Here is a 57,671-nt window from a genome sequence, read left to right as displayed (position 1 = left end):
ACAAGTGTGCCGGGCAAAATTTGCCCGTCGTTGAGCATAGCCGCAAACAGAAATGGTTTTAAAATGCTACCTGTACTTCGTGAAGATGTGATAATATCCACATCACTGCCAAAATCAGGATGCCCCGGATTGCTTGTATTGCCCACATAAGCGATTGCATTACCGGTTTCCACATCGAGAACGAGTGCGGCAGCATTGTTTACCTGATTTGCCCGGTATTTCTCATGATATCGTCCAACGATATCCGTAACAATTTCCTGCAGATGCTCATCAACGGTAGTGCGGATACGTTCGCCTTTGTGACCTTCATGAGTGGCACGATCAATGAGGTGAAATGCAAGCTGAGGCAATGGAAAAGGCTTTCCCGGCAATGGTTCTAACTTAGCAAGACGGCATTCTTCATCTGTCATGTATTTACATTTACAGAGCTGATCGAGCAAACGGTTGCGCTTATCGCGAAGTTTATCAAGATTTTTTCCGGGATAAATGAGTGACGGACTATTTGGTAAAACCGCGAGGGTGGCGGCTTCCGACCAGCTCATGCGGTCAGGACTTTTTCCAAAATAACGCCAGGATGCAGCATCGAGACCGACAACATTACTGCCAAACGGTGCGTTGGATGCGTAAAGCGCCAATATTTCCTGTTTACTACTGGTAAGTTCTAGACGCATGGCCTGTTCCGCTTCGATAAACTTCTCAAAAATAGTACGGGCTTTCCCTTTCCGCGACAAGCGAATTACCTGCATGGTAATGGTACTGCCGCCACTTACCACTTTTCCCGCCTTGATATTTTGAATAAGTGCACGGCTGAACGATACCGGATTCACACCATTGTGGTACTCAAACCAGCGGTCTTCGAACATTACAAGGGCCGCTGCAAATTTATAAGGCACATCACTATTGTATGGAAAGCGCCATTGCTGGTCATCTGCAATCCGCGCCCCAAGCAACACACCGCTGCTGTCTTCAACAACTGTAGATGTAGGATCGTGAAAGATTTTGTTGGGAAAGGCGAAGAAAAAAATGCCGCAAAGTGTCAGCACAATGGTCAACCACCATACTTTGCGAGATTGTAAAAACAGCAGGAAGCGGTAACGCGTCGAAACCGGATAATACTCTTTTTTTCTGAACGGCCAGGAAATCATAGGTTGCAAATTTATCTAAAATAGGTTTAATGCGATTTTTTTTGATTCCAACTGACATATTGCAGCATAAATTGATTAGGGTGCCTCAACTTTTTAAATTAATTTTGCAGCGTTTTAAACGCTTCATTACTAACATTTAAATATAAAAAAGCAATATGGTACTTACAGGTAAAAAGGCGCCGTTATTCAAGGCAGATGCCGTTATAAACGGTGGCGATTTTGTTGAGAATTTTTCACTGGAACAATACATTGACAAAAAACATGTGGTATTCTTCTTTTATCCACTTGATTTCACCTTTGTTTGCCCAACAGAGATTATCGCATTTCAGGATAAGCTTGCAGAATTCGAAAGTCGCAATTGTGCCGTTGTAGGCTGTTCGGTTGATTCAAAGTTTTCACATTGGGCATGGCTTCAAACCGAAAAGGCTGCAGGCGGTATTAAAGGCGTGAAGTTTCCGCTGGTAGCCGATATCAGCAAAACCATTGCAGAAAACTACGGTGTTTTGGCAGGAAATTATGATTATAACGAAGACGGCGAAATGATATTTCACGGTGACCCCGTTGCTTATCGCGGACTTTTTCTGATAGATAAAGAAGGGATTGTGAGGCATCAGGTTGTGAATGATCTGCCTTTAGGCCGCAGCGTTGATGAAGCGTTGCGTATGGTAGATGCATTACAGTTCTTTGAAGAGAATGGCGAGGTTTGCCCGGCCAACTGGCATAAAGGCGACGAAGGTATGAAAGCCACCGCTGAAGGTGTTGCCAATTATCTTGGCAAACATTAATAAAAAAGAGGCGCTTTCGGCGCCTCTTTTTTTATTCCATTTTTTTGGCTTCATCCCAAAATACATCCATTTCGGCAAGTGACATCTGATGCAAGGGCTTGCCTGTTTCTTTTGCTCTTTTTTCAAGGTGATTGAATCGGCGAATGAATTTCTTATTGGTTCGTTCAAGTGCATCTTCAGGGTTGACACCAATAAAACGCGAATAGTTAACCAGTGCAAAGAGCAGATCCCCAAATTCGTCTTCACGGCGCGCAACAGGCGCATTATCTTCAACTTCTTTGCGCAGCTCATTCAGCTCTTCTATAACTTTATCCCAAACCTGCTCCGGCTTTTCCCAGTCAAATCCTACCCCACGAACCTTTTCCTGAATGCGGTATGCCTTTACAATTGCAGGAAGCGACAATGGAACACCGCTTAGTACCGTGCGATCTTTATCTTCAAGTTTTATACGCTCCCAGTTATTTTTAACATCCTCTGCTCCGGAAACAACAGTATCGCTGAATATGTGAGGATGCCTTTTAATGAGCTTTTCGCAAATGCCGGTAATAACGTCTGTCATTGTAAAATCTCCCGTTTCGGAACCAATTTTTGCGTAAAAAACAATATGCAACAGCAAATCGCCAAGTTCTTTTGAAATTTCCGGCATATCCTTCTCTAAAATGGCATCGGAGAGTTCGTAGGTTTCTTCAATAGTAAGATAACGTAATGACTCTATTGTCTGTGCACTGTCCCAGGGGCATTTTGCACGGAGCTCGTCCATTATGTCGAGCATGTGTTCAAATGCTTTTAATTCGCTTCGCATGATGAAATATTTTTGCAAACCTACGGCTAATTTCAATAATACCGAAGAATGCCTGTTGTAAATTCCGGGGAATAATCAGGTAATGATTCTTTTTAACCGGTCATTTCCATTAAATTTTCTCTTTCCGGATATTGTCCTGCAGAATGTTTTAAATTTGACAGCACATAAAGCCTTTTTCAAAACGGAAATGCATGGAACAGATAGCTGTAGGTATTGATATTGGAGGAACGACAACCAAATTTGGTTTTGTTGATATTAACGGAAACATCCTTGCCAGAAGTGTAATGCCGACAACCGGTTTTGATGATGCAACGGCATTTGCAGAAGTTCTCGCGTCTGAAGTTACAAAAGTTCTTCAGCAAGCCGGCACTCCTCCGGTGAAAGGGGTCGGCATTGGTGCACCCAATGGAAATTTTTTCAACGGCACCATTGAATATGCGCCCAACCTGAAGTGGGAAGGAATCATTCCGCTCGCCTCCATGATGGCACACCATCTCGGTTTTCCTGTTGTTCTGACTAATGATGCAAATGCCGCAGCCATTGGAGAAATGATTTACGGCGCCGCAAACGGAATGAAGGATTTTATTTTCATCACCCTGGGAACAGGCGTCGGAAGCGGCATTGTGGCCAACGGCAATATGATATACGGACATGACGGCTTTGCAGGAGAAATTGGTCATGTGATTCTACAGCCCGGTGGGCGCCTTTGTGGTTGTGGACGACAGGGCTGCGTTGAAACATATTGCTCGGCAACGGGCATTGCCCGTACATATCTTGAAATACTTTCCAACAAAGGAAAACAGCCTGACATTGACTTTAAAAATGTGGACGCTAAACATGTGTTTACTATGGCCAATAAAGGCGACAATTCAGCAATAGAAAGCTTTGAATACACCGGAAAAATGTTGGGTCTGGCACTCGCCAACAGCGTTGCTTATACCAGTCCCGAAGCTATTTTTCTATTTGGTGGTCTGGCAAATGCCGGTGATTTGCTCTTTCGGCCGACAAAAATTTCTTTTGAAAATAACCTGCTGAAAATTTATAAAAATAAAATAAAGATTCTTCCATCGGGTCTGCCCGAAAATGATGCAGCTATTCTGGGTGCGGCGTCTTTAGCATGGAAAGAGATTGGCTAATCCATTTTTTATGAGAACACCAAACCGCAACATCGCATTATTTTTATTCCTATTTATTATGAACACCAGCCTGAACGGTCAAACCCTTCCTGCACTTATCCCCTGGCCGGCAGATTTCAGAATGCAGCCCGGAGCATTCAACCTGACTGCTCAAACGCGCATTATTGCAGATGGCGAACAAAGCCGGAGCGATGCTGCCTTATTTAATGAATATCTTCAGCAGTTCTATGGAATATCACTTGCGGTTGAAGTTCACAGAGCGTATGTTGGCGAGAATGTTATTTTTCTCGAACAGGCTGACACTACTGAAATGCCCGATGAAAGTTATATGCTGACAGTACGGAATTCCAACATTAAAATCCGTGGTAGCGGCGCCGGAGTTTTTTATGGGCTGCAAACGTTGCGTCAGTTGCTGCCATCGGAAAAGAAATCGATTTATGCGATTCCCTGCGTTGAAATTTCAGATAAACCCCGCTTTAAATGGCGCGGTATGCATCTAGATGTAAGCCGTCATTTCTTCGATGTGGATTTCGTAAAAAAGTACATTGACGAACTCGCATTTTACAAGATGAACACATTTCACTGGCATCTCACCGATGACCAGGGATGGCGTATTGAAATAAAAAAATATCCGAAGCTCACTTCTGTGGGCGCATGGCGCAAAGGCACTCTCCTCGGGCATTCATCTGATTTACCCGAAGTTGTTGATACTGTCCGCTATGGCGGTTTTTACACACAGGACCAAATCAGAGAGGTTGTGGCATATGCTGCAGCTCGGCACGTTACAGTCGTTCCTGAAATAGAAATGCCCGGACACGCATTAGCAGCTCTGGCAGCCTATCCTGAACTTTCATGTTCCGGCGGATCTTTTGAAGTTGAGAAAAAATGGGGTGTATTTGATGATGTCTTTTGCCCGAATGATTCTACCATACGTTTTCTGGAAAATGTTTTGGATGAGGTGATGCCGCTGTTCCCCGGGAAATATATTCACATTGGAGGCGACGAATGCCCGAAAGTAAGATGGAAAAGCTGTCCGAAATGCCAGTCAAGAATTAAGACTGAAAAACTGAAAGATGAAATGGAACTGCAGAGTTACTTCATCAAACGCATTGAACAGCACGTCAACTCGAAAGGCAAACAGATTATCGGCTGGGACGAGATTCTAGAAGGCGGACTCGCAGGAAATGCCGCTGTAATGTCGTGGCGGGGAGCAGAAGGCGGAGTTGCTGCTGCCAAAATGAATCACAATGTGGTAATGACACCCGGCGGATATTGCTATTTCGACTATTATCAGGGCTCACCAAAGTCGGAACCTCTTGCTATAGGGGGCTACACCACGGTAGAAAAAGTGTATTCATTTGAGCCGGTGCCATCGGAACTTTCGTCGTCAGAACAAAAATATATTCTGGGAGCTCAGGCAAACCTCTGGACTGAATATATTGCCACTCCCGAACATGCAGAACATATGGCTTTTCCGAGAATTTGTGCCTTATCGGAAGTATTGTGGTCGCCCGCATTAAACAGGGATTTCAGTCAATTCAGATTAAGGCTCGATGAACATTTTTCATTACTCGACATGATGCACATCAATTATTCCCGGGCACTCTACGAAATCAAGATGAATTATCTCGGAATACCTGACAAACAAGGCATTCTGCTCAGCCTCACACCGCCGCTCAACGGTGGCGAGATACGGTACACCGGCGACGGTTCTCAACCCGGATTGACTTCAGAATTATACACCTTACCAATTACCGTTGACCATTCTAAAGTGATAAATGCCGTATGGGTAAAAGATTCTAAGATAAAGGGACCTGTGATTTCACAAGCATTCACCATTGCAAAATCCACCGGAAAAAATATCAGACTTAAAAACGAGCCCCATAAGAAATACAGCAACGGCGGTGCTTTTGCACTGGTCGACGGAGTGCTTGGAAACATCCCCTGGAACGGGAAAGAATGGCTCGGATTTTTAGGAAAGGATCTGGATGCCACTATTGATCTGGGTAAACCGGAAGTGATAAACTCCGTGAGTATTGATGTATTAAGCGCCGAATCAAGCTGGATATACCTTCCGGTGAAAGCTGAATTGTACATTTCCGATGATGGAAAAGAGTTTAAACTGATCCGCACAGCCTCTGAAAACGAGATTAAAACATCAGGAAGAACAATTGTGCTGGATGGCGGCAAAGTAAAAGCACGTTATATTAAAGTGGTGGCGGTCAATGCAGGAATTATCTCAGCGGGCAAGCCCGGCGAAGGCAATGAGGCATGGCTGTTTACCGATGAGATATGGATAAAGTAACTTCATTCCCATGATAAAAAAAAGTCTTTCAATGCATCGGCGCAATGCAAAATATTTCAGGATGTATTCAAAATCTCTGATAATACTGCTGTTTGCTCTGTGTTATAGCTTTACCGTAAAAGCACAATTAATCCGGGATACCGCACAGTTAGCCCATATCAGCGCATCACTTACAAAACAAAAAACTCTTGCAAAGTACAGATTTGAAGCCTGTTTCAGCGTTTTTAAAACACGCATGACGGCTGATGAAAGACAGGCCATGGAGTTCCTGTATGCCTACATGCCTTTAAGCGACCTTGCCGATTATAATGCACCCTTTTTCCTTAAAAACGTTCGCATTTCATTGCGTGCAAAGTATGAAATGCCTTGGGGAAAAGCCATTCCAGAAGACGTATTCATTCATTTTGTGCTTCCTGTTCGGGTGAATAACGAGAATCTCGACACCGTCAGAATGGTCATATATGAAGAACTTAAAAAACGAGTCGAAGGAATGGAAATGAAGGACGCGGCACTTGAAGTAAATCACTGGTGCCACGAAAAAGTTACCTATAAGGCTTCGGATGAACGCACCAGTTCGCCCCTGCAAAGCATGTGCACTTCATTCGGTCGATGTGGCGAGGAATCAACGTATACAGTTGCGGCCCTTCGAACAATAGGAATTCCAGCAAGACAGGTATATACACCGCGCTGGGCACACTGCGATGATAATCATGCATGGGTGGAAGTGTGGATTGACGGGCAATGGCATTTTCTGGGCGCTTGCGAACCCGATGCACAGCTCGATCGTGGCTGGTTTGCCGGACCTGCCAAACGTGCCATGCTTGTGCACACGCGCGTTTATGGGTGGTACAGCGGTAATGAGCCCGTAATCAGCCGTCACGAGAAATTTACGGAACTGAACCTGATTTCCAATTACGCGCCCGTAAAAACATTTATCGTTAAAGTAACCGACATAAACAAAACGGCTATTGACAGCGCACAGGTTGAATACCAGCTTTACAATTATGCCGAGTTCTATCCTCTTGCAAAAACTTACACAAATGCCGCAGGATATACTTCTATGACAACAGGATTAGGCGATCTGCTGATATGGGCAACTAAGGGCAATGCCTGGGGATATAAAAAAATAACGGTTGAAAGCACGGATACACTAGTGATACAATTAAGTTCCGACAACAGAAGCGGAACTACCGAAGAATTTGATTTGATACCACCGGTTGAACGCGCACTGACCGCACTTTCTGATGATGGTCGAAAAGAAAATGACAAACGATTGCGAACCGAAGATTCGATACGGTCACTTTATATGAAAACATTTATGGATACTGTTACTGCAGCTGTATTTGCCGATAGTGCCGGATTGAACCGCGACAGCACTGTAACGATTCTCATAAAGAGTTATGGAAATTGGAATGCCATCAAAACCTTTCTTGCTAATTGTGAACCGCCATTGCGTGAGCAAGCCCTTCAAATGCTGTATTGCCTTACAGATAAAGACATTCGTGATGTTCCCTATGCGGTCCTCATCGATCATTTTAATTCAGGAATGACGTTTCCTATGATTGAGAAAAATGAAGATCCTGCATTTTTCATGAAATATGTTGTTAGCGGAAGAATTTCAAACGAACAGCTTATCGGATGGAGGCACACAATACAATCCGCGTTTGACGGTGATTTCATTAATAATGCACGACGCAGTGTTACACCAATAATTGAGTTTATTAAAAGTAATATTGTTCTGGATGCCATGGCAAATGCACACTCCAGAGCACCGCTTACGCCCGCGGGCGTTTTGAGCCTGCGCGTTGCCGATGCACATTCGCGCGATATCTTTTTCGTTGCCATGTGCCGCAGCTTCGGGATACCGGCACGACTCAGTCAGGAAACATCCTTACCACAATATTACAAAGCCGGAAAATGGACCACCGTGCTGTTCGAAACACAGGAAAAAGCCACAACCTCAACCGGGTTTATTCATTTTACAAATCCGGAGGCGCATACGGATCCTAAATACTATCAGGACTTCACCATCGCACAATTCAAAGACGGAGTATTCCGTTCGCTCAGTTATGATGAAATGAAGCCCCTTTCAGGATTTCCCGAAAAAAATGCAGTTGATGCAGGACAATATTTGATAGTTACCGGAAACCGACAGTCCGACGGCTCAGTGCTTGGTCGTGTTTCATTCTTTTCTGTCGCAACCGGCGCCGTGACAGATGTTCCGGTAACGGTGAGAAAGAAAAAAACTGAAGAAAAATCACTTGGGAAACTTTCGTTGAAAAAATTATCTGTTCAGAATTATTCTGACAATGAAGTTTGGAAAATGAACAAGCTGGCACAGAACAAAGGTCTTATTGTTGCATTCATTGAACCCGATAAAGAACCTTCCAAACATGTAATTGCCGACATTGCTGCTGTTCGTGATGGTTTTGAAAAATGGGGCGGTTGTATTTTGTTTGCACTTTCGCATGATAAAACAACAGGCTCCTTCTCTCCTACCTTATTCAACAACTTGCCCTCACAATGTAAGTTTGCATGGGATACAGACAAAAATGTTTTTACTGAAGTGGAAAAACTTATGGGACGCAGCGATGCCAACGACCTTCCTGTTGTAATACTGCTTGACAAACAAGGAAACATTTTTTATTATTCGCACGGTTACCGCATTGGCATTGGAGAACAGCTATTGAAAAAGTTGCAAAACAGTAAATAAGTCATACCTAATATTATGAAAAAAATAATTCTTCCGATAATTCTGATGTGCTGCCTTGTACTGAATATTTCTGCACAGCAAAAACAATTTAACCTTACCGATGATGCGTCGCGCACGCGCGTGCAGCATGATGTGTGTCTGCTCGCTTCCGATTCGCTGATGGGTCGCGAAGCCGGAACTGCGGGCGAATATCTGTCGCGGATGTTTATTGCATCGCAATTCAAAGAAGCCGGCTTGCAGCCTTTCTTCGGCGACACTTCATTCTTCCGCAGTTTCACATACCATGATGAGCCGTTTATTGCTAACGGAACAACATTCAGCCTTAACGGAAATGATTTGAAGTTGCTCACCGATTTCTATCCATTAGCCTATTCTATAAATGGCACACTGAGTGGTGAAACATTCAATGCCGGATATGGCATCAGTGCTGCGGCTTCCGGTTACGATGATTACAAAGATACTGCTGCCGGGCGTGGAAAAATATTTGTAATAGAACTCGGCGCACCCGCCGGATTTGTAGAAAATGAAGCCATACAGGAGCGAGTCGGTAAATACAATAAAATACTGCTGGCTCAGGAACGTGGCGCCATTGCAGTAATATTTGTTTGTTCAGATACTGCCTACGGACGCCCTTCGGACAATCCGAATTATTACTGGCAGCGCGCTTCAATACCTGTATTATTCGTAAGCAATATTTCATGGTTTTCTAAAACCGGCCATGATAAAGTGGCGCTTGCTGTGAACATTGACCGCGAAAGTAAGCGCAGCGCCTACAATGTGGCAGGCTGGATAAATAACCATGCAGAATATTCCATCGTTATCGGAGGTCATTACGACCATCTGGGAACAGGTCAATTTGGTGCGCGCAGCGGTGGCGGCGAAGACAATATTTTTTATGGCGCCGACGATAATGCTTCGGGAACGGCAGGTGTGATGGAGCTTGCGCGCCGAATTAAAACAGCAGGACTTACCAAGTACAATTATATTTTTGTTGCCTTCTCGGCAGAAGAAAAAGGATTGATAGGTTCATCACGTTTTCTGAGCGACAGCTCAATCAACGGGGCAAAGGTCGACTGCATGATAGACCTTGATATGATCGGACGGCTTAATGAAAAAAATGAAGTGAAAATATTTGGTGTCGGCACAGCAAAAGAATGGAAAAGCACCATTAAAACTATCCCCGCCGATAAACTGAAATTAGTGAATATAAAATCGGGTGCGGGTGGTTCCGACCATATGCCGTTTTACTACCACAATATTCCTGATATATTCATACATACAGGTTTACATACGGACTATCATACGCCCAAAGATGTTTGTGAAAAAGTGAATTTTGAAGGCATGATTCAGGTAATAAATTTCACCCAAAAGCTTATAGAATCCCTTGACAGCAAACCAAAGCTTACCTTTAAAACAGTATCAGCCGGTCGCATGCTGTTTGATTTGGTGCATTTTTTGTAAGAACTTGATTATTCCAATTTCAGGAAGGTTTTTCAGTATTGAAGAACCTTCTTCTTTTTATTCCGGTGAAACATTTGAATTCCTTATCTGACAAGCGAAATAGAGCAACCGTCCCGCCACTTTTCTTTCAGAAAACATCAATATTTCGTCTGTATTTTCCCAAAATAAAACTATATATTCATTTACATACTTTCATTATAATCCTGATAATTAGCAAAATATGATTTTTATCAGAAAATATTTGGATTCACTTTTCTGTGATAGTAAATTGCGCTTACCCGGACATAATTCGTCCGTTTTCCAGCCCTCCTAAAAAACAATTTGTAAGGCCAGGTGATTTAAACTACACAACAAAACAGGATCGGAATTGCTATGCTCTTCCGGGTATGATTACTTACGTGAAACTTGAAGAATACGCTGCTTATACTTTACTAACAAATTACATCACCATGAAATCCAAAAATATCATTGTTGCAATTATCTTTTTTTTCTGCGCAGCAAGCACACACAGCCAGCCACAGCCTTACGTTCCCGGCAATTGCCTGCTTAAAACTACCTGGGGGCAGGATGATTATTACAATGATGCCTGCCCTGTAAATCACACCGGTCCGAACGGCCATGTTATGGCCGGCGAGGTGGCGGTGGCCATGGCGCAGATAATGAAATATTACGGATGGCCATACCCTTCCGGCTTAGGCAGCCAAGTTTATCTTTCCGATGCTTATGGTATATTACTCGCCAATTTCAACTTACCATTTGATGACTTCCAATTGATGCCAAACAGCCTGAACGCAAATAATACCACGCAGGAAAAAGAGTTCGTTTCAAAACTGATATATAAGTGCGGAGTTGCGGTAGAAACAAAATATTCTGTTACTAATTCAACAGCGGATATTGAAAAAATTGCGAACGCGCTTATGGTGAATTTTAGATATAAACCATCGGCAAGGCTTGTCCACAGTCTCGATTATACTGACGATGAGTGGGCTGCCCTTATTGACAATGAAATCAACAACAAGCGGCCGGTAATTCTGGCTACCACACTCAGCGGCTCAGATGTTAAAATCGTGATAGTTGACGGGTATCCGAGCGGAACAGATCGATATCGCTTTCATTTCAATCCCGGCGATGGTAATTCGACAGCCCAAAACTTTCTCGACGTTCGATATTCCAGCAGCGCTGTTATAGGCTTAGAGCCTGATGTTTATTATAACACTCTAAATACTCGTAGGGAATTTTCAATTGCCATGGATCCAATGGAGTTGCTGCACCCTGATGATAGGGTCAAATTTGCCGCAATAGCTATCGGTTGCGGGACTAAGCCTACGCCAACATATACCTGGCTGTTCAATGGGACGCCCCTATTCAGTAGCCGACTCCGTGGAATGTCTTACAAACGCCAGCAAAAGGCGGTGAGAGTTTCATGTATCTTGAACGATGATGACCCCCTAGACCGCACCGTTTCAAACAGCGTATTGCTAATCCCATTTACACAAGTATCAAAACCTTCAAGCAACAGTCCCGTATGCCAAGGTGAGCCTTTACGGCTGAGTGCCCTGGGTGTTACACCCGGAGGGGGGAGCGCGAATTTTAATGGCAATGACCAGTATTTGAAAATCCCCGGTAATGAGCTTGTCGTTAACGATTTTACATATGAATTATGGGTTAACCCTATTCAAAAGCCAAGTGCACCCTGTTTTGAAATAGACTTTTCAAAGACTGAAACCGATCTCGGCTATTCAATCGCGTTGCGATATTCCAATGACGCAATGATTCTGGAATTTATTGACCATGGCAATCCTACGGAAAAGGTCTATAAGCCTCAATTGTCTAATCTGTGGATTCACCTTGCCTTAGTGCGCAGGGGCAGGCTGTTAGGCATATATGTGAACGGTATTTTGGCAGGCACTCCACTAACCATAACGAATGCCCAACTAACAACGGATACAATTTTTCTTGGAAAAGAAGACCAGCAATACTTCCAGGGCTGGATTGATGAGTTTCGATTTTGGAATACGGCCTTGTCACAGGCTGAAATACAGGCAGGAATGTTAAACGAAGTAGACCGTGACCATCCAAAGTATCAAAATCTGGTCCGATACTACAAATTCAACTCAAATCATGCACTTGAAGACGAAAAGGGTGGGGTCATTGCTACGGCACCAAACCAACCCACAAACAGACCTTCAAAAGCGTCCTACATATGGTTCGACCCCGATAACAAACAATACAATTCCCAATATCCTGTTCTGACAGAATCCCCAGTAAAATATGGAGAGTATAGACTCATTGCAACAGCATTCGCAAACCGCCCAAACAAATCGACAACCCTAAATGCAACCTTTTATAAGGGTAAGGAACCAACAGCAGGGTCCAACAGCCCTGTTTACGTAGGTAACACGATTGCTTTAAAATCAAACACACAACTAGTTCCGGGTGGTGGACATGTCGAGCTGAACGGTATAAATCAGTTTATCGTTACACCAGATTTAAAGCAAGAGTTTTCCTCATCGGATATCACCCTGGAAATTTGGTTTTTGGCGAAGGGTGCGGGTGTTATTATCAGCGAGCCTGATGGGCACTGGAACCGCAGCCTGCTTGAAGCTGTTACGGTCGCAGGTGATCCTAATACACTTGAAATCAAGGCGCGTGTAGGAGGTTTGAATCCAATAAGTTTAGGTACTGTTTCTATTAACAAGTGGAACCATGCGGTGGTGCGATACAATTCTCATTTGCAGCAAATGGACGGGATACTAAACGGCATGTTATCGAAAGACATTTCAACGGGTCTCAGAACAATGCCTGCGGGCCAATCCATATTTTATTCTATTGGTAAGAGCTGTGCTTATAATATGGGCAGCGGTGCTATTTTTGGGGGCGAAGTCGATGAATTTCGGATATGGAATTCCTTCATAACAAACGATGAATTGCAAAATATCAGAAACGCACAGGTGAGCGAAACGCATCCTCTATATAATAACCTGGTAGCGTGCTATAATTTCGACGAAACGTTTCCTCTTGCTGATCAAAGACAAGGAGATGACGCCACAGCACCAAATGGTTATAGTAGTTTGACAGCGGATAGCTATAGATGGGAAGGACCGGATAATTTTGATTCACAAAATCAGAACCCTCAAAGAGGTCCTGCGACATTGGCAATGCAAGGAAATTACGAAGTTTATTCCCAATCGCCTTCGGGTTGTAAAAGCGAAACCACCAGTAAATTTGTTAATGTTATGCCCCTCCCGATACCCAAAGTAACCTTAGATGAGTCGTTTCGCTTAGTGAGAACAGGGTCTTCGTCAACATTAACAGCGAAGTACTCGAATGGAGGAACAGATCCACAATTCTCCTATTGGACTGTTAAAAATATTAATCACTGGGTATCAACCCGCGATACACCTAAGTTCACAAGCACATTTGCTGATGGAGAAAAGATTTTCTGCGTGATGACTTCCAATGCCGCCAACGTTGACCCTGTTACCGCGACATCGAATACCCTTACTATCTGCCTGGTTGATCAGATAGTAGACGGTGGTGCAAACAGCAACAGCCCGCTGTGCAGCGGCAGCGACCTTCGGCTATCTGTTACTAACGCTCTTATGAGCGGAATGCAAGGAGCTACCTTTCAATGGCGCGGACCAAAAGATTATACTTCAACCTTACCGAATCCAATAATACCGGATATAACAGAAGATATGGCCGGCTCATATTGTGTAGTGGCAACATCATCAACCGGATATAAAAAAGCGGCATCTATTAACGTTGTTGTGACCCCGGTAAGCAAATCGCAGCCCTATATAGAAACAGCAGGCTGGGAACCTGAGTCCGACATTGACATTCAGCACTATGCTTATGCTGCACTGGGGGCATTGCTAAGCTTTCATATACTTGGTCCATCTACTATTCCGGGAGGAGGACGATGGAATGCGCTGGAAGCGCCCGCCGATAATAAAACGTATCAATGGACCATTAACGGACAGGTAGTAGCCGGTGCTACCGGTGTAACCTTCAGCAACAGCCTGCTGCAGGATATGGACGAGGTGCAGTGCATTATAACCACAACCAGCGGCTGCGGAAGTTCAGTGGCATCAAATCCTATATTTGTGCTGAACAGCCAGAGCACTCCCTTACTCAAACCTCAAGCATCGTACAAAAGAACGCAGGCCGATCAAGTCATTTTAAGTGCCGCAGGCATGGTGCCGGGAGGTGGTCATATAGTGCTGGGCAATGCAGCAAACCAGTATGTTGCCGGTTCAATTGTGAATAAAACCTTTGTTGATTTTACCTGTGAATTTTGGGTCAGGCCTGAAGGTTTTACGTCCGGTAATGTATATTTCTCGGTCAGCGCTGCAATTCCAAATAACAATCTGGTGCTGCGTCAGGCAACCCCTGATAGTATCGCTATCGAAATAAATAAAAGAATCTATAAAATGGCGTATGCCCCACCTCTGAACAAATGGACTCATCTGGCCATTATCAAAAAAGGTTCAGCAATCACATTTCTGGCAAATGGAGTTCCATGGTACAAGGTCGTACTGAATTCCCTGCCGCCGGTAAACATGGGAACCATACAGATAGGCGGGCATACAGGCAATCCGGCAGACAACACATTTAACGGCAGTATAGACGAGTTCAGATTCTGGAATACGGCATTATCACGACAAACGCTGCTAACCTGGGAATATAAAGAGGTAACATCCGATCACGATAATTACAATCAACTGCTGGCTTATCTGAAGTTCAATTCGGGCAGCAACCTCAAAGAAGAAGTGAGCGGACAGCTTTTCACCACACCCAATAGCTATACCTCCGCGGCATCTGATTACTGGAAATACTGGTGGGAGGGAGAGCATGCCCCGTCTGTTTCAATATTGAATGAAAACGTAACCATAACTATTTCCGCACTGGAACAGCTTTGCAGGATGTATCAGGTAGTTGCCTTATCGCCCGGGGGTATAGAAAGCGAATGGAGCAATGAATTAATAATTTCTGATGAGAATCTGGCTATTCCCGGTGTAAATGCAACCGGTAACGGAAGTCTTGGCCCATAATTGAACAAACAAGGCTAAACGGCAGGACGAAGTAAATTATTTTTTCCTCACTACAAATGCGTCGATGGTTTTCATAGCGGTATCGAGGGCTGTAACTTTTAACTGTTCATTATTTGCGGTGAGTGAACAGAAGTTATAATTCTTTATGTATACCTGACTGTAAGGACTCGTAAAATTCTGGTCGTGCAGTGGTGCTCCTCCGCCGGCCGTAGTGATATAATAAACACCATTTACCAGCGAGCGTTCATAACCATGGTTATGACCGGCAAATACTATGTCTACATGATATTTTTCAAAAAGTGGCACCAGATGCTTCTGAAGTTTTTTGCAACGGTCGCGGTGCGCCCCGGTGGTGTAAGGAGGATAATGTTGCACGACTACCCTGAAACGGATATTGGCAGGAATGTTTTCCAAATCATTCTTCAGCCATTTGTATTGCGGGCTTCCTTTCGTAAAATCTGAAGTGTTATCCAGCACAATAAAATGCACACCCAGCATGTTGACAGAATACCACAATCCATTTCCGGGAAGAACAAAATTCTTCCTGAATAGTTTTGCGCCCAGCTCGTGATTTCCGGCAGCAACATAGTATTTTGTGTCTTTCAGTAAAGGCCCTTCAATTTCGTTAAACAGTTTCCATAACTTTTTACTATGACCGTTCCAAACCAGATCGCCTAAATTAAAAACGGCACAGGGCTGTGTTTTTAAAATGCATTGCACCACCTTTCTATGAATGGCATGTCCGGTGCGCGTATCGCCAAAAATTGCGACAGTGCTATCCAAAGAATAAGTTATTCCGACGCTACCGTTTTGGGCCACTGCCACCAGCGGAAATAATAGTAGCGCAGTTACCGCGTTTCTGAATAATCGTATCATTCTGTTCATAAATAAGTTCTTTTAATACTCAAAAGTAATCATTGTGATGAAACAAGTGAATTGCAACACGCTTTGAATATTTTTCCGTCCGTAATTATTCCCGTGAACAAGCCTAAGGATTTCTTTTCTGTTATATTTGCCCCAATGTTTCATTGAATGAAAATTTTCGAAAATGGAAACTGTTGAGACTAAAAAATCATATTTGCCGGCGCTGATAGCGCTGACGTCGTTGTTCTTCATGTGGGGATTTATTACCTGCATGAATGATATTCTGGTTCCATATCTCAAAAAACTTTTTGAGCTCAGCTATTTTGAAGCCATGCTCGTGCAGTTCTCTTTTTTCACCGCTTATTTTATCGGATCGCTTCTGTATTTTATTGTTTCTGTGAGTACCGGAGATCCGATTATGCGTATTGGCTATAAAAACGGAATCATTATCGGGTTATTGCTTTCGGCCATTGGTTGCGGGTTGTTCTATCCCGCTGCAGCTTCAAAATCATATGGATTTTTCCTCACGGCGCTTTTTGTCCTGGCACTTGGTTTTACCATATTGCAGATTGCTGCAAACCCTTATGTGGCAGCACTTGGGAAGCCCGAAGGTGCTTCAAGCCGCTTGAATCTTTCGCAAGCATTCAACTCATTTGGCACCACCATTGCGCCTATTTTCGGTGGGTTCATGGTATTCAAATTTTTTGCGCTGATGGGCGAACCGCTTACCAACAGCCTGGGACAGCCTATCGAGCTCAGCCCGGGGCATTACATTTCGGCCAACGGCGTGCAATTACCGTATCTTATTTTTGCGGGAATCTTTTTGCTGCTTGCCGTATTCTTCGTGTTTATGAAACTTCCGAAATTCAGCGCTGAAGGCGCAATAGAAAAAGGTGCAGGGGCATTGAAACACAGGCCACTCGTGCTGGGCATTGTCGCTATTTTTATGTACGTTGGAGCCGAAGTGGCCATTGGCAGCCTGCTCATTAATTACATGAAAGAGATGTTCAGTTATCCTGAGGTAGAAGCAAAATCATTTCTTGCTTTTTACTGGGGCGGCGCTATGATAGGGCGTTTTCTCGGGGCTATTTCGCTTGGCGGAATGAAAAATAAAATTAAAAAAGCCTTACTGATGCTTGTTGTTTCCATTGCAACATTCATGGTTATTTTCTTCGCCGTAAATTATGAAGGCGGTATAAGTTTTCTACGCATCGCGCCATTCCTGATATTCCTCGCATTAAATTTTGTCGGATTTATGCTTGGGCGGTCGCTGCCACACCGCACCTTGATGATATTCTCTCTTATTGTAATTATTCTTCTTATTACAGCGATTTCCTCAACGGGTATGACGGCGCTCTGGACCATCATCGGCATAGGATTATTCAACAGTATTATGTGGTCGAACCTGTTTACGCTGGCTATTAACGGACTTGGAAAGCACACCTCTCAGGGTTCTTCTTTATTAGTCATGGCTATTTTGGGCGGCGCCATCATTCCATTGATACAAGGTGCGGTAGCCGATGCCATCGGTATTCATTATTCCTATTTTGTGCCTATTCTAAGTTATGTTTACCTCGCCTATTATGGTTGGAAAGGGTATAAAGCAGTGAACAGTTAAACAATTCGACAATTAGTCAATTTGAAAATAAAAAAAGTCGCAGATTTCGGCTTTTGGCTTTCTAACTGCGACTTTTGACTTTTTTTGTGGCATCGACTGGAATTGAACCAGTGACACAAGGATTTTCAGTCCTCTGCTCTACCAGCTGAGCTACGACGCCCTCCGTTATTTAGGGACTGCAAAAGTATGATGTTTTTGAAAAAGAAAAAAATTTTTTTTTACCATCGTCCTCAAATATATCTTTATCCGCTTATTTTTAGCTAATTACATTAATAAAGTATTCAATTCGCCGTTTTTTATTATTTTGCGGCAGGTATTTACGGCGGGTTGTCTGAAATGAATCTTGTCACAGATATAGGAAATACATTGGTAAAGGTGGCTGTTTTTGATAATGGCCAAATTGTGGAACGCTTTGTCAGCAATGTTCATAGTCGGGACTTGCTAAAAAGTATTGCAGGGCGTTTCCCTATTAAAAAAGCGATACTTTCTTCGGTAGTGAAGGATTCTGCAGAAATAGCCGGCTATCTTGAACATAATTTCAGATTTGTGGAATTCACTGATAAAACCCGGATACCTATTAAAAATTTTTATGAGACCCCGGAAACATTAGGTCGCGACAGGCTTGCAGGAGCAATTGCAGCGAATAATTTATACCCGGGCAGAAATGTGTTGGTAATTGATGCCGGAACCTGTATAAAATATGACCTTATAACCGCTGAAGGAGCATATCTTGGTGGTGCCATTTCTCCCGGTATAAGCATGCGTTTTAAAGCGCTGCATACTTTTACCGGGAAACTTCCGTTACTTGGTGCAAGTAGTGTTGATTACCTTATTGGCAAAAATACTGTTGAAAGCATTCATTCAGGGGTTCTTAACGGTGTATATGCCGAAGTTGACGGAATCATTAATCAATACAGGGCTGTTTTCCCGGAAATGTTGGTTTTATTGACCGGCGGAAACATATCCAATTTTGAGGGTAAGCTAAAAAATGCCATCTTTGCAGTGCCGGATTTGCAGTTTACCGGCTTGAATATAATACTCGAGTATAATGCTGAAGAATAACAAAATTACTTTCACTGCCTTTATTTTTGCCATTTTCCTGTTGAATTCGGCATCCATCTGTCAGGCCCAGGTGAGAATAAGTTCACCTTATACGCGTTATGGGTTGGGTGAAATTCAGAACAACTTCTTATCGCGCAACATGGCAATGGGAGGTATAACATATGGATTACGGGATCCGCGCCTTATTAATTTTGGCAATCCGGCCTCTTATACTTCATACGACACCAACACTTTTGTGTGCGATATCGGGCTTATTAGCAATTTTAATCAGATTCAAACGGCCAATGTAACGCAAGGATATACAAATTATTCTACGCTTGGGTACCTTGTTTTTGGTTTTCCCGTAACAAAATGGATGGGTGCTACGTTCGGTCTGGTTCCTTACAGCAAAACAGGTTATCAGATAATTGCAGCTGACACTTTAGATAACATTGGACGTGTTGTTCAAAAATATGATGGGAGCGGCGGCCTGAACAGATTTTTTGCAGGAACCTCCTTTTTAATGTTCAAACGCTTATCGTTGGGGGTAAATGTTTCATATCTTTTTGGCACAATCAGTAAAAATCGTGCGGTTTATTTTCCGGACATGACCTATACCTACAACTTCAGGGTTAGAAACCAATTGATTATTTATGATTTTGCAACAGAAATAGGACTGCAGTATCAGCAGCCATTCGGGAAGGATTATTCGCTTACGTTTGGCGGAAAATATTCATTACCCATGGGAATGAGGTCGACCAGAGATTACTTTGCCGAACGCTTTACAACGACCAGCGCCGGCGATGATGTGGTAAAAGATACGATAGAGCAAACATCAGGACAACTCGGAATAACTTATATGCCCATGACTATTGGTGGAGGTGTTGTGATGAAAAAAGGAGACAAATGGCTTGTTGGCGCTGATTTTACTTGGGAAAACTGGGCCGCATACAAAAGTTACGGCGTTAAAGATTCAATAGGAAATAGCTGGCGAATTTCTACCGGCGGTCAATATACACCCAAAGGAAGCAGTGTTTCGGGTTTTTTCAGTCGAATGTCATACAGACTTGGGTTTCGTTATGGAAAAACCAGCCTTCAGCTGTATGATAATGACGTAAACGAATATGCCGTCAGCCTTGGGTTTGGAGTACCTGTACGCCGCTCCCGCTCCACTATTAACGTTGCTTTTGAGTTTGGAAAACGAGGCAACACCACGAATAACCTGATTCAGGAAAACTTCGGCAAAATAACATTAGGTGTTGGCATCAGAGAAAACTGGTTTTTCAGACGAAAACTGGAATAAAAGGTACCCTTCGACAGGCTCAGGGTAGCGGGCGGGCTCAGGATGCCGCTTCGGTTCGTTGAAGCGTTGTCGTTGAGCCTGTCGAAACGCCGAAACGCCAGCACGCCGGTATGACTAAGAATTTCAAAAAAATGTTTTTGCCGAATAAAAATAACGTCTTCCCATATTTTACAGACACACCAAGAATGTACTATTACGGCATTAAACGAACGATTACAGCAGGAATTGCAATCATCGCATGCCTGTTATTCTTTTCAGTCACCTCGTGTAAAAACAGCCTTGAAGATGTTAATTCCTTACCGGTGCGCGATACAGCGCCCATGGAAACAGGAACCAACATGGAAGTTATTTACAGCGATTCGGCACAGATAAAAGCCCTTATGAAAGCGCCTCTTTACAAACGATATGAAGGAGAAAATCCCTATTTTGAGATGCCTCGCGGACTCACCGTTTTTTTCTATGATTCTCTGATGCAGGTAAAAACAAAGCTTACCGCCCGTTACGCGATTAAGTATGATAAAAAGAATGTGATGGAGGTTCGTAACGACGTAGTTGTGGTGAATCAAAAAGGTGAACGCCTTAATACCGAACATCTTGTGTGGGACGAAAAAACAAGACGCATTTATTCTGATGTGTTTGTAAAAATTACCGAGTCCGACAAAGTGGTTTATGGCGAAGGTCTTGATGCCCCTGAATCTTTTGAGCGATGGACCATCAAGAAGCCAAAAGGCTCCTTCTATATCAAGACTGATGACATGGAGAAATAATGGACACGAGCATCATCATTATAATAACACTCATATGTTCCGCCTTTTTTTCAGGGATGGAAATTGCATTTATTACTTCCAACAAATTAAAAATTGAACTTGACCGTAAAAACGGTCTTCTGTCGGGAAAAATTCTGGTATTATTCAATAATGCACCATCAGATTTTGTAAGCACCATGTTGCTGGGGAACAGCATAGCGCTGGTAATTTATGGGATGGCCATGGCGCTGATGCTCGATTCGTTTCTGCTCAGGCATATTCCATCACTTGAAGAAGGCAGTTTTATTCTGCTCACGTTACAAACCATTATCTCTACACTTATAATTTTAGTTGTTGCCGAATTTCTGCCGAAGGCCTTATTCAGGATTAATCCCAATCGTGTACTGAAATTCTTTTCGGTTCCGGTATTTCTTGTTTATTATCTGTTATTTCCTGTTCAGTATGTTTTTGTTAATCTTGCCGAATTACTCTTAAAATACGTATTCAGAGTCCGGTTTGCCAATGAAAAATATGCATTTACACGCATTGACCTCGACCACTACATCAAAGATTATACGCGTGATGAAGAAGAGGCCGAAGATCTGGCGATAGAAATTCAGATGATACAGAACACCATGGAATTCAGGAATGTAAAAGTGCGGGAATGCATGGTGCCCCGAAACGAAATTGCTGCCGTTGAAGACACCGATTCAATGGCTGAACTTTCTGAAAAATTTATTACAACCGGCCATTCTAAAATTTTGGTATACCGCGAAAATATTGACACAATTATTGGCTATGTGCATTCATACGACATGTTTAGCCGACCTGAAAACATTCGTGCTGTTGTAAAAAATATTTTAATCATTCCGGAAACCATGCTTGCGCACGACCTGCTCAGGCGTTTTATTCAGGAGCATAAAAGTGTGGCAGTGGTAGTTGATGAGTTTGGTGGAACATCCGGTATTATTACAACAGAAGACCTCATCGAGGAAATTATCGGTGAGATTGAAGATGAGTTTGATACCGGTCATCTGATAGAGAAAAAAATTAATGAAAAAGAGTTTGTTCTTTCTGCCCGTCATGAAATAGATTATCTGAACGACAAATACAAATTCGCGCTTCCTGAATCAGATGATTATGAAACCCTTGCCGGAATGATACTTCACTACCATGAAAGCATCCCGGCAAAGAGCGAAAAAATACGGATTGGCGAACTTGAAATAACCATACTGCAGGCAAGTAACACTCGCATTGAGCTGATAAAGCTTCATTTAGCCTAATTCATGATTGATAATAGAAGACTACTTTTGCCCTTCCTAAAAAAATTTTTTTACTTTAACATTCTGTTGTACATTTGCAAACCATTTTAAAAACTTGAATTATGGCTGTTATAGGCAGAATAAGAAAGCACTCGGGATTGCTTATCATTATTATCGGCGTTGCGCTGGCAGGATTTGTTCTTCAGGATTTCATGCGTAAAAGCAACAGGGGCGGTCCGAAGCTTTTTGCAAAAATAGCCGGAGAAAAGCTTGTTAAAGCTGATTTTGACGCACGCGTTGACCAGCAGGTCTTAAACTACAAGAAGCAGTCGGGCAAAGAAAACCTGACCTCTGCCGAGAATTTCCAGATTATGACCATGACATTTGATCAGGTAGAGAAAGAAATGATTATGCAGAAGGAATACGAGGCTTTAGGACTTGCCATTGACCATGAAAAAACGGCCAAAGCATCTATCAGTCCTGAAGAATTATACGACCTGTTTGCCGGTAAAAACCTTCACCCCTATATCCTTCAGTCATTCACCGACCCTAAAACAGGACAGGTTGACCGCAATCAAATAAACAACATCCTTCAAAACTTTGACCAACTCAAAGATGAAGACAAAGCACAGTGGAAACAACTGGAACAGTCTATCAAAGACGATCGCATCAACCAGAAATATAATAATCTGATAACACAAGGATATTATGTTCCGCAGGCTCTTGCTAAAAAATCATACGAAGAATCCAACCGCATTGCAAAACTCAGATTCTTTGGTATAAAATACCAGTCTATTTCAGACAGCAGCATAACGTTGACTGATGAGGATTATCAGAAATTCTATGATCTGCATAAAAACGAATATCAGCAAGAAGCTTCTGTTGACTTTGATTATGTAGTTTTTGATGTAATTCCATCGGCCGAGGACAACAAAAAAATAAAAGAAGATGTTACACGCATCTACACTGACTTTGAAAAAGCAGGCACATCCGATCTTGAGAATTTTGTGAACGCAAACAGCGATTTTAAGTACGACAGCACATTTCACAAAAAACACTCGGGCAAACTTCCCGTAATGATTGATTCTGCTTTAATGGATGCAGAAGTTGGAACAATGGTGCCTCCGTACATTGAAAATGGCAGCTACCTGATGGCACGTTTGGTTCAGACCATGGACAGACCGGATTCTATCAAGGCCAGCCAGATAATGATTATGTACAAAGAAGCTCCCGGAGCACAGCAGGGCATTACACGCACAAAGGCTCAGGCTAAAGTTACCATCGACAGTATAATGGCAATTCTGAAAAAAGACCCAAGTCAATTTTCAGTTCTTGCGCGCGCCAAATCTGAATTTCCGAAAGTTCAGGAAGACGGTGGCGACCTGGGCTGGATGACCGATGGCGATGCAAACTTCAAATTCTTCTACGACAGCTGCCTGTATGCAAAACCGGGCGAACTCAAAATAATCACATCCAATGTTGGCTACCACATTCTTTATGTTGGCGCAAAGACCAAACCTGTAAAGAAAATTAAAGTGGCCATGGTTGTGCGCGACATCAAACCCAGCACACAAACCTACAATACCTATTTTGCAAAGGCCAGTGAATTTGCCGGCGCCAACCGCACTATCGAAGCCTTTAACAAAGCGGTTACCGATAAAGGTCTGAATAAAAGGCAGGCGCAATACAAACGCCCCATGGATAATGATATTCCGGGTATTGAAAGCGCACGCGAAATCATTCGTTGGGCCTTTGACGAAAAAACCGAAAAAGGTGCCGTTTCCGAGCAGGTTTTTGACTGTCAGGGAAAATATGTAGTTTCAGTTCTGGTGATAAGACGCGACAAAGGCATCGCCCCGCTCGATCAGGTTAAAACATATATTGAGCCGTTGGTAAAACGCGAAAAGAAAGCTGATAAAATAATTGCCAATGTAAACAGTGCCATGGGCACAACAAAAGATTTGTATGCCTTAGGAACAAAGTTCAGCTCTGTTGTTGACACACTCGACTATCTTACATTCACATCCTATAACTTCCCGAATTTTGGTCCGGAACCGGAAGTGATTGGTACGCTCTTTACACTGCAAAAAAATGTTGTTTCACCTCCAATCAAAGGAACTGCAGGCGTTTTTGTAATTAACTTAGATCAGGTAATTGAGCCGCCTGCCGCACAAAATTACAACGGCATCAAAGTTCAGATGGCCAGCTATTTTAAATCCAGAGTTAGTCAGGAAGTTTACAATGCCATCAAAGACAAATCAGAAATAGAAGATAACAGGATATTCTATTATTAGAATCTGAATCCGAATAAATAAAAAGGCTGCGAAATTTGCAGCCTTTTTATTTATTCATTTTATTTAAAAGAGGAATCTAACCATAAAATATTCGATTTTCGTCAATACTTACGAAACGATTTTATGTCTTGACAAAGAACGTTTGTAAAAAATAATGCATCGCTTGAAAACTCAATAAAAGCGATGTTCGATACTTTTTATATTGCCATGTAAAATATTTCTTATATTTTGCTTGTGTTTTTTATTAGCAAGATTGCCTATTTTTTTTATTTCTGCCGGTAATTTTGATTATAAATAAGTATTAACGCCGGCTGACAAATTTGACGATAAGAAAACTAAAAATCAATTTATTAATAATCAGTTTTTTCGTTTTTAAATAAATATTCAATTCTTACGCATATCTATTTTCAATGAAAGCACTATATTTCAAAAAGCTTGATGCATTAAGGTTCATCGCATTTTTTCTTGTTTTCTGGCACCACGGATTTTCTAATTCATTTAGTTCCGTGACATGGTTAGACAAATCCTATATCGAATCTATAACCCTTACGGGTGGAATAGGGGTACATATCTTTTTTGTCATCAGTGGTTTTTTAATTACCTTTCTGCTTCTAAAAGAATTTGAAAAAGTCGGCAAGATTAGCATAAAGAACTTCTATATCCGAAGAATCTTGCGAATATGGCCATTATACTATATCGTTTTATTAGGGGGAATGTTTTTCCTTCCGCAGATGACCCATACTTTTCAATTTTGCGGCAGCGTATGGAAGAATCTTCTTTTCCTGAACAACTATGATATGGTTACTTCTTGTCACGCGCCAAATGTAGGCATTGCATGGAGCGTGGCAATTGAAGAACAATTCTACTTATTTTGGCCTATCGTTTTTGCACTTTTAATTAGAAATCAAAAGTTATTGTTCACTGTATGCCTTTTAATATTTATTGCAAGTTCCACCTTTATCCTTGTCAATCCAACAGAATCATATTACCATACTTTGGGAAACCTGAATTACCTGATGACCGGATGCATGGGCGCTATTGTTTTCAACCGGTTTAAAAAAGAAATTTCAGAAAGTATCCTCATGAAAAATTACACACTATCTGTTGCGGTATTTCTGATGCTGGTATTAGTGCTGTATAAACCATGGGGCGATGATGTACTACTACTTCCATTTTTATACTTGTATCTTGTACTGTTTCTTGTTTCTAAAAGTGGCGAAACGGAAAAAAAATCTGTCTTATCTTGGCTTGGGAAATACACGTATGGGATGTACATGTATCATCCAATATTTATTATTTTGGTAAAAATAGTCTTCGATAAGTTCGCTCTTGATTATCTAGCAAGCGGAGCAATCAATGCCGTTGTCGCAATCATAGCCTTAGCATCTACTATTGGTTTTTCTATCCTATCATATGAATTGATGGAAAAGAAATTTTTGAAATTAAAAGGAAATTTATCACAAATTAAAACGAGGATATAGCAATAGTATCATTTTCTTTAATCAGTTAATTGAATCGCTTGCACGGACTACTGTTAACGCAATAAATCCCGTCTGTGACAAACTATTTATACTACAAAGGCCTTAGTAAAAATGACAAACAAGCAGAAATGCGTATGTTGTATTCCTAAATCCTATTATACATTCATAGTAAGTTAGAATTGTATTTTACAATCTAGGCACATTTGTGTTCCCGTTTTCTTTACAAATAGCATCATTTTTTCAAATTAACTATAAAATCTCCAATTTAAAAAGGAATATGTGTAACAAGGCTTTGTCTCGCGCCAATTGTATCCACCTTTGCTATTTGTCCGAAATTTTGTTTCTTTGTACTGTAATGCCTGTATATCGGTAGTGGCGGCGTAAATGTTCAGCTAAAGACTTGTTACATCATGGAAGAATATTACTATAAAAAATTAGACAGTGAGAACATCAAAGACCTTGTTCCGATATATAAATTAGCGTTCAATAAAGAGGTAAGTGAAGAATACCTGATAAAAAAAAATAGTACTGAAGCCTTTGGATTGAGTTTTACGGGGTTCATTGCATATCATATACAGACAAACGAAGCAGCAGCATTTTATGGTGTTTTCCCTTGTTTAATTAAATACGAAGATCAGATAATAAGAGCGGCACAGTCGGGCGACACCATGACCCACCCAAAACATCAGGGAAAAGGTTTATTTATCAAGCTCGCAAAAATGACCTATGATTACGTCAAAGAAAATGGAGTACAATGTGTTTTTGGGTTTCCAAACAAAAACTCATATCCGGGATTTGTGCGTAAGCTGGACTGGGAACATATTGAAGACATGCAGGCATGGCTGGTTAGGGTAAAGTGTCTGTCCTGGGCTCGATGCAAAAAAATGTTCCACTTGCCCGATTCATTGTTCTGGCTCAATACGAGGTTCGTCCTTGCTTTGTGCAAAAAAGGCAAGGTGCCCTTCCAAAATTCTGTCATCAGCGAAGATATTGCCGGGATTGAACGTAATGCTGATTTTTTCAAGTATAAGACGTATGAAAAGAACTATGTTATCAGTGTTAAAGGCAAATCTGTGTGGATAAAACCTGACACTTCCTTTTTTAAAATTGGAGATATGGAACATTGCACTGAAAGAGAGTTCCGTGCTATTGTTCGTCGTTTGAAAATACTTGCCTTTTTTATGGGGCTGCCCTATTTACGATACCACTGCAGCCCGGGAACTTATTTTGAGAAAATGTTTGCCGAACACGGACGCAAACACGATGCAACTTTCCCCGTTGGGTGGGTCAATTTTAATAGTCCGTTTAAGCTGGAACAGCTGAAATTCACAATGTGCGATAATGATACATTTTAAAAAACACAGCGCGGAAATTTATTAAGACGATGATGAATTCAACGATACAACAGCTTAAACTTGGTTTTTTTGTTAAAACAAAGGGTGCTTTTTCAAAACCCTTGTACTCCGGACTGGGGCATATATTATGTTTTCACAGAGTATTACCAGACAGTGGAAGTCAGCGCATCACGGCAAACTCAGGCATGGAAATCAGTCCTGAAAAACTCGAATGGATCATCCGTTATTTTACCGTTGCCGGCTACGAGGTAATATCATTAGACACGCTTGCCGAAATTTTATCGGGTGCAATCAAACCTGAGAAGAAATTCATCGTACTCACCTTTGATGATGGGTATATTGACAATTATACTTACGCTTATCCGCTGCTTAAGAGCCTTAATGTTCCGTTCACAATATTTGTTGCAACCGACTATCCTGCAAAAAATGCTGTTATGTGGTGGTACTTTCTGGAGAATTATATTCTGGAAAATGAAAAGGTGACATGGGTAGACGAGAATTCCCATGATGTTGATTATACAGCCACCACTATTGACGAAAAAGAAAAATTATTTCTGAAGCTCAGGATGCAGTTTATAAATCGGAAAACAGAAGATATTACAAAACTCCTTAATCAGGTGATGGGGATATCAAGTGATGATATACGGGAATTTTGCGGCGCAAACGCAATGAGTGCGGCTCAGATTAAAGAACTTTCAGATGATTCTCTGGTAACCATCGGTGCTCACACCATCAGTCACCGACCACTGAGCAAACTTTCAGATGATGATGCGTATTTTGAAATTTCTGTTTCCAAACAAATTCTTGAAGGAATTACAGGAAAGGCAATTGTTCATTTTGCTTATCCTTTTGGTTCACCCAATGAATATGGCTTTAGGGAAATGACGTTCGCCGAAAAAGCAGGGTATAAAACCTCGGTCACACTGCAGCAAGGCAATATTTTCAAGGGCCATGAAATGCACTTGCATCGACTGTCACGTATTCCGCTCGGGGAAAAAGCGAATAAAGAAACTCTTGACAATATTTGTAACGGAATAAGACACTATAGTTTCAACGGCAGTACTAAAATTATATAATGGCACATGAGTGAAATTGACATTTCCATAGTATTAGTAAATTATAAAACAACAGAACTTACGGATAATTGCCTTCGTTCTATTTATGAGTTTACCCGTGATTTAACCTTTGAGATTATAATAATTGATAACTACTCCTGTGATGACGCTGAAGTTGTTTTAAGAGCAAAATATCCCTCATTGGTATGGCTCAATATGTCTGAAAATTTAGGCACTTCAAAAGCCTGGAATGTTGGAATAAAAGCGGCAAAGGGGAAATATATAGTGCTTCTAAACTCTGATACCGAGTTTGTTGATAATGCAATTTCCAAACTATTGGCGAAGTATATTGCCTTTGAAAAAAACTCAAAAATAGGGCTGTTAGCCTGTCAGATAAAAGGGTATGACGACATTATTCAATACAACTCAAATCTTCGATTTCATACAATAAAAAAATACATCTACGCTAATTCTTTATATATCTGGCTTTTTGGTGAGAGGGGAAAAATTCTTTCTGAAACACGGCTAAAACAGCATCTTGCCGATCATAAAACCCTATGGATCGGACTTGTTATCGGTATCATCCGTCGTGATATTTTTGAAAACGATTCAATGTATTTTGAAGAAGATTTGTTTATGTATTCAGAAGATGTGGAATGGTGCTACAGATTAATTAAAAAAGGATATAGAAATTATTTTTCTTGTACGCCGACAATTCTGCATGTAAATTCTGGCAGTGCATCGTCCTCTGCCTGGAAAAATGGTCAGGTGCTCGTTTCGGAATGGATTTATTTTATTAAAATTAAAGGAAAGCTGTATTTACTTGCAAGTATTGGCGTACTGTTGCTGAATCATTTGTTTGACAGCATGTTTTACTTAAAACAAAAAATAACCGGACGAATTACAGAAGGAGATAAAGCATCCAAGGCCTGGCGCAGCTTTGTGAACGATGCATTAAAACGATATTTTTGGAAGATATTATTTCAATACAGAAAAAAGACCTCCTCAGCAAAGACATTCTTAAAATATGATGTTAAAAAAGTTTCGTGAAAAACGATATATAGCCAAACATTTTAAGGTTGCAGTTCCAAAACTTGAACTAACGATTACCCGTATTCGTAATAGTTCTGACATACTGGTGATTGTGCCGACAACCACCGGTGGCAACTGGTATGGTGTGAATGTAGCAACAAAAAATTTGTTCCCGAATTCAATATTTGAAATACCCCAGTATTATTCAAATTGTATTTATTCGTCCGTAGAATTGGGACAGATTTGTAAAACAATTTCAACCCATCAATTCAAAAAAATAATTTTTAGTGGGTTTCCTCTGTATTTTTCCAAAATTATCAGTGAATTGAATGCTCAGACTGCTGGTAGTTGTGATATTTCAATTATCGACCACGGCTCTTTTTCAGAGTATTTCGGTAAGAATGATTTGTTTATAAGGATGAAGGAATACGAGAACCTTCATCGGAACAGCTGTATTCATAAAATTGGCTTTTTAAAGCATGGTATTGCTGAATTTATCAGTAAAAGATATGACATTCCATCAATGGAATTATTAAATAAAACAACACTGGCCGGCAGGGAGATTCCTGCGAACGGTAATCAGAAAAAGATTCATATCGGTGTTTTTGGAAATCACTCGTTCAACAAAAATGTTTTCAACCAGGCAATGGCCGGATTACTTATAAAAGATGCAGTAATTCATGTATTAAATTACAGCAATATTTTTGATAATTTTGATGAACGAATTATCGTTCATCCATTCTTTTCAGACAGGGAAAAGTTTTTTGAACTGATGGGCAGGATGTCGGTAAATATGCATTTATCGTTCAGTGAAGCTTATCCCCAGCTGGTTGTAGAAAGCATGGCACTCGGCGTTCCCTGTTTGAGTACACGGAACAATGGTATTTTTGAGTACGATGATTTTCTCGAAGAGAGATTGATTGTTCAGCAGTATGATAATCCTGTTGCAATAGCTGAAAAGATTGAAAGTGTGCTGAAGGAAAGGGATGCGATAAGCCTTAAATGCCGGGATTATACCCAAAAACTGAACCAAATTGCTGATGATAAACTAAAAATATTCATTAGTTAACCGCCAGTTCATCTCTTTGGTATACAAAAACCTATAAAAATGAAAGCATTATTTTCGTTTAAAATATAAGCACATGGAAAGAGTTCATTGCTCCGGATTGTACGGTCTTTCTTTTTTTTACGAAGTTTCATCTTTATACTACTGCTTAAATCAGGATTTATACCTGAAGCAATTAGCTAAGAGCAAACTCGAATACAAATGAATAAAAATAGAACTCGCATACTTCACGTAATACCGACACTCCGTAAAGGAGGCGCTGAACGCATTGTATTGGATATCTGTAATGAATTGTCGCGACACACAAGTGTTGAAGTCAGGCTGTTAACATTCATCGATGAGAACGAATATTCACAGGTTAGTAAAAATTTTAGACACGATGTGGTGCCCGCCTCTGTAAGCCCTTCTCTTTCTGGAAAAACGCGTGTGAACATTAGTCGGCTCAATGAATATATACAGGGATATAAGCCGGATATCATTCACTCTCACCTGTTTGAGGCCGATCTGGTTACACGTTGGGAGCCATTGCCGGGAATATGTTATTTTTCCCACGCGCATTGCAATACTCCGGAAATATTAAAAACCAGACCGGGCAATATCTTTTCAAAAAAAACATTGATTGCGAAATATGTTTATTCATTAATCAATAAAAAATACAAGCAGAGCAATAACTATTTCATTACTATTTCGCATGATAGCGATGACTATTATAGGATGAATCTGCCCGATTTTAATTCCCGAATTTTTTATTTGCCAAATGCAATTAATGTTTCTTCTTTTGATCAGGGAGAAGCAAGGAAAATAGATAAACTGAAGCTATTGCGAATGATTTCAGTTGGGAGTATCAATGAAAGGAAAAATCAGCTATTTCAGGTTGAAATTGCAAGTGAATTAAAGAAACGCGGAGTAAAATTCCATTTGGATATTCTGGGCAACGGGTCGATGTTTGATACCGTGAAAAAGAAAATTGAAGAGGGTAATCTGGGAAATGAAATATCTTTACTGGGAAATAGAGACGATGTGAATGAACAATTATTGGCGCACGACATTTTTTTGCATACTGCCGTATATGAGCCGTTTGGACTGGTAATTCTAGAGGCAATGGCAGCAGGCTTACCGGTTGTGTGTCTTGATGGAAAAGGGAACCGTGAAATAATGAACAATGGCTGCAATGGATTTATTCTTTCCTCTCAGGATTATTGCAATTTTGCAGAAAAAATAACTGAGATAATTGACGGTCAGGACCTTTATTCTCGAATGAGTCACAATGCAAGACTCACAGCACGTTCCTACGATATCGGCCCGTATATTGAAAAACTTATCGGGATTTATTCAGACGTAATGAAAAAAACCGGCAATAAGCACTGTTAGCGAAATGGAAAAGTTCCGCAATAATATTGCCAAACACCCTTAAATGAATAATAGCAGATGCGGCCCGGTCAGTAACCGGGGTGAGATAAAACGAAACAATTTGAACGATAACACTGATATGGAAAATAACAAAAGCATTGTCCGTTACCGCAATAAAGTTGAGCACAACCTGTTGTTCAAAATAAAAACCCTGTTGGCCGTAAAACGGGAACTCAATAAAGCCATTTCCTCCATTGACGAAAAAAAACTATCCGCAATCATTCAAAAATATAAGGACTTTGATCCGGCTCCGGGCTATAGTAAATATCTGGATATTAAACCATGGATGCTGGACAATGTATGGCGCGCACATTTGCTTCGGCTAAACCTCAAAAAACCGTCAAAGAATGTGCTTGATATAGGGACGGGTAACGGATATTTTCCCTTTATCTGCAAACAGTTCGGGCATATTGTTCGAACCATCGACATAGGTTTTAATCCCATCTTTAATGAGCTGATTCAATTATTAGAGATACCGCGTATAGAATATGCAGTGAAAGCATTTGAGCCGATTCCGGCATTCGATTTAAAGTTTGATATTGTGACTGCGTTTCATATTTATTTCAATGGACATCGAACACAAAATTTATGGACATGGAATGAATGGGAGTTTTTCTTTAAGGATTTAAAAACAAATCATTGTAATCCGGATGCAGAAGTTTTCCTGATTTTAAACAGAGAGCACGATACTAAACGCTCCTACACCCCCGAATTAAAAGAATATTTTCTTTCAAAAGGAGCGGAGATTGATGAAGACCGCGTGTTTTTCTCAAACCTGAATGCATTTTAATTGTATTGGCATCACAGGGATTTGTAACTGATTTAATAAATTACGGATAGAGTCGTGTGCTAACACTTTTTAATTACAGATGAATATACTTTATATTGCCTCTCCTAATAGTGTACACGACCTGAAATGGATAAGCTGGTTTAGTAACAACCCTGACAATACTGTGTATTTGTTGAGCGAAGTGCAGAATTGGAAAAACACGAATGACAACTTGCTGAGTTTTATTAAAGAAAACAAGATTAATAGTTGCGATCCTATCCCCGCATTCTCTTTTCTAAAGCCATTTGAGAAAAAACAAACGATTCGCAATCTTAGAAATTTCTGTGCAGATAAAAAAATTGATATTGTTCATGCCTTATTTGCCACACCTAATGCAATGTGGGCGTATCATTGCGGTGTGAAATACATTATTACCACCCGTGGTTCGGATGTTATGCAAGTGCTTCCTGAAATGAAAGCCCCACCATTTAAATTGGGATATCTTAAATTACTTTTTGGTCTCTATAAAAAGGTGTTTAAAAATGCAATATTTATTACGTCAACGTCATTAAAGCAAAAAGAATCGGTGAGGTCGCTTTTCGGACGAAGCGATTCGAAAATTATTCGCACAGGAATAGATGTTCAGGCAATAGCAGATATCATAAACCGAGATACATTACCGACGGCACTGCAAAGTATAGATTATGTCATTTCTCCGAGGTGGATAAATCCGCTTTATAATACGACCACTCAGGCAAAAGCAATTTCAACGCTTAATCCTGAAATAATTTCGAGATACACCTTTGTATTTTTTCGGAATTTCTCAACAACGAATGCGTATCAGCAAGAAACAGAAGAAATTCTAAAACATGCAAAGGTGAAATATATTATTTTTGATTCACTGCCGCAAAAAGAGATGATGGCTTGTATTCGTTTTGCAAGCCTGTGTTTTATGATACCAGACCGGGATGGTACTCCAAATTCTGCCCTGGAAGCTATGGCTGCACGTTGTCCGCTTATTGTTGGCGACTTTGAATATGATATTGATTTGTTTAAAAATACCTGTGTTCGCCTTATAAAAAACACACCGGAAATGCTGAGTGAGGCAATTACAAATTCTTTGCAAAACTATCCCGAAGAGATGAAAGAGAATGCCTATGCCGCCGTTTCACGTTGCGGAAATCGCCCCATTGAGATGAGTAAGATTTGGCGACTTTACATGGAGCTTATCGCGAAAAATTGAAATTGTTAATTGCAGGAATAACAGTCAAGGCGTTCTCTAATTAAAGGAATAGATTTTAGCCTTTTTAATTAACTTTGCACATCTATTATTAATAAATCAATAATGAATATTAAAGAGAAGATTAAGAAAATTATTGACCACTTTTGGAAATATTCAGATGATTTTGCTTATGAAACGCTCTTCAATCGTGATGGAAAGCCATTTGAAAACGAACATCCTGAGTTTATTGATGATAAAATAAATAATTCGTTTATTTTCGACAATAAAAAATGGCTTCATTCTGAGTATATCAAACACCTTACAAAAAAAATAATAATTGAACCTGATTATACCTATAGTATTACTGATTTCAATAGAATTATACTTTCAGGTGCATTTTATCCTGCGCTGAAGCCGTCTGTCCCTCGATATCTATTTTCGAAATTTAAAAAGAAGAAGAAGTATAATTCTGTAATAATTTTTGACGGACAGGTCGGGACAAATTATTTTCACTTTTTCTCCGATGTGCTTCATAAAATTTGGCTTTTTGAAAAAATTCCAGATGCAGAAAAATTGCCTGTAATCATAGGTGAAAAAACATTTAATACTTTATTTTTCCAACACATTCTGAATAATACGTTTATTAAAAAATTTAACTGGGTCGTTCAAAAGAAACATGATTATATCACCGCGGATTCGGTTTATTTTATCAGACCATACCCATATGACAAAGAATACTTCAAAAAAACAAAAAGATTGGTTCTTGAAGAAGATGAAAACAATTCGCAGCGAAATGTTTTTTTAAACAGGAGCATTAAAACGGGACGATTTATAGAGAATTTCACGGAAATTATTCCAATACTTGAAAAATACGACTTTGAAATTATTGATACCGCAGGTGCTGATTTTAAGTATCAGATAGAATTATTCAGCGGTGTAAGAAATTTAATAAGCATTCATGGCGCAGGCAATACAAACATTATGTTTTCAAAGCCAGGCCTTCGATTTTTGGAACTTCTTCCCGGAAACAGACTGTCTTCCCATTATTATTGGTTGGCAACAGTGCTCAATATTAGTTATTATAACGTTATTTGCGGAAACGACTTGCCTTTTACTAACAAATATCCGGAAAAGGGCTTTTTTTTAGACCCGTTTAAATTTGAGAATGCTGTTAGATCTTTGCTAGGGAAATAATCGCCAATAAAGAATACTAAAAATTATTAATTCCACTGTTTCCATGTATAAAAATAGTTTTACAATAATTTCAGTTGTTGGCACTCGTCCAAATTTCATTAAAGCAGCTCCTTTGCTCAGAGAATCGTTAAAGTACGATCCCCGCATTCAGCACCTGCTGTGCCACACAGGGCAGCATTATGATTACAACATGTCTGAAGTGTTTTTTACGGAACTGGAAATGCCCAAGCCCGCTTTTTTTCTTGAAGTAGGAGATGGCTCTCATGCCGAGCAAACCGCACGTATCATGTTGGCATTTGAAAAGGTACTTAATGAAGCAAAACCAAAACTCGTTATTGTTTATGGAGATGTAAATTCTACAATGGCATGTACCCTTGCTGCCGTAAAATTACATATACCTGTTGCACATGTCGAAGCAGGTCTGCGCAGCTTCGACCGCTCCATGCCGGAAGAGATAAACAGGCTGGTTACAGATGCGATTTCCGGGCTATTGCTCGTTTCCGAACCGTCTGGTATGGAAAACTTGATGAAAGAAGGCGCAACGTCAGATAAGGTCTTTTTTACCGGAAATATTATGATTGATACACTTGTCCATTCCTTGCCAAAAATTGAGGCGTCGGAGGTATTAAGTGACCTGCACCTGACACCAAAGAATTATATTGCCGTTACGTTTCACAGACCTTCTAATGTTGATTCACGTGAAGACCTGAATCATTTGGTCGAATTTCTGAATGAAATCAGTAAGCAAAAGAAGGTGGTTTTTCCTGTTCATCCCCGAACCAGGCATAATATTGAGAAGTTCGGCCTGATGCAGTTGATGTCTCCCGAAATAATCATTTCTAATCCATTGGGCTATTTTGATTTTATGGCACTTGTAAAGGATAGTTGTCTTGTGATTACTGACAGCGGTGGCATTCAGGAAGAAAGCACTTTTCTTGGAGTGCAGTGCATTACAGTACGTGATAATACCGAGCGGCCGGTTACTGTTACAGTAGGGACAAACCATCTTGCTGGCACCAACCTGGCCAATGTTCTGAATATCGCATTGCAGATACTCAGCGGCAATGAGGTTAAAGGCAGGATTCCACAATTATGGGACGGGCATACCGCTGAAAGGATTATGACCGTTATTGACAGATATCTTAATTCTGGCGATTAATACATGGAATCATGACGAAAATACTGATAATGACCTATTTTTTCCCTCCCGGCAATTTTGCCGGAAGTTACCGCATTGCATCATGGGCCAAATATCTTCACCGGTTTGGTTTTTATCCTGTTATAGTTACACGTAAGTGGGAAAATGAAAGTTCCAGTTTTCGCGAGATGGCAAAACCCACAAGTAAAGGAATAGTGCACGAAAAATACGATACTCATGAAGTTTATTACCTCCCTTACCGTGGAAATCTGAGGGATTCTTTGTATGTAAAATTTGGCGAATCAAAGTTTAATGTTTTACGAAAGACACTGAGCCTTATTGAATTAATATTTCAGAATGTTACAAATACGGTTATTCCATTCCGAAATTTCTATTCCTTTTCAAAAAAACTGATTAATAATGATCCAGACATTCGTCTGATGCTCGCTTCAGGGAAGCCATATATACTGTTCAAATTCTGTTATTTACTAAACAAACGATTTCATATTCCCTGGGTGGCAGATTACAGGGATGAATGGACCACCAGCCAGTGGAATCGTAATGCAAGCGGCATAAGGAAATGGGTTCTAACGATTGAAAGTAAAAATGAAAAAAAATGGACAGGAAGCGCGTCTACACTACTTTCGGTGTCAGAGATGTGGATGGAGAGTATTTCACAGTTTACTGCAAAAAAGGGTCACGTAATAATGAATGGATTCGATCCGGCAGATTATCCCGATGCTGATTCTGTGGAACGCTTCCCTGAATTTTCAGTAATCTATAATGGTACCCTTTACCCTACACAGGCAGTGGAGGTTTTTCTCGAAGGGTTCATAAAGGTGATTAATAAATATGAAGGTCGGGCAACGCTGAAGATCCGATTTCCGGGACTACTCATTGATCCTAAGCGGACCCTCGAAGTGAAAAAGGCAATGTTGGGATTTGAAGAAAACTATGAAATTTTTGACCGCTTACCTAAAAAGGAAGTGATTAGCATGCAGCTTAAATCACATCTGCTGCTTATGGTGGCTCATAATGATATTAAAGGCACCCACTCGAGTAAAATATTCGAGTATCTTGCGTGCAAGAGGGCTGTGCTGCTGTGTCCGTCAGATAATGATGTTCTTGCCGACCTGATTATCAGAACCAACGCCGGATTTATCTGTAACAACTCCGCTGACGTATTTAATCTACTTGACCGGCTCGTTTCTGATTTTATCACACAAAAAAAATCAATTTTTAATGGCTCTATTAGTGAGATTCAAAAGTATTCAAGAGAGAATCAGGCGTTAAAATTAGCCGGAATACTTAAAGAACTGTAGACATGCGATACAGATTTAAATAAACAGAAATAATTATGGAATACAAATTCCTATATGAACTCACCGGCAGGCAGGAGCAAAAAATCGAAAACCTGTTTGACGAGGTGAATAGTGCATACATATACCAGCACCCTCACTGGACAAGTATCTTTCAGTCCAATCACCATCCCTGCTATTTTTTGGGGTACGATGCGGGCAAGCTCGTAATCTATGCCTTTATTGTTGAGCATCATCATACGGCACAGATTCAATTTGGTCCCGTTGTTACCGATAGCAGCCTGATTGCCGATTGTGTGACTGCCATCCGAAATTATTATAATGAAAAGAAATTCGGGCAACTAACCATACAGCTGGGTTTGCATGAAGGAGATGTCTCAAGGGCAATTCAAAAGCAAATTGCTCAGGAATGCAAGGCGGTTATTAAGAAAAACAACCGGGAAATTTACTTTTCCCTACGGATAGACCTCACCAGAAGCATTGAAGAAATTGAACTTGATGTTTCTGAAAGCACACTAAGAGCGATAAAAAGAACGGTCAGGCACAAAATATATGCCCAGCAAATATCTTCACACGAAGAAGCGAACCAATTGGGCGTAATCCATGAATTTATGTACCGCCGACGCAAATCGCGGCTGCCGTTTCGCCATCCTAAGCAGGTTTTTACAAAAGCATATAAATATCTTCAGGAAACAGGCAATGGCATGATGGTTGGGAGCTTTGGCAGGAGCGGAAATCTGCATGGCGGTATTGTTATCCACTTTCATGGTGATACTGCCTATTACCGGCTCGGCGCATCCAAAGCCTATGGTAAAATGCCGGTACTTCATCCTGCATTTATGGAAGCTATTAAAATCTCACGCGAAAAAGGATTTAAAATATTTGATCTGGGATGGTACAACCCATACATCAAGGAAAATAGCTCTCTGGGCCGTATAAGTCACTTTAAAAAGGGCTTTGGCGGCCAGATGGTAGCATGGGCTCCACGGATGGAATTTAAGCTGAACTTGTGGAAAATGGCACTTACCTCCGCAAATAAGGTGCTGAACTCTCTTTTCAGAAATTAACCAGCATTTAAAGGCAGCCAATTTCGTCTCCTTTTTGATATTTTTTCAGCTTCAGATATTGTCTATTTTCTTCATTTCATGAGATTACATTTCGTACCACTTAATGAAACCGTGCGCGTTACCTTTATTTTAAAATTGAAAATAAATGAATTTCACTTCGGTATCAGAAAAACCAAGAACAGCTATTGTAAGCAACAGATAAATCAGCCAACGCAAAGCCGCAGGAAAATTGCCAATCTGCATCGGAAACTCCTTTTTTTTCTGAAACCATTCAATGATAACAAAAACCGCAATGTACAAACCACATCTGATTGAAGTAGAGGGAATTGCCAGATAATTCCTGCTCAGTGTGGCCTTTAGATATGCAAAAGCATCATGAAAATGCTCCAGCCTGAAAAACAGCCATGCAATCATTACTATTAAAAAAGTGAGCAGTATCTGATACGCATCGAAAAAACTGTATTTAATCCTGACCGAAAGTGATTTGTTTTTCTTCCGCTTTTTAGGTGGAAAAATTATCTGCGGAATAAAATAGGCGCCGTTCAGTATTCCCCAAAAAGCATAATTAAGCGTTGCTCCATGCCAAACGCCACAAATAAAATACGTGAGTAACACAGCTAAAATTACACCGGTTTTCCCCCAGTCGCGCGTTTTTATAACAAGCGGGGTAAATATCATTTCACGCAACCAGCTTGTAAGTGAAATGTGCCAGCTGCGCCAGAAATCCGCAATACTTTTTGAGAAGTACGGATATTTGAAATTCGCCATTAATCTTATTCCCAGAAGTTTTCCGGAACCGATGGCAATATCAGAATATCCCGAGAAATCGCAGTAAATCTGGAAGGCATAAAACACAAGACCGGTAAAAAGTGTGATGCCGTTATATTGCCCGTAATTCTGGAATATTTTATCTGAGTAAATGGCACAAGTATTCGCGATTACAACCTTTTTAAAAAGACCCCATAATACCTGGCGCAGGCCATCAACGGTCATCTCGTAATTAAATACTCTTTTAGCCGAATATTGAGGGAACATATTCGAGGCACGCTCAATAGGTCCGGCAATAAGCTGAGGAAAAAAACTCATGAAGGCAAAATACACAACAGTATTTTTTTGCGCCTGTACATTCTTTCGATAAACATCCACGCAATATCCGAGTGCCTGAAAGATATAGAAACTCAATCCAATTGGCAAAACAATGCGCAACGATTCGCGGTGAGCGCTTATTCCTATTGAAGAAAGCACATGGATGAAGGGGTCGATAAAAAAGTTGAAGTACTTGAAAAATGCCAGTATTCCAATATTGAAAATGAGTGAGAGCCATAACATTCCTTTGTTGGAAGGGCTATCGGCCCTGTCTATCAGTAATGCAAACCAATAATTTGAAATACTGACCAGAAAAAGCAGTAGCGTAAGCTGCCAGTCCCACCAGCCGTAAAAGACATAGCCGGTAAAAACGAGAAAAATATTTTGAGCGACATGACTTTTGCCTAAAATAAACCAATATACCGCGAAAACAATCGCTAGAAACAGCGCAAACGTAAAAGATGTAAAAAGCATTTTCCGGTATTCTTAATCGTTAAAAGGTGCGCTGATTTTAGTGTTACAATTTACTATTGACAGCTTCAAACATCTGACCGACATTTTTCCAGCTCATTATTTCGGCAGTACTGAATTTCACCTTATAATGCTTTTCTATTGAAACCACCAGATTCATGTGTGAAAGAGAATCCCATCCATCTATATCATTCGCAGTAGTTTCGCGTGATATTACAATGTCTTCGTCGTCAAAAACATTGCAAAAAATGGCGTTCAGTTCTTCGAGTGTGGTCATTTATATACTGTTTTGATCATCCATTGTTGATACATCGCCGGCATCCTCGCCCAGATATTTTGCTTTGAGCACCCGTCGTAATATTTTCCCGCTTCTGTTTTTAGGAATAACGTCAATCGGGATTATTTCTTTTGGTGTGGCAATGGTGGAGAGCTTATTCGACAAATATATTCTAATTTTCAATTCAATATCCTCATTCCAGATAAACTGTTTTTTGATGTTCACAAAGGCAATAATTTTCTCCCAGAGTAATTCATCCGGGACACCAATCACTGCCGACTCGGCCACCTCATCCATTGCGAGCAGCGCACTTTCAATTTCGAAAGGGCTGATGAGGTGCCCGGCAGTATTGATGATATCATCATTGCGACTCATAAAATAGAAATATCCCTTTTCGTCTTTATACGCCAAATCGCCTGAGTAATAAAATCCATTTCTGAATTTATTTTCATAAACCTCTTTATTGTTGAGATACATGGCAAACATGGAATCCCAACCGAGCCTGAGGCAGAGATTGCCGGCTTTTCTTACAGGAAGTTCATTGCCCTCATCATCGCAAATAGCGGCATTGATATCGCCCCATGGCTTTCCCATAGATCCGGGAATAATTGTTTGCCCGGGGCGGTTGGCAATCATAATACTGCCGGTTTCCGTCTGAAACCAGGTATCATAAATTTCTTTTCCCAATACTTTTTGTGCCCAAAGATTAATTTCGGGATTGAGTGGTTCGCCCACGCTGAAAATATGTTTCAGTTTTGACAGGTCATACTTTTTAAATAATTCTTCGTCTTCTATCATCAGCATACGGAGCGCGGTGGGTGCGGTGTACCACACTGTCACCGATTCATCCTGCAGGAGCTGCATCCATGCCGCAGCATCGTATGTTCCGCCAAAATGAATCTGACTCACGCCAAGGCTCCACGGACCAATAATACCGTATGATGTTCCGGTAACCCAGCCCTGATCGGCAGTACACCAATAAATGTCATCGGAAGTAAGCTGCAGTATTTCTTTGGCTGATTCACGAATTGTATTCAGAGCACGGTGGAGGTGTTGCACTCCTTTCGGCTTACCGGTTGAGCCGGATGTATAATGCAGTACCGACGGGCAATCGGGAGCTGTTTCAGGAACAACAAAAACATCGGAAGCATTGTTGACTAATTGCCGATAGCTTAAAACCGTTTCATCAATGTGTTTATCAATGTCGGTGATAAAAATATATTTTAATGAAGGAAGCTTTTCGCGAATGCGGACAATCTTTTTATAAAGGCTCTTTTTGGTAATTACAGCCTTCGCTCCGGAATCACCAAGGCGGTCGATGAGTGCCTGTTCGCCAAAATTTGAAAACAATGACCCGGCGATTGCATTTATTTTTAAAATCCCGATAAAGGAAAAAAATGTTTCGGGGCACTTGGGTAAGAATGAAACCACGATATCTTTTTCGCCAAAGCCCAAGTCAGACAATGCATTTGCAAAGCGGTTGCTGTTTGCCTCCAGCTGGTTGAATGTAAATCGTTGTTTTTGAAAATTATGGTCAATAAAGGTGAAGGCATTCCCGGCGCCAAGTCCTGCATTGCAATGGGCGCGGGAACATTGGTGACCAATGTTGAAGATTGGATAGAATTCTGCGTCCTTCATTAAACTTCTTGTTTAACCATACAACGTATGCAGTTTCTGAAAGTCAACGATTTGTTTTCCGCGTTTCAATTGATAATAAAATAAACTCTTAGATTCTTGAATCCTAAACATTTGATATTTATTATCAATTCACAGCGACAATTTTGCATGCGATAAGAAGTTTAATCTACCGACGTTTTATTGCAAACTTATCCCTTAATTTCGTCATTGGAACCTCATAGTATTTGTAAATAAGGATTGACATAACAATCGTTAGAATCCAGTAAATACAATACTTCAAAATTGTGCCCAATTCTGCTAAAGAAGACATATCAATATTCTTCAATATCCAATTCTGAATTAGCGAAAGGTGTATTAGATACATAGAATACGACGTTAACGAAATGTATGTTACAATTTTAAAAAGCAACCCCTTTCCCTTACTTAAATCGCTTAATAATGGCAACAGGAACAGGGTTGCCAATGAATTAACAGAAAAACTGAAAACATAGGTATACATTACAAAACCGAGTCTGGGAGTAGAAAACTGACTAAAAAGAAGAATTGAAATACCTAAAAGGAATAATGGCAGTTTATATCGCAGCCAAAGTTCTTTTCTGTAAAAAGCAATGTACGCACCTATTACTCCATACATTAGTGAATCCAGCCTTGTAAAGACCTGTTTCCTAAATAAAAGGTCCCAGTCATTTACACCAATTTCGCTCATGCTGTAAAACCGGTACATTCTGAATGCGGTAACTACGACTAAAATTGATAGTGCAGTAAATAGAATGGATCCCTTGTTATTAAAAACCTTAAGCATCGCTAGTCCAAAAATAAAAATTGGTATCAGAAGATAAAACCACTCTTCTACACTCAAGCTCCAGGCTTCGGGGAAAAACCAACTTGGATGAGCATAATAAAGATTCTGTGAAAAGAAAAAATACCGGTTAATACCTCGCACGGTAATATTATCGGCAAATATCAGCGACAATGCTGTAAGGATAATCAAAATAAGAAAATAGTTTGGTAGTGTTCTATACCACCTCCTTTTCCAAAAATTAAATAATGAGCGGAAAGATGCACCCTGCTTTTCCAGATTCTTTGTAAAAATACCTCCAATCAAATAGCCACTTAAAACAAAGAAAATACTAACCCCGTCGAAAACGATTATCTCTATATATTGGCTAATGGATTTAGGAAGAAGAAGATTCCCATGTCCGACTACTACAAATAATATTGCAAGGCATCGTAAAATATCGAGTCCGTAAATTCGGTTGTCATCAATATCAATTTTCAGTATATTACTCATCACTATAATTTCAAATATTAATAAATTAAGCTGTCAGTGACCTTTATTTTCAAACTATTTGAGGAACCTGAAAAGGGTTACTGAAATTAATTTCCAACTATTAATAATATAATTATTATTAAAGAAAATAAATATAATCATTCTCCTTTTACTATTTAGCTATTTTTTTCCACATATCCACCTCTTAATTATTCGCGGAATTTTAAGTATTGAGTTGCCAATCCTGAAATCGAATGATTTTTTTATGTTTTTGATTTCATGGTATAAATTAAAATAATTCTGAGACAGTAGCATTGCATGCTTGTTATAAATGTAAGATTTTAGATGGTCGATATTTCTATTTGCCACTTCATATGTTCGGCTAGCGTAATTAACCCGTATTTCAAACAATATTTCATTAACATGAATAAATTTCCATCCTTTTTCGTACAATGTCAGCCACAGATCCCAATCTTCGAGGCCTAACTTACTAAGGTACTCATCAAACCCACAGGCATCAATTAATGCCTGTTTTCTCATAAGAACGCATAAGGCAATCTGATTGTACATTAGCTGTCTGGTGATATCAAATGCCTGTTGCACCATCAAATTATTTTTCTCACCAAAGTGGCGATAATTGCCATAAACAACTGCCGCTTCCGGGAGCTTAAGTATGCTGCGTACCGAGGATGAGAGAAAGCCCGGGAGCATCCTGTCATCGGCATCAATCAGAGCAAGGTACTCCCCTTTTGCATTTTTTAGTGCCTGATTACGCGCAATGCTGGGTCCGCCATTTTCAATATTTAACACCGTGATACGCTCCTGTGTGGCTAGTTGCCCAAGTACCTTCAGTGTTGTTTCGTCTGTTGAGCCATCATTGATAATGATAACATCAAAAGGCCGATAATCTTGTGACATAACTGATGCCAATGTTTCAGGAAGAAAAGTGCCGTGGTTGTAGCACGGGATAATAACAGTTATATGCGGTGATGCATTATGATTCATTTTTTTGCAAACTATTTGTGTATAAAAACAGCTTTAGAGTCATTGTCAAATTTTTTAAACGCGCTGTTAAGCGGAAAACCTGAAAACAAATGGGCGTTTGACGCGGCCTGGTCATTTTCCGGATCCGTGAAAACCGGCTCTTTGTCGCTATATTTCAGTTTAGGATAAAAATATTTATGGATCACAAGGTTGAAAATCGTCATTTCTTTGTAGCGTTCTGTTTCTGTGAGCAGGATATACTCAATTACCTTTGATAAAAAGAATAGCATTATTTTGCGGCTTCCTCCAGCAATACCAACATTATACAATGGCTGAAAATAGAAAGATGCAGGAGGTGTAAATCCTGAATTTTTCATATAAATATCTATTTCTGCGAGCATCCATCCTGACTGTCTGATCTTATTAGCGTTGTCGCGCCCAATGTAGAAAACCTCATCTTTATTGAACTGAACAAAGGGATCAGCCGTAATATAAACATCGCTAATATCGGTGCAAAACGCCCGCCGGATGTTTGTCTTTGAGATGAACAGGTAATAAAGCATCCATCTTTCATCAAAGATTGCATATTTACCTGCGGTATACTTTCTGAACTGAATTTTATCGGTTTCATATTGCTTAATGAAATCCTCATCAATCCCATCATGTATAATGATGCCGTTTATTTCAAGCTTTTTAATGCTCTTGTACCATGGACTAATATAATTTATATCGGGAATGGATCGCAGTATACCCGACTGCGGATCGATTCTTTTTGTGAAATAGCATGCAAAAACCACCTCTTCCAAATCGAAATCCCGATCAAGTATCTCAATATCTCTGGTAACATCACTGTATTTTGTAAGATAGGCTGGATCTGCATTATGCTCTGACAGTCGGCGCGTAAAACGCATCGCAGACCATGGCCTTCGGATACCATTATACGCAGCTACAATTGCAAATTGCTTAAGCCGGCTTGCTATGCGCCCCAGCTTACCAGTTATTTTTTTATAAATCCCCATCGATCTCCGTTCTTATATCGGTCAGTCGTTAACATCATTTTGCATCTTTAACTTTTGCAAAGAGTATTGTTTCTGTATTATTTGGTGTGAAATGGTCAAGATACAGTTCATATCCCAGATTAAGTTTTATAATGAACTCCGGAATTTCATAAAAATCAACCGGATTATGATACACGGCCACCGCGAGTTTTGGTCTGAATTTTTTTATTGAGTTTATTGCACCTTTTAATGTGTCCAGCTCGGCACCCTCGATATCCAGTTTAATAAAATCAAGTTTTGTAACCTTATGAGTGTCCACAAAATCATCAATTGAAGTAGTACTGATGGTTATGCTGTTGTCAGTCTTTTCTTCCGTAAAATAACTTGAAGCACCATTGTCAATGATATTATAACTTTTCCCGGATTCACCCGAAAGCGCAAGATTTACCAATTCAATATTGGTATTTTGGTTTAATGCAATATTTTTATTGAAAAGCTCAATGTTGGATGGCACAAACTCAAATGCGAAAACCTTTGTGTTTTCTGCTTTGTTGGCAAAATATAGTGCTGTATCTCCCCAACAGGCGCCCCCGTCAATCACTACATCATTATCTTCTACTGCAATGGATTGGGGTTTATAAGCATACTGTTCCACTTTAAATATTGTAACAATACCCATAGTTGTGAAATAACATTTCACAGGTTTATTATAGAAAACAAACTCGTATAAATATAATTTCCAGTTATTATACTTTACCTCTAGTGTCTGATTTTTATCCTGAAGTGCATTCAATTCAACATGAAAATTATTGTATGCTTCATTTTCAAGGCTCAAACGAAAATATTTTGGTCCCATAATCCTGAAAGTAACTACTTCTATTAATCTTTTTTTTGAGTAGTCATCCCCAAGGACATTATACAGATATTCGTATGCTGCAATATCTGTCGCCTGCCTGAACAGTCCGTAAAGCGTATTCTCAACAGAATTTTTACTTGTGTAGTATTTTGATGTTCGCTTCTGAATCTGTTTATCCCAAAAATTACCGGCCGCCTGCTTTTCCCTTATAAAATAATTGTGACTCACAAACCAGCCATCCTGGTGTGTTTCGTATTTATTATTGCTGTTCGTAATGATACTTTTGACCAGTTCTGCAGTAAATGCTGTCATGTTATTGTTGTTAATTATTAGTAATCTTCAAAGATTGATCCCATCCCAATTAATTATTACCCGAGTATGGCCTCAAGCAAAAAGACATTTTTTCTGATATTTCTTTTTTCAGTGATGTAATCAAATTGCCTCTGTCCCAAATCCGATGCATATTGAGGGTTCTGCAATATCTTATACGAGTCTTCCACAAAATCCTTAAGATTTGAATACATCGGAAATACATCTTGATCTGCCTCCCCGGAATCGGGTGTGAAGTTCCAAAAAATCTGGGGAATACCTATACTTGAAAGGTCGAAACTTGCAAAACCTCCCGGCGTTGCATGATATCCATGAAACCAAACTAAATCAAGATCGTCTCTGAGCGCGGTTTCGGTTAAATCTGCCTGATGCCCTTTAAATACTACGTTTTTATTAAGCGCAAGGTATTCTACGCTTCTGGTAAATCCTAACGCAACAGGATCGCCATTCCCATAGACGTTAAGAACAATATCCGTTACTTTATCTTTGAGTAGATGCAGGGCAAACAAAAAAAGATCTATCGGTTTATTTGGCGTCAGACGGGTGAAAATACCAATCCGTTTCGAACCTGTGGTATGTGGCTTCCACAAAGCTTTTTCGTGATTGCAGGCAATTGAAAGCGGAAAAAACGAATGTCCGAAATTTGTAAAGCCGTTCAGTTCAAACGCCACTTCTTCTTTTTGAAAGCCTGAGATGAAATTATACTTTTGCGATTTATTATAGCGATCATAATTCTCGGGCACTTGAACAATTGAGTTGACAATTGCGATATGACATTTCGCTTTTATTTCATCAGTGATCCAGCGTTCAATATGAGGATACGTGTATTCTCCGATACAAAGAATCACATCATAACTATTGAGGAACTGTAATAATGATTCCCGCTCTGGCGGAAGTTTGCGCCCAAGTACCGCGCGCTTAATTCGCTCATTAATTGTCGGTATTCTAATTGTATTGACCTGTTCCAGAAAAAAAATCTCCGTTCCAAGTTCAAGGTGCTTCGAATAATAGTGGTCGTCCCAACTTTGATTCGTACCCAGTCCCCTGAGTGAGAGAATAGATTTAGTATACCTGTCCCTGTCCAGCGCTTTATCGATCTCGTAGAGATGCCGCTGGGCTCCTCCCTGCCAGAACTCTGAAGTTAAAAAAAGGACCTTCCTTTTAGCGGCCATATGTCATTCCTGTTGTAACATCAATAATCAAACTCAGATCTTCATTACTAAGTTCATAAAAAAGCGGCATACGGACCAGCGTGTCGGCATATTTGTCGCAACGGAGCAGACGTCGGCCATCATGTTTGTTAAGATAAAATGGACTTGTATGAAGGCTAAGGTAATGAAATACGGAATATATGCCCTTTTCTTTTAATTTGGCTATAAAGTCTGAACGTTGTTCAATATCCCGGCAAACAGCGTAAAACATATGAGCATTATTCGTAGCATATTCTGGTATAAACGGCAACTGTATTTTCGAATCCTGAGCCCACTTTCTTAAACTATCATCATACCTTTTCCATATTGCTTTCCTTTTCAACTGAATATCTTCAAGTTTTTCCAGTTGCGCCCATAAAAATGCGGCAACAATTTCCGAAGGGAGGAATGATGAGCCTATATCCACCCATCCGTATTTATTTACTTCGCCTCTGAAAAATTCAGCACGGTTGGTTCCCTTCTCCCATATTATTTCAGCACGTTTTTCAAATTCTTTGTGATTAATAACTAACATGCCGCCTTCGCCGCATTGCAGGTTTTTTGTTTCGTGAAAGGAGAAACAACCCAAGTGCCCTATCCCGCCAAGCGGTTTGCCTTTATAAAATGAGTCGATTGCCTGCGCTGCATCTTCAACTACCCAAAGTTTGAACTTTTCAGCGATGGCCATCACTTTGTCCATATCGCAGGCGGCGCCGGCATAATGAACCACTACAATGGCTTTCGTTTTTGATGTAATCAATGCCTCAATGCCTTCTTCGTCAATACCAGGATGATCGCTGCGGCTGTCGGCAAAAACTATTGTTGCGCCCTGTCTTACAAAGGCCACGGCTGTTGATACAAATGTATATGAAGGCATGATCACCTCATCGCCTGCTTTTATATCCAGCAGCAAGGCGGCCATTTCAAGCGCATCGGTACACGAAGTGGTAAGCAGACATTTATTAAACCCGTATTTTTCCTGAAAAAATTGCTGGCATTTTTGGGTGAACATGCCATTACCTGAGATCTTACCCGATCTAACTGCTTGTTCAATATATGCCGTTTCAAGTCCGGTCAAATATGGTTTGTTGAAAGGTATCATAATACACTTTTCAGATTATAAATTTTCTGCGATTAGCTCTACAACTGCAGAAATGCATTATTCTCAATTTTTAGAAATAGTACCATGCTCCATAACTGTTTAATACTACAACCAACAATGCATAGTTATGAATGAATTGCTGACCTTAAATCCAAGCGAAGAGAACGCTCCGTTTACCGGAAAATTTGTTGTAAGGACATTATGTTCCACCCAGTCAAATTTATTTTCCATTCCCCATTCAAGCCCCTTTACCGCTATTTGCTTGAACACATCACGGCCACGGAAAAAGGACGACACGGCACCAAGTCCGCCTGCAGCGTATACCTTATCATCCTTTCGATATTTTTTAAATGACAGCATGCCTGCAACCCGATTCTGATCTTCGGCCACAAAAACAATATCTGCTACCGAACTGTCGAGGCAACTACGCCTCCCCCAGTCAGTATAAATATCAAGACATTCCTTTTTCCCCAGCCGCTCATCTGCAAAATAATGTCCGTAATTTTTAAACGATTCTTCAAGTATAGCAACCACCGATTCCAGATCCTCCGGGATAAACGATCTAACCGTAACTGGATTCTTGAAAATGTTTCCGCAATTCGTCTTAAAATTTGCAAGTTTGTAAGTATAGGTCACCTGACTATCCATGATCCTGAAACCAATATCCTCCAGTTCATTAATCAATTTAAGTTCCGATAGATTTATCTTAGACATAACAAGCTTTACACCATCATTTCGTAATTCCTGAATAATATTTAACGGTGTCTCTGTGTAATCATTGACCTTGGCAATTTTAAACCCAAATCTTTTTGAATCTAGATCGCTTATGTATTGGTTTTCCATGATATAACTATTCCTTACCTTACGCTATTATTTTTCATTTTCTCCTGATACGGCCCATTTAAGCTGCGGCCTCACAATCCCGTTCACTTTCCCGAAATACGCATAATCCCGCTGAATATCGCGCACCTCAAATGATAATATTTCTTTATTCATATACAGTGGACGCATCCCTTCAGTGAAGAAGAAAAGGTTGACCGAATAAATATCGTCATTTAACAGATTGGCAGGGATGGTACAAACAGTCTTGCCTTTTTTCTCGAAGTCTACGCTCACATCTGTCGCAGAGCCAAAAACGATTTGCTCGTGCAAATTCAGCAAGTCAAATGCGATCTTTATTTTTTGCTCCTGCTGCATATTCCAGAACTCAAAAGTGAGGGTTACCTCCTTGTCAACAGCAATATCATCAGGGCTGACATTTACAGTTTTTATCCTGATATTCTCATTGCCAGGCGCTACGTCCGGGTTATCGTAACTGATATTTTTAACCAGATTGCCCGTTCCTAACTTCAAATAATGGTCCACCATATCGTCAGCAGTGCCGGTTGCTTCAACCATGCCCTGTTTGAGCAATATTGCGTTTTTACATAATGACCTTACGGCAGTCATATTGTGACTTACAAAAAGGACTGTTCGGCCTTCGCCGGCTACGTCTTTCATCTTGCCAAGACATTTTTTTTGAAAGTCGGCATCACCTACAGCAAGCACTTCATCAACAATAAGAATTTCGGGTTCAAGATGTGCTGCAACAGCAAAGGCTAGGCGAACATACATACCGCTGCTGTAGCGTTTAACAGGAGTATCTATATATTTTCCAACGCCGGAGAACTCTACGATTTCATCGAACTTTGTTCTGATTTCTCTTTTAGTCATCCCTAGAATGGCACCGTTCAGAAAAATATTCTCTCTGCCGGTAAGCTCTGGGTGAAATCCCGTTCCCACTTCCAGCAAACTCGCGATGCGTCCTTTTATCTTAATAAGGCCGGTCGTTGGAGTCGTTACTTTTGATAGTATTTTGAGCAGCGTTGATTTTCCAGCGCCATTTTTTCCGATGATGCCCAACACTTCACCTTCGGCAACCGCCATGTTAATATCTTTCAGTGCCCAAACATACTCGCCGTCGTTCACATCAAGTGTATTACCAACACCAATTTTCAATGTTGGATCTTCTTTACCCCTAATACGCGCCCAGAATCGGTTCAGATCACCGGCAACGGTTCTGCTGCTTACCAGCCCCAGACGGTATTGCTTGCTTATATTTTCGAGTTCAATTATTTTCATGGGGTTGGGGGTTGGGGGTTGGGGGTTGATTTCTGAGGCTGCAGATTAAGCCATTCAGCATTTTGCCTATTTGATTAATGCCCAAATCCAGTTCCAGATATTTTTCTTCCGGTATATAATGTAATTCCTTTGCCAGGAAAACCAAGTATTTTACTTCTTCTACAGATCCTCGTGCGATGACGAGAAAATGAATGTACTCTTTGTTTGAGAATCTTCCTGCGCCCTCCGCAATATTTGTTGGAATTGAAATACCTGCGCGTAGTAACTGATTTGTGATTCTGAATTCTTCATTTTTAGGAAAACCTGAAGAAATGGAGTAAAGGCTCAACACTAATTCGTGTGAGTGTTTCCAATCCTCCAAGTCTTTAAAACTACTTATTTTATGAGTCATCTGACAGATTCAATAGTTACTTCCAATACTCATTTGTCTATTCACTTCCATCGTTCACCAATCCCTTACCCCTAAACAGTATCCATAAAACTCTGCTCTACCCTGTTAAACATCAATACACCAATACAAAGCACTACTAGTGTAAAAATAGTTGAATATAAAATCAGGTGAAAATCGAGAAGTCCGGTTCCGAGAAATGCGTGACGAAATCCTTCTATGATTGAAGTGAGCGGATTCAGCATGATAACCCTGCGAAGGTTTCCGCCAATAGATGAAACGGAATAGATGACCGGTGTTGCATACATAAATAGTTGCACCCCAAAAGTAAGGAGAAGCGCGAGGTCGCGGTACTTGGTTGTCAGAGAAGAAAAGATAATTCCCAGTCCGAGACCAAGCAGCGCCATCAAAAGAATGAAGTAAGGAACTAATGCCAGAGATGCGTCAAAATGCATGCTGAATCCATTAAAATGGTAGTAAATCAACAGTGCTATAAAAAGAATCATTTGTGTTAAAAAGGCAATAAGACTTGAAATGACTGTTGACAGCGGAATAATAAGTCGCGGGAAATATACTTTTCCGAAAATTCCGGCATTGATAATAAATGTATTAGATGTTTTCGTGAGGCAAACAGAAAAATAACTCCAGGCCACATTTCCAATCATGTAGAACAAAATGGGCGGCAGACCATCTGTAGGGATTTTGGCAATTTTAGTAAACACCACGAACATCATAAGAGTGGTAAGAACGGGTTGCAAAAAATACCATATCGGTCCGAGCACCGTTTGTTTATAGGTCGCGACAAAATCTCTTCTCACCAAGAGCACCAGTAGGTCGCGATAGCGCCATAAATCTTTCAGACGTAAGTCAAACAGACCTTTTTTAGGTCTGATTACTTCGGTCCATTCAGTTTCCTTCATCATAGGTCAATCTTCAATTAAGTGCAAAAATACGGAAAACAGACAAATAAATTCCGGTACTAATGCTGCCCGCCAACAATCAATCTGCTTTTCAAGGTTTCACTACCCTTTTATTGGATTCTATAACCGCATTTAACTGCTTAGAAAAAATGCGTGCGCCCTTATAATTTAGGTGCGCCAAATCACTGTAGCATGAATCGGGTATTGGCAGGGTCGTAAAATCAAGGAGGGAGTCTTTCAATTGTTCTTTCTGAATAATCGTCCAACTTCGTTTCATTTCTTGTACAAGAAAATACTTGTTGAAGGGATGTGCTGGCGGTTTCAGAAGAACAAGCAGAACAGAGTGCTCCTTACATAAATCTGATATCATTTTGAGATAATACAATTGTATGTCTGATTTTGTGAAGGTCCATTCGCGGAAGAAACAATGGTATATGTCTTCATCCACTTTGTGTCTATCCAAAAAATAATACCGACCAAAATTATAATCTCGTATGTCTTGATTGCTGCCAGTAAATGTTTTACAGATTCGTGTAATATTCTTTTGAACGGCTAACTGAAGAGACAAAATATAACCCAGGGGATTATGGAAAAATAATAAGTGTTTTTCATTCTGACCCAATAGATAATTGAATGATGAATTCTTGTCGGTAAGATGTTCTTTTGAATATAAAAAATAAGTTTCGGAAGCAATATCAATATTAGAATACGTGTAATTGAGAAAAACTGTTTTTATCTGAGGATTGTATTCAAACAGATTTTTTAATTTGTAATACGTGTACATATAGGTTTCCCCATTACTAGCCAGATTAACCGAGTGAGGAATCAGGCTGTCGTTCACAGAACAGGCTATATTGGAATCTCCAGCAAAAACAATATTTACATTTTTATTCACTTTGAAAAAGTGCTTTTTACGGAGATTGATCATCTGATCCGACAACAGGTATATGCCGGTAAACAGCATCAGTGCAAATAATGAAAAAAGTGCGATCCGAAAAACAAAATGTTTCATCATGATTAAAACTGAAAATAGATGAATTTACTGCCGGAATATACTCCAGCAAAAACAATAATTGCCAGTGTAAGCAGGTATGCCGGCCACCGTACTGCTATATGTTTACTATCGTAAATTTTAAATTTCCCCGGGAAATATTCATCTCTGATTTCAGAGATAAATAAAATGAAAATCCCGATAAATGCATAGACCAGCGTTTCCCTGTCAACATAAGGATGGCGGAAATCGGTGAAAACTTTTACAAAAACGGTGATGGTCTTTGAGATCGAACCCACAGCTCCACCAAATAGCAAGGAAAAAGCAAAGAGCATATAAATAATTGCGGTATTTAACAAAAGGTACCACCACTTATCCTTCAACCCGAATTTTTTTTCAAACAACGAGCGTCGTTTCATCGTAAGGGCTTCAAAACTCAGCACTGCACCCTGAATCGCGCCCCAGATTATAAAAGTAGTCTGGGCACCATGCCAGATGCCAGAAATAATAAACGTAAGCATAAGTGCCATCATGATTCCGCTTATCTTAAAACTCCTGAAGCTGTATGATAATGGTGTGAACACATAATCAGTCAGCCAGCTTATCAGGGATATATGCCAACGCTGCCAGAATTTCGACATGGTTGTGGCAAAAAACGGGCGATTGAAATTCTGGATCACGTTTATTCCCATAATATTCGCACAGCCAATGGCGATCAGAGAATATCCGCCCAGATCACCGTATACCTGTACCGGGTAAAGTATTGTCGCCATAAGTAGCGAAGTGCCGGGCTGCAAATCAACACTCCGAAATACCTGTTCAGTATAAATCGCAATCCTATCGGCGATTACCAACTTCATAAAATAACCCCACAACATCAGCTTCAGTCCTTTTACGGCAAGAGGATAATTAAAGTTGAGCCGGGCCCTGAACTGGCTCAGCATATTGCCGGCCCGTTCAATGGGCCCCGATAAAACGACAGGAAAGAATGATAAAAACAACGCAACCACAGCAAGATTCTTTTCCACGGTAACGTCCTCATTATAAACATCAATAGCATAGCCTATGGCCATGAATGTATAAAATGAGATACCTACCGGCAATATGAACGTTATATCTGGCAGGAGCCAGTGGATCCCGACCTGCTGAAGCATGGCAATTATCGTATGATTAACCATGCTAAAATATTTGAAAAAGAACAGCGGAAACAGGGTAAGCACAACATCAGCTATCAGCAACCTTTTTTTATTTCTTTCGCTTTTGGCGCGGTCGATTAGCCGGGTAAATAAATATGTTGTAAGAGTTACTCCGGCAAGCAAAATCGCGTATACCGGTTTAATATTGATATAAAAAAAGTAGCTCGCGATAAGGAGGAAGCCCCATCTGACCTTTTGAGGGAGCAGGTAATAAATAATTACTACTGCCGGAAAGAATAATAAAAAATGAAGTGATGTAAAAGTCATAGTTTAGGTTAATGTTCTGTTCCCGTTAAGCTTGGAGTTTATCTTATCTGGAATTTACTATTTACAGCGTCTTTGATTCAATAAGATCTATCAGCACGCCCACATTTTTCAGTTTGTTCAATTCTTTAAGTGATATCTTAATTGCAAAAACGGACTCAACCTGTTTTATCATTAAAACGTGTGTAAGCGAGCTCCAGTCTTCAACATCATTGGCTGTCATTTCGCGGGTAAGCACCAGATTCTCATTATTGAAAATATCCCTGAAAATCGCTGTAAGTTTGCTAACTATTATTTCTTTTTCCATTTTGGCCTAGATAAATTTAGTCATTAATACTTTTTTTCCGGAGGGCAGGAGTTTATCAATACCTTCAGTTAATACCTCACAAACGCGGGTATATTCGAATCCAACCTTGCTATAGGCTTTGATGGCGGCAACGTTATTGGCAAAAACCTGTATGCAAACATCTGAAATAGAATGTGTTGCAACCGCCTTCTGGATGTGAAACTGCAACAATTCGTTTACTAAATTTTTTCCCCGATGCATAGCGTTCACATAAACTAACCCTATACACAATGATCCGGGTGTAAACTCAATGGTAAGTGGTGCAACAATATGGCTTACACTTCTTGCTTTGATAAGGGCTTCTGCCGGCAAGACGAATCCCAGCAGGTTGCCTTTGAGTATTGTTGATGAAATTCCCTCTGCTCCCTCTACCCAAGCACACATAGCAGCGGCAATCTCATTATTTTTTTCGGCGATGGCAAATCCCGACATCGATAATTCACAGCCTTCGATATCTTCACGAAGCATTGAATCTATAGCCCTCTTTGTTTCATCATAACTTAATCCAAATATCGTAGAATATGTTAATACTTCAGTGCCGCTTTTTTCAGCCTCAATAATCGTTTCAACTAAAAAGTCAATATCGGCAAGAATTGCCCGCCGTATTATGTATTCTGACATAATGAACTGAGTTTTTCTTTCAACTTAAGCTTATCAACCTTACTGTTTGAATTCAGCAGGAACTGGGGCTCGAAAATAATCTTTGTAGGAATCATGTAAAACGGTAGTTTTTGCTTTAAATAATCCATCAGAGCAGCAGTGTCGGCCGATACCATTTCAATGAACAGAGCCAATTCAGTATTGCCGCTATCATTGATAAATGGAAGTACCACCACATTATTTCCATTAAGGAAATACCTTGCGTGAAATTCTATTTCGCCCAACTCAACCCGGTAACCCTGAATTTTTACCTGGGAATCAATCCGGCCATACAGCATTAATAAACCATCCGCATCATAATAGCATACATCGCCCGTTCGGTAAAACCTGTGAAGGACCCCTTCTATCTCCTTCACGAAAAAGGCCCGCTGGGTTTTTTCGGGATCATTCCAGTATCCCGGACTGATGTGCCCGCCTGAAACACACAATTCTCCCTTTTCGCCACGCGGAAGTAATTTTTCATCTTCATCAACAATGATCGCAGTGACGTTTTTCAAGGGATTCCCAATAGACAACATTCCATTGAGCGTCTTGTTTACACCGCTTTTTTCCACTTTGTAGCAGGTACAATAGATGGTTGCTTCTGTTGGCCCGTATAGATCATAGATGTCGGCATTGGGGATGCATTGATACCATTCCATGGCCAGATCAGCGGGCGAAGCTTCGGCAGTTAAAATACAAGCCTTCATATCCGGTGCTTCGATCTCATCAAAATAAGGCCTCAGGAACCTGAGCATTGACGGCGCCATCGCACCAAATGTCAGGTTATGGTCCGTGAGCAATCCATATACATAACTGTATTTTATCTGATTATGAGGAATGGTATAAACACACGCACCCCTAAGAAGAGGCGTCAGAAAAGACTGAATAGATACATCGAAAGTTAGATCAAAACACTGTAAACAGCGGTCATTTTCAGTCAAATTGATACCGGTGGTCCAGAAAGAATCTGTGAATGCCCCAAGATTTCCCCTTGATATTTCAACGCCTTTGGGCTTTCCGGTACTTCCGGAGGTAAAAAGTATATAGGCAATGCCGCTGTCGCTAGTTTCCGAAAATCCCTCAATTTGCGTTCCATTGTCGGGCAGTTTCGAAGTTTCAATTAGTGTATAAGCCGAAAAATCAGACGCTATGGATGAATCTAACACCGTATTGATTGCCATTTGCGACAGAATTTCGGTGCTGCGGTCAATAGGCTGATGTGGATGCAAGGGTACATATGCTTTCCCTTCGAGCCATAAAGCAAAAATGGAAGCATAAGTCTCAAGATCATCATTGACCACTAGTCCGAAATACACCCTCTCAGCATCAACAAGCTTTACTGATGTCCGGATTCTGTTTATACAGTCTCCAAACTTTCCGTATTCATAAAATATTTCGTTAATACAGAACGCATTTCTTTCTCTAAAATGTAAAAGTGAATAGAGAAACGGATTTATAATTTGATTTGTAAAAGAATTGCTAGTTGACATGATATAATCCTTTATGGTCGGCATTTGATGGCAAAAGTACTATATTTTTTTAGATGTATTGCTCGCATCACTTGGACTTTATCTCACAGTGACCTTCTTTGGTATTCAAAATCCCATTATTACCGCACGGCAGATTGTGCTTCAACATATTCTCAGCAGCGGTAATCGATGTTTTCATTGTTTGCATTGAACGTTGACATTGTTATTTGGTTGCACACCATTATTATTAAAAACGAATAGATTTGTAATTGTAAATTTTCGCACTGTGCCCAACTCAAAATCTAGGTAAAGGTGGATAAGGAATCATACAAGCATGGTCGAATATTATTTATTTTTTCCCCTTTTTAAGGCTTAGAAATTCATATACTACAGAAATACATATTGAGCCGGCCTCGAAAATAATTGGTGATAAAATATTTTTTTCACTGTTGTCCGGTAAAAGTTTGAAAGAAGCCGAAGCATAAGCCCGGCTTC

General features: G+C 40.3%; 45 protein-coding genes and 1 tRNA gene (1 of these 46 running past the window's edge). 24 read left to right on the top strand and 22 right to left on the bottom strand.

Features of this window, described 5'->3' with window-relative positions; all coding sequences use genetic code 11:
* A protein-coding gene (gene pbpC / locus WCM76_01110; GenBank protein ID MEI6764205.1) for a penicillin-binding protein 1C crosses the window boundary here: on the bottom strand, positions 1-1,145 show its start. The gene continues 1,294 nt to the left of window position 1, outside the view; only the first 1,145 of its 2,439 coding nucleotides appear in the window; the start codon lies at positions 1,143-1,145; its stop codon lies beyond the left edge, outside the window.
* Positions 1,146-1,300: 155 nt separating this feature from the next.
* Between pbpC and WCM76_01105 the strand changes: the two genes are divergently transcribed.
* Positions 1,301-1,930, top strand: coding sequence for a peroxiredoxin (locus WCM76_01105; GenBank protein ID MEI6764204.1), 630 nt, complete (start codon positions 1,301-1,303; stop codon positions 1,928-1,930).
* A gap of 31 nt (positions 1,931-1,961) precedes the next feature.
* Here WCM76_01105 and mazG read toward each other — a convergent pair whose 3' ends face one another.
* The gene (gene mazG / locus WCM76_01100; GenBank protein ID MEI6764203.1) at positions 1,962-2,732 is read right to left on the bottom strand and encodes a nucleoside triphosphate pyrophosphohydrolase; all 771 of its coding nucleotides are present in this window, start codon (positions 2,730-2,732) and stop codon (positions 1,962-1,964) included.
* Between the two features lie 191 nt (positions 2,733-2,923).
* Here mazG and WCM76_01095 point away from each other — a divergent pair, with 191 nt between their 5' ends.
* The 5 genes from WCM76_01095 to WCM76_01075 all read left to right on the top strand — a co-directional run bounded on the left by WCM76_01095 (position 2,924) and on the right by WCM76_01075 (position 15,401).
* On the top strand, positions 2,924-3,868 hold the full coding sequence (locus tag WCM76_01095; GenBank protein ID MEI6764202.1) for an ROK family protein: 945 nt from the start codon (positions 2,924-2,926) through the stop codon (positions 3,866-3,868).
* A gap of 10 nt (positions 3,869-3,878) precedes the next feature.
* Positions 3,879-6,173 carry a family 20 glycosylhydrolase gene (locus WCM76_01090; GenBank protein ID MEI6764201.1) on the top strand — a complete coding sequence of 765 codons (2,295 nt, stop codon included), beginning with the start codon at positions 3,879-3,881 and terminating at the stop codon, positions 6,171-6,173.
* A gap of 10 nt (positions 6,174-6,183) precedes the next feature.
* Positions 6,184-8,886 carry a transglutaminase domain-containing protein gene (locus tag WCM76_01085; GenBank protein MEI6764200.1) on the top strand — a complete coding sequence of 901 codons (2,703 nt, stop codon included), beginning with the start codon at positions 6,184-6,186 and terminating at the stop codon, positions 8,884-8,886.
* 15 nt (positions 8,887-8,901) lie between these two features.
* Positions 8,902-10,347: a M20/M25/M40 family metallo-hydrolase gene (locus tag WCM76_01080; GenBank protein ID MEI6764199.1), complete on the top strand. Its 1,446-nt coding sequence runs from the start codon at positions 8,902-8,904 to the stop codon at positions 10,345-10,347.
* 449 nt (positions 10,348-10,796) lie between these two features.
* Positions 10,797-15,401, top strand: a complete 4,605-nt coding sequence (locus tag WCM76_01075) for a LamG-like jellyroll fold domain-containing protein (GenBank protein MEI6764198.1) — start codon at positions 10,797-10,799, stop codon at positions 15,399-15,401.
* Between the two features lie 36 nt (positions 15,402-15,437).
* On the opposite strand, the gene WCM76_01070 is transcribed toward WCM76_01075, so the two are convergent.
* Positions 15,438-16,286 carry a metallophosphoesterase gene (locus tag WCM76_01070; GenBank protein ID MEI6764197.1) on the bottom strand — a complete coding sequence of 283 codons (849 nt, stop codon included), beginning with the start codon at positions 16,284-16,286 and terminating at the stop codon, positions 15,438-15,440.
* 163 nt (positions 16,287-16,449) lie between these two features.
* Between WCM76_01070 and WCM76_01065 the strand changes: the two genes are divergently transcribed.
* Entirely contained in the window at positions 16,450-17,883 is a 1,434-nt protein-coding gene (locus tag WCM76_01065) for a sugar MFS transporter (protein ID MEI6764196.1), read from the top strand.
* An 87-nt stretch (positions 17,884-17,970) separates the two neighbouring features.
* Here WCM76_01065 and WCM76_01060 read toward each other — a convergent pair.
* Positions 17,971-18,043, bottom strand: a tRNA-Phe gene (locus WCM76_01060).
* Positions 18,044-18,219: 176 nt separating this feature from the next.
* Here WCM76_01060 and WCM76_01055 point away from each other — a divergent pair.
* The 17 genes from WCM76_01055 to WCM76_00975 all read left to right on the top strand — a co-directional run bounded on the left by WCM76_01055 (position 18,220) and on the right by WCM76_00975 (position 38,637).
* The gene (locus tag WCM76_01055; GenBank protein MEI6764195.1) at positions 18,220-18,945 is read left to right on the top strand and encodes a type III pantothenate kinase; all 726 of its coding nucleotides are present in this window, start codon (positions 18,220-18,222) and stop codon (positions 18,943-18,945) included.
* The gene (locus WCM76_01050) at positions 18,932-20,227 is read left to right on the top strand and encodes a hypothetical protein (GenBank protein ID MEI6764194.1); all 1,296 of its coding nucleotides are present in this window, start codon (positions 18,932-18,934) and stop codon (positions 20,225-20,227) included. The genes WCM76_01055 and WCM76_01050 overlap by 14 nt, the downstream gene beginning before the upstream one ends.
* A gap of 137 nt (positions 20,228-20,364) precedes the next feature.
* The gene (gene lptC, locus WCM76_01045; protein ID MEI6764193.1) at positions 20,365-20,994 is read left to right on the top strand and encodes an LPS export ABC transporter periplasmic protein LptC; all 630 of its coding nucleotides are present in this window, start codon (positions 20,365-20,367) and stop codon (positions 20,992-20,994) included.
* Positions 20,994-22,256 (top strand): hemolysin family protein, encoded by a 1,263-nt coding sequence (locus WCM76_01040; protein ID MEI6764192.1) that lies wholly within the window; start codon positions 20,994-20,996, stop codon positions 22,254-22,256. Before lptC ends, WCM76_01040 begins: the two co-directional genes overlap by 1 nt.
* A 101-nt stretch (positions 22,257-22,357) precedes the next feature.
* Positions 22,358-24,529, top strand: a complete 2,172-nt coding sequence (locus WCM76_01035) for a peptidylprolyl isomerase (protein MEI6764191.1) — start codon at positions 22,358-22,360, stop codon at positions 24,527-24,529.
* Positions 24,530-24,939: 410 nt separating this feature from the next.
* Positions 24,940-26,010 (top strand): acyltransferase, encoded by a 1,071-nt coding sequence (locus WCM76_01030; GenBank protein MEI6764190.1) that lies wholly within the window; start codon positions 24,940-24,942, stop codon positions 26,008-26,010.
* Positions 26,011-26,420: 410 nt separating this feature from the next.
* On the top strand, positions 26,421-27,365 hold the full coding sequence (locus WCM76_01025) for a GNAT family N-acetyltransferase (GenBank protein MEI6764189.1): 945 nt from the start codon (positions 26,421-26,423) through the stop codon (positions 27,363-27,365).
* Between the two features lie 29 nt (positions 27,366-27,394).
* A complete protein-coding gene (locus tag WCM76_01020) occupies positions 27,395-28,441 on the top strand; it encodes a polysaccharide deacetylase family protein (GenBank protein ID MEI6764188.1) in 1,047 nt (348 codons plus the stop codon).
* A 6-nt stretch (positions 28,442-28,447) separates the two neighbouring features.
* On the top strand, positions 28,448-29,470 hold the full coding sequence (locus WCM76_01015) for a glycosyltransferase family 2 protein (protein MEI6764187.1): 1,023 nt from the start codon (positions 28,448-28,450) through the stop codon (positions 29,468-29,470).
* On the top strand, positions 29,448-30,521 hold the full coding sequence (locus tag WCM76_01010; GenBank protein MEI6764186.1) for a glycosyltransferase: 1,074 nt from the start codon (positions 29,448-29,450) through the stop codon (positions 30,519-30,521). Before WCM76_01015 ends, WCM76_01010 begins: the two co-directional genes overlap by 23 nt.
* Before the next feature lie 198 nt (positions 30,522-30,719).
* A complete protein-coding gene (locus WCM76_01005) occupies positions 30,720-31,889 on the top strand; it encodes a glycosyltransferase (protein ID MEI6764185.1) in 1,170 nt (389 codons plus the stop codon).
* A gap of 100 nt (positions 31,890-31,989) precedes the next feature.
* Positions 31,990-32,718 (top strand): hypothetical protein, encoded by a 729-nt coding sequence (locus tag WCM76_01000; GenBank protein ID MEI6764184.1) that lies wholly within the window; start codon positions 31,990-31,992, stop codon positions 32,716-32,718.
* Positions 32,719-32,797: 79 nt separating this feature from the next.
* Positions 32,798-33,940 carry a glycosyltransferase gene (locus WCM76_00995; protein ID MEI6764183.1) on the top strand — a complete coding sequence of 381 codons (1,143 nt, stop codon included), beginning with the start codon at positions 32,798-32,800 and terminating at the stop codon, positions 33,938-33,940.
* A gap of 102 nt (positions 33,941-34,042) precedes the next feature.
* Positions 34,043-35,113 carry a glycosyltransferase family 61 protein gene (locus tag WCM76_00990; protein ID MEI6764182.1) on the top strand — a complete coding sequence of 357 codons (1,071 nt, stop codon included), beginning with the start codon at positions 34,043-34,045 and terminating at the stop codon, positions 35,111-35,113.
* Positions 35,114-35,156: 43 nt separating this feature from the next.
* Positions 35,157-36,272 carry a UDP-N-acetylglucosamine 2-epimerase (non-hydrolyzing) gene (gene wecB / locus WCM76_00985; protein ID MEI6764181.1) on the top strand — a complete coding sequence of 372 codons (1,116 nt, stop codon included), beginning with the start codon at positions 35,157-35,159 and terminating at the stop codon, positions 36,270-36,272.
* An 11-nt stretch (positions 36,273-36,283) separates the two neighbouring features.
* Positions 36,284-37,573, top strand: coding sequence for a hypothetical protein (locus tag WCM76_00980; GenBank protein ID MEI6764180.1), 1,290 nt, complete (start codon positions 36,284-36,286; stop codon positions 37,571-37,573).
* 35 nt (positions 37,574-37,608) lie between these two features.
* Positions 37,609-38,637, top strand: a complete 1,029-nt coding sequence (locus WCM76_00975) for a hypothetical protein (GenBank protein MEI6764179.1) — start codon at positions 37,609-37,611, stop codon at positions 38,635-38,637.
* A gap of 129 nt (positions 38,638-38,766) precedes the next feature.
* Here the strand turns inward: WCM76_00975 and WCM76_00970 are convergent, their stop codons facing one another.
* The 18 genes from WCM76_00970 to WCM76_00885 form a co-directional block, all read right to left on the bottom strand.
* Positions 38,767-40,197, bottom strand: a complete 1,431-nt coding sequence (locus WCM76_00970; protein ID MEI6764178.1) for an MBOAT family O-acyltransferase — start codon at positions 40,195-40,197, stop codon at positions 38,767-38,769.
* A 43-nt stretch (positions 40,198-40,240) separates the two neighbouring features.
* Positions 40,241-40,471 (bottom strand): acyl carrier protein, encoded by a 231-nt coding sequence (locus tag WCM76_00965; GenBank protein MEI6764177.1) that lies wholly within the window; start codon positions 40,469-40,471, stop codon positions 40,241-40,243.
* A complete protein-coding gene (locus WCM76_00960) occupies positions 40,472-42,109 on the bottom strand; it encodes an AMP-binding protein (protein MEI6764176.1) in 1,638 nt (545 codons plus the stop codon).
* Between the two features lie 166 nt (positions 42,110-42,275).
* Positions 42,276-43,400, bottom strand: a complete 1,125-nt coding sequence (locus WCM76_00955; protein MEI6764175.1) for an acyltransferase — start codon at positions 43,398-43,400, stop codon at positions 42,276-42,278.
* A 159-nt stretch (positions 43,401-43,559) separates the two neighbouring features.
* Entirely contained in the window at positions 43,560-44,384 is an 825-nt protein-coding gene (locus tag WCM76_00950; protein MEI6764174.1) for a glycosyltransferase family A protein, read from the bottom strand.
* A gap of 11 nt (positions 44,385-44,395) precedes the next feature.
* Positions 44,396-45,382, bottom strand: a complete 987-nt coding sequence (locus WCM76_00945; GenBank protein MEI6764173.1) for a hypothetical protein — start codon at positions 45,380-45,382, stop codon at positions 44,396-44,398.
* Between the two features lie 34 nt (positions 45,383-45,416).
* Positions 45,417-46,529, bottom strand: a complete 1,113-nt coding sequence (locus tag WCM76_00940) for an FkbM family methyltransferase (protein MEI6764172.1) — start codon at positions 46,527-46,529, stop codon at positions 45,417-45,419.
* Between the two features lie 56 nt (positions 46,530-46,585).
* Positions 46,586-47,719 (bottom strand): hypothetical protein, encoded by a 1,134-nt coding sequence (locus WCM76_00935; GenBank protein ID MEI6764171.1) that lies wholly within the window; start codon positions 47,717-47,719, stop codon positions 46,586-46,588.
* Positions 47,709-48,839, bottom strand: coding sequence for a dTDP-4-amino-4,6-dideoxygalactose transaminase (gene rffA, locus WCM76_00930; protein MEI6764170.1), 1,131 nt, complete (start codon positions 48,837-48,839; stop codon positions 47,709-47,711). The genes WCM76_00935 and rffA overlap by 11 nt, the downstream gene beginning before the upstream one ends.
* 105 nt (positions 48,840-48,944) lie before the next feature.
* Positions 48,945-49,553: a hypothetical protein gene (locus WCM76_00925; protein ID MEI6764169.1), complete on the bottom strand. Its 609-nt coding sequence runs from the start codon at positions 49,551-49,553 to the stop codon at positions 48,945-48,947.
* A 156-nt stretch (positions 49,554-49,709) separates the two neighbouring features.
* Entirely contained in the window at positions 49,710-50,960 is a 1,251-nt protein-coding gene (locus WCM76_00920; protein MEI6764168.1) for a polysaccharide ABC transporter ATP-binding protein, read from the bottom strand.
* A complete protein-coding gene (locus WCM76_00915; GenBank protein MEI6764167.1) occupies positions 50,947-51,351 on the bottom strand; it encodes a four helix bundle protein in 405 nt (134 codons plus the stop codon). Before WCM76_00915 ends, WCM76_00920 begins: the two co-directional genes overlap by 14 nt.
* A gap of 71 nt (positions 51,352-51,422) precedes the next feature.
* A complete protein-coding gene (locus WCM76_00910) occupies positions 51,423-52,271 on the bottom strand; it encodes an ABC transporter permease (GenBank protein MEI6764166.1) in 849 nt (282 codons plus the stop codon).
* An 88-nt stretch (positions 52,272-52,359) separates the two neighbouring features.
* Positions 52,360-53,283: a hypothetical protein gene (locus WCM76_00905; GenBank protein MEI6764165.1), complete on the bottom strand. Its 924-nt coding sequence runs from the start codon at positions 53,281-53,283 to the stop codon at positions 52,360-52,362.
* Between the two features lie 2 nt (positions 53,284-53,285).
* The gene (locus WCM76_00900) at positions 53,286-54,722 is read right to left on the bottom strand and encodes an MBOAT family O-acyltransferase (GenBank protein ID MEI6764164.1); all 1,437 of its coding nucleotides are present in this window, start codon (positions 54,720-54,722) and stop codon (positions 53,286-53,288) included.
* 61 nt (positions 54,723-54,783) lie between these two features.
* The gene (locus tag WCM76_00895; protein ID MEI6764163.1) at positions 54,784-55,026 is read right to left on the bottom strand and encodes an acyl carrier protein; all 243 of its coding nucleotides are present in this window, start codon (positions 55,024-55,026) and stop codon (positions 54,784-54,786) included.
* 6 nt (positions 55,027-55,032) lie between these two features.
* Positions 55,033-55,686, bottom strand: coding sequence for a GNAT family N-acetyltransferase (locus WCM76_00890; protein MEI6764162.1), 654 nt, complete (start codon positions 55,684-55,686; stop codon positions 55,033-55,035).
* Positions 55,671-57,023, bottom strand: coding sequence for an AMP-binding protein (locus WCM76_00885; protein ID MEI6764161.1), 1,353 nt, complete (start codon positions 57,021-57,023; stop codon positions 55,671-55,673). Before WCM76_00885 ends, WCM76_00890 begins: the two co-directional genes overlap by 16 nt.
* Positions 57,024-57,671: the final 648 nt, after the last annotated feature.

The sequence above is a fragment of the Bacteroidota bacterium genome, assembly GCA_037133915.1.
Lineage (GTDB): Bacteria > Bacteroidota > Bacteroidia > Bacteroidales > CAIWKO01 > JBAXND01.
The sequence above is the reverse complement of the archived record's forward strand: the minus strand, read 5'-3'. Positions and strand labels throughout refer to the sequence as shown.

Coding starts and splice junctions, on each gene's coding strand:
- WCM76_00935 (MEI6764171.1), bottom strand. CDS start 47,719: ATGGCCGCTAAAAGGAAGGTCCTTTTTTTAACTTCAGAGTTCTGGCAG.
- WCM76_01080 (MEI6764199.1), top strand. CDS start 8,902: ATGAAAAAAATAATTCTTCCGATAATTCTGATGTGCTGCCTTGTACTG.
- WCM76_00990 (MEI6764182.1), top strand. CDS start 34,043: ATGAATATTAAAGAGAAGATTAAGAAAATTATTGACCACTTTTGGAAA.
- WCM76_01070 (MEI6764197.1), bottom strand. CDS start 16,286: ATGAACAGAATGATACGATTATTCAGAAACGCGGTAACTGCGCTACTA.
- WCM76_01015 (MEI6764187.1), top strand. CDS start 28,448: ATGAGTGAAATTGACATTTCCATAGTATTAGTAAATTATAAAACAACA.
- WCM76_01030 (MEI6764190.1), top strand. CDS start 24,940: ATGAAAGCACTATATTTCAAAAAGCTTGATGCATTAAGGTTCATCGCA.
- WCM76_01020 (MEI6764188.1), top strand. CDS start 27,395: ATGATGAATTCAACGATACAACAGCTTAAACTTGGTTTTTTTGTTAAA.
- WCM76_00970 (MEI6764178.1), bottom strand. CDS start 40,197: ATGCTTTTTACATCTTTTACGTTTGCGCTGTTTCTAGCGATTGTTTTC.
- mazG (MEI6764203.1), bottom strand. CDS start 2,732: ATGCGAAGCGAATTAAAAGCATTTGAACACATGCTCGACATAATGGAC.
- WCM76_01055 (MEI6764195.1), top strand. CDS start 18,220: ATGAATCTTGTCACAGATATAGGAAATACATTGGTAAAGGTGGCTGTT.
- WCM76_00975 (MEI6764179.1), top strand. CDS start 37,609: ATGGAATACAAATTCCTATATGAACTCACCGGCAGGCAGGAGCAAAAA.
- WCM76_01005 (MEI6764185.1), top strand. CDS start 30,720: ATGAATAAAAATAGAACTCGCATACTTCACGTAATACCGACACTCCGT.
- WCM76_00945 (MEI6764173.1), bottom strand. CDS start 45,382: ATGGGGATTTATAAAAAAATAACTGGTAAGCTGGGGCGCATAGCAAGC.
- WCM76_00890 (MEI6764162.1), bottom strand. CDS start 55,686: ATGTCAGAATACATAATACGGCGGGCAATTCTTGCCGATATTGACTTT.
- WCM76_00925 (MEI6764169.1), bottom strand. CDS start 49,553: ATGTCTAAGATAAATCTATCGGAACTTAAATTGATTAATGAACTGGAG.
- WCM76_00920 (MEI6764168.1), bottom strand. CDS start 50,960: ATGAAAATAATTGAACTCGAAAATATAAGCAAGCAATACCGTCTGGGG.
- WCM76_00895 (MEI6764163.1), bottom strand. CDS start 55,026: ATGGAAAAAGAAATAATAGTTAGCAAACTTACAGCGATTTTCAGGGAT.
- wecB (MEI6764181.1), top strand. CDS start 35,157: ATGTATAAAAATAGTTTTACAATAATTTCAGTTGTTGGCACTCGTCCA.
- WCM76_00950 (MEI6764174.1), bottom strand. CDS start 44,384: ATGAATCATAATGCATCACCGCATATAACTGTTATTATCCCGTGCTAC.
- WCM76_00960 (MEI6764176.1), bottom strand. CDS start 42,109: ATGAAGGACGCAGAATTCTATCCAATCTTCAACATTGGTCACCAATGT.
- WCM76_01010 (MEI6764186.1), top strand. CDS start 29,448: ATGATGTTAAAAAAGTTTCGTGAAAAACGATATATAGCCAAACATTTT.
- WCM76_00905 (MEI6764165.1), bottom strand. CDS start 53,283: ATGATGAAACATTTTGTTTTTCGGATCGCACTTTTTTCATTATTTGCA.
- WCM76_01040 (MEI6764192.1), top strand. CDS start 20,994: ATGGACACGAGCATCATCATTATAATAACACTCATATGTTCCGCCTTT.
- WCM76_01025 (MEI6764189.1), top strand. CDS start 26,421: ATGGAAGAATATTACTATAAAAAATTAGACAGTGAGAACATCAAAGAC.
- WCM76_01090 (MEI6764201.1), top strand. CDS start 3,879: ATGAGAACACCAAACCGCAACATCGCATTATTTTTATTCCTATTTATT.
- WCM76_01085 (MEI6764200.1), top strand. CDS start 6,184: ATGATAAAAAAAAGTCTTTCAATGCATCGGCGCAATGCAAAATATTTC.
- WCM76_01075 (MEI6764198.1), top strand. CDS start 10,797: ATGAAATCCAAAAATATCATTGTTGCAATTATCTTTTTTTTCTGCGCA.
- WCM76_01050 (MEI6764194.1), top strand. CDS start 18,932: ATGCTGAAGAATAACAAAATTACTTTCACTGCCTTTATTTTTGCCATT.
- WCM76_00940 (MEI6764172.1), bottom strand. CDS start 46,529: ATGACAGCATTTACTGCAGAACTGGTCAAAAGTATCATTACGAACAGC.
- WCM76_00900 (MEI6764164.1), bottom strand. CDS start 54,722: ATGACTTTTACATCACTTCATTTTTTATTATTCTTTCCGGCAGTAGTA.
- WCM76_01105 (MEI6764204.1), top strand. CDS start 1,301: ATGGTACTTACAGGTAAAAAGGCGCCGTTATTCAAGGCAGATGCCGTT.
- rffA (MEI6764170.1), bottom strand. CDS start 48,839: ATGATACCTTTCAACAAACCATATTTGACCGGACTTGAAACGGCATAT.
- WCM76_01065 (MEI6764196.1), top strand. CDS start 16,450: ATGGAAACTGTTGAGACTAAAAAATCATATTTGCCGGCGCTGATAGCG.
- WCM76_00910 (MEI6764166.1), bottom strand. CDS start 52,271: ATGATGAAGGAAACTGAATGGACCGAAGTAATCAGACCTAAAAAAGGT.
- WCM76_00980 (MEI6764180.1), top strand. CDS start 36,284: ATGACGAAAATACTGATAATGACCTATTTTTTCCCTCCCGGCAATTTT.
- WCM76_01095 (MEI6764202.1), top strand. CDS start 2,924: ATGGAACAGATAGCTGTAGGTATTGATATTGGAGGAACGACAACCAAA.
- WCM76_00965 (MEI6764177.1), bottom strand. CDS start 40,471: ATGACCACACTCGAAGAACTGAACGCCATTTTTTGCAATGTTTTTGAC.
- WCM76_00995 (MEI6764183.1), top strand. CDS start 32,798: ATGAATATACTTTATATTGCCTCTCCTAATAGTGTACACGACCTGAAA.
- WCM76_00915 (MEI6764167.1), bottom strand. CDS start 51,351: ATGACTCATAAAATAAGTAGTTTTAAAGACTTGGAGGATTGGAAACAC.
- WCM76_01035 (MEI6764191.1), top strand. CDS start 22,358: ATGGCTGTTATAGGCAGAATAAGAAAGCACTCGGGATTGCTTATCATT.
- WCM76_00955 (MEI6764175.1), bottom strand. CDS start 43,400: ATGAGTAATATACTGAAAATTGATATTGATGACAACCGAATTTACGGA.